We start from the raw sequence: 54781 nt of genomic DNA on the forward strand, positions 1-54781 counted from the left end.
TGGTCGAAGAACGCCGGCAAATGAGCGGCTCTTGCAATGATGAACATGCTGGGCTCCAAATGCGCGATGCCGATTCGGCAATATCAGCCTGAAATGACTGCGCCGGCTGTATTCCGGCGGAAGGGAACAAACGACTTGAAAGACGGATGGATTGAGGCGAGAGCAGGCATATTCCTCGATGGGGGAGTGACGGGCTGATGGGCGCCTATATCCTCAGACGTCTGCTGCTGATGATCCCGACCATCATCGGCATCATGGCGATCTCCTTCACCATTGTGCAGTTCGCGCCCGGCGGTCCCGTCGAGCAGGTCATTGCGCAGTTGACCGGTCAGGCCGACAACGCCAATGGCCGTCTTTCCGGCGGCACCGATGTGCTCGGCCAGCAGAGCGTCGATGACAGCAGTTCGAAATATCGCGGCGCCCAGGGGCTTGATCCGGAGCTGATCGCCAAGCTCGACAAGCAGTTCGGCTTCGACAAGCCGCCGCTCGAGCGCTTCGGCCAGATGATGTGGAATTATATCCGCTTCGATTTCGGCGAAAGCTTCTTCCGCAATACCACGGTGATCGACCTCATCGGCCAGAAGTTGCCCGTATCGATCTCGCTCGGCATCTGGATCCTGATCTTCTCCTATGCCATCTCCATCCCGCTCGGCATCCGTAAGGCGATACAGGACGGATCGACCTTCGATGTCTGGACGTCCGGCGTCATCATCATCGGCTATGCCGTTCCGAGTTTTCTCTTCGGCATCATGCTGATCGTGCTTTTCGCCGGCGGCTCCTTCTTCGATTGGTTTCCGCTGCGCGGCCTCGTCTCCGACAATTTCGCCGATCTCAGTTGGTGGCAGAAGATCATCGATTATCTCTGGCATCTCGTGCTGCCGTTGATTTCGCTTTCGCTCGCCGCCTTCGCCACGACGACGCTGCTCACCAAGAATTCCTTCATCGAGGAAATCAAGAAGCAATATGTCATCACGGCCCGCGCCAAGGGTTTGAGCGAGCGGCGCGTGCTCTATGGCCACGTCTTCCGCAATGCCATGCTCATCGTCATCGCCGGTTTCCCCGGTGCCTTCATCTCCGCCTTCTTCACCGGTTCGCTATTGATCGAGAACATCTTCTCGCTCGACGGCCTTGGCCGCCTCAGCTATCTCTCCGTGGTCCAGCGTGATTATCCGATCGTGTTCGCAACGCTCTATATCTTCTCGCTGCTTGGCTTGTTCGTCGGCCTGATCTCGGACTTGATCTATACCTGGATCGACCCGCGCATCGATTTCGAGCGGAGGGACGTATGATGGACGCTGCGACCAATTCGACGGCCCCGGCAGTGGTAAAGCCGCCGCGCAAAGGCCTTTTTTCCCCGACCAACATTCGCCGCTGGCAGAATTTCAAGGCGAACCGCCGCGGCTACTGGTCCCTCTGGCTATTCCTGATCCTGTTCGTTCTGAGCCTCGGAGCGGAATTCATCGCCAACGACCGGCCGATCCTCATCTCCTATAAGGGCGAGATCCTGACACCTGTCTTCGTCGATTACCCCGAGGAAAAGTTCGGCGGCTTCCTGGCGCAGACCGATTATCGCGCAGAGGATATCAATCAGGAGATCAATGCCAATGGCTGGATGATTTGGCCGCCAATCCACTATTCCTACCAGACCGCCAATTCGAACCTTCCAAAGGGAATGTCGGCGCCGACCCCGCCCTTCTGGCTGATGAGCAAGGAAAAGCGCTGCTCCGGCTATGAAAAGGGCGTTGATGATCCGAATTGCACTTTGAGCAATCTCAACTGGCTGGGCACGGACGATCAGGCGCGCGATGTGCTGGCGCGCATGATCTACGGCTTCCGCATCTCGGTGCTGTTCGGCCTGGCGCTGACCATCTGCTCGGCGGTCGTCGGCGTTGCCGCCGGTGCCATACAAGGTTATTTCGGCGGCTGGACCGACCTTCTCCTGCAGCGCTTCATCGAAATATGGTCGTCGATGCCGGTGCTCTATATCCTGCTGATCATCGCCTCGGTCCTGCCGCCCGGCTTCTTCATCCTTCTCGGCATCCTTCTTCTGTTTTCCTGGGTAGGCCTCGTCGGCGTCGTGCGTGCCGAATTCCTGCGGGCACGCAATTTCGAATACGTGCGTGCCGCCCGTGCGCTCGGCGTCAACAACATTACCATCATGTATCGCCACCTGTTGCCGAACGCCATGGTCGCGACCCTGACCTTCGTGCCCTTCATTCTCTCCGGCTCGATCACGACTCTGACCTCGCTGGATTTCTTAGGATTCGGCATGCCTCCAGGCTCGCCCTCGCTCGGCGAGATGATCGCCCAAGGCAAATCTAATCTGCAGGCCCCCTGGCTGGGCCTCTCCGCCTTCTTCACCATGTCGATCATGCTGTCGCTTCTGATCTTCATCGGCGAGGCCGTCCGCGATGCATTCGATCCGAGGAAGACGTTCCGATGAGCGGAAACTCCACTCCATTGCTTTCCGTCCGCAATCTATCCGTCGCCTTTCACCAGGGCGGGCAAACCTCGACCGCGGTCGATGGCATCTCCTTCGATATCGCCAAAGGCGAGGTCTTGGCGCTGGTCGGCGAATCCGGATCCGGCAAATCGGTCTCGGCCAACTCGATCCTGAAGCTGCTGCCTTATCCCTCCGCCAGCCACCCCTCAGGCGAGATCCTGTTCAAGGGCAAGGACCTGCTGAAGGCGTCCGACAACGAGTTGCGTGCCGTGCGCGGCAACGACATTACCATGATCTTCCAAGAGCCGATGACCTCGCTCAATCCGCTCCATACGATCGAAAAGCAGATCGGCGAAATCCTGGCGCTGCACCAGGGCGTGGCCGGCCAGGCAGCACGTGTCCGCATACTGGATCTCCTGAATCAGGTCGGCATCCGCGAGCCGGAAAAGCGCCTCAAGGCCTATCCGCATGAACTGTCCGGCGGTCAGCGTCAGCGCGTGATGATTGCCATGGCGCTCGCCAACCGGCCGGAGCTTCTAATCGCCGACGAGCCGACGACCGCGCTCGACGTGACGGTGCAGGCGCAGATCCTCCAGTTGCTGCGCGACCTCAAGGGCGCGCATGGCATGTCGATGCTGTTCATCACCCACGATCTCGGCATCGTCCGCAAATTCGCCGATCGCGTTTGCGTCATGACCAAGGGCCGTATTGTCGAAACCGGCACGGTCGAGACGGTCTTCACCAATCCACGGCATGAGTACACCCGGCATCTGCTCGCCGCCGAACCGCGCGGCGAGCCGCCGGTGGGCGACACCAGCAAGCCCGTGGTCATGGAAGGCTCCGACATTAAGGTCTGGTTCCCGATCAAGGCCGGGCTGATGCGCAAGGTGGTCGACCATGTGAAGGCGGTCGATGGCATCGATCTGAGGCTGAGGGCCGGCCAGACGCTCGGCGTCGTCGGTGAATCCGGCTCCGGCAAGACGACGCTCGGCCTGGCGCTCGCCCGCCTGATCTCCTCCAGAGGCCGCATCAGCTTTGTCGGCAGGGACATTGCGGATTATTCCTTCAAGGAGATGCGGCCGCTGCGAAACCAGCTTCAGGTCGTCTTTCAGGACCCCTACGGCTCGCTGAGCCCGCGTATGTCGGTCGGCGAAATCATTGCCGAGGGGCTCAAGGTGCATGAGCAATTTCTGTCTGCGGAAGAGCGCGATCAGCGCGTCTGCTGGGCGTTGGAAGAGGTGGGTCTCGATCCCTCGACCCGCTGGCGCTTCCCGCATGAATTCTCCGGCGGCCAGCGACAGCGCATCGCTATTGCCCGTGCCATGGTGCTGAAGCCACGTTTCGTCATGCTGGATGAGCCGACCTCGGCGCTCGACATGAGCGTGCAGGCCCAGGTGGTCGATCTGCTGCGCGACCTGCAGCGGCGCCATGACCTCGCCTACCTCTTTATCAGCCATGATCTGAAGGTCGTAAAGGCGCTTGCAAACGACCTGATCGTTATGCGCTTCGGCAAGGTCGTGGAGCAGGGTTCGTCAGCCGAGATTTTCCGCGCGCCCAAAGAGGATTACACCAAGGCGCTTCTCGCCGCCGCCTTCAACATCGAGGCGGTACCCACTGCCGCCCTCCAGCAATAAAGACAATCGCCATGCCTGCCAAGAGCCCCGTTCTCGTCGATCTGAAATTCACGCCTGAGGCCATCGCCGCGGCCCTTGAAACCGCTTTCACCGATCGCGGCAGCATCAATCTCGCCGATCCCGCCAACAAAGACGCGGATCTGAGCCATGTCGATTATGCTCTTCTGTGGAAGCCGGATGCCGATCTCTTTCAGCGTGCTCCCAACCTAAAGGTCATCTTTTCCGGCGGTGCCGGCGTCGATTCCATGTTGAATATCGCCGGTCTGCCCGACATTCCCATCGTCCGCTTCGTCGATCGCAGCTTGACGGTGCGCATGACGGAATGGGTCGTGCTGCAATGCCTCATGCATCTGCGCGATGTCTTCGGCCACTTCAGGCACCAGCGCAAGCGCGTCTGGGGTCATCTTCCGGCGCCGGAAGCGCGCGAAGTCACGGTCGGCGTCATGGGGCTCGGCATTCTCGGCCTTGATGCCGCCGCCAAACTCAAGGCCATGGGCTTCCATGTCATCGGCTGGTCGCGGCAGAAAAAGCACATCGACGGCATGGAAACGTTCGACGCCGGCGAGATCGATGCCTTTCTCGCGCGGACCGACATTCTCGTCGGCCTGCTGCCGCTGACACCGGAGACGACGGGGCTTTATAATAGCGCGCTCTTTTCCAAACTTCGCCGCGGCGGCGCCCTGGGTAAGCCGGTGTTCATCAATGCCGGACGCGGCAAGAGCCAGGTTCAGGCCGATATCGTCTCGGCGATCGAGACCGGCGTGCTCGGTGGCGCGTCGCTCGATGTCTTCGATGTCGAGCCGCTGCCGATGGACGACCCGCTCTGGGGCATGGAGAATGTCGTCATCACCCCGCATGATGCGGCGGTCTCCGAAGAATATTCGCTGATGCGTCATGTCGAAGAGCAGATCGCCCGCTTCGAACGCGGCGAGCCCCTGCAATATCTGGTGGATCGCAACCGAGGCTACTGAGCGGTTTCGGAACCTTCCAGCACCGCCTCCGTTTTCCAAAGAACATCGCCACGAGGCGAAATTGGAAGGAGGCTATCATGCCGCGGAAGCTGGAAACCCATACACGTTGGGAGAATTCTGATCGCCGCCTGCATGAGGAAAAGGAGTTGCCTGCGACCGAGGCCAAACAGGGGCGCATGGGGCGCCGGATATTGGCGGTGCTCCTTGTCGCACTTGCCCTGACGGCGATCGTCTGGGCTCTGGTGGAACTGTGGGGTAGTTACGAAGCCACGCACACGGCGCCCGTGACCGCGACTGAGAACCAGACCGCGGCGCCGAAACCACCGGCTCAAGGCAATCCTCAGTCATATTGAATTAGTCACCAATGAAACTTGAGTACACGCGCCGATCTCCCGGCGGCGCGTTTTGATTTGGTATCAATTTTCTTTCAGCGACTGGACTTTCTCTCAACATTTTTTGATAAGAAGAGCATTATACCCGCCGCCAGCGAGTTGGAGGCGCGAAGCATGACGTCCGGGGCGCAGGGAGACGGGCAGGAACGAGATGACGAAGACGGATATCGCCACCCGTGTCTATAACCATACCTGGAAGCTCGATCCGATCATTCGCAGCCTGATCGATACGGATTTCTATAAGCTTCTGATGCTGCAGATGATCTGGAAGCTTTATCCGGATGTCGACGCCACCTTCTCCTTGATCAACCGAACGAAGAGCGTCCGGCTCGCCGACGTGATCGACGAGAAGGAGCTACGTGAACAGCTCGATCATGCGCGCACCCTCAGGCTTGCCAAGAAGGAGATGATCTGGCTGGCGGGTAACAGCTTCTACGGCCGCGCCCAGATCTTCGAGCCGGAATTCCTGGCCTGGCTGTCGAATTTCCAGCTTCCGGAGTATGAGCTTTCGAAGCGCGACGGGCAGTATATTCTCGACTTCCATGGATCGTGGAAGGAAACGACTATGTGGGAGATTCCGGCACTCGCTATCATCAACGAGCTCCGGTCACGGGCGGCGCTGAAGGCGCTGGGTCCTTTTACGCTCGATGTTCTCTATGCGCGCGCCAAGGCGAAGATGTGGGAAAAGGTCGAGCGGCTGCGGGAGCTGCCGAACCTGCGTATTTCCGATTTCGGCACTCGGCGACGCCATAGTTTCCTCTGGCAGCGTTGGTGCGTGGAAGCGCTGAAGGAGGGTGTCAGCCATGCTTTCACCGGCACCAGCAATGTCCTCCTCGCCATGGATTCCGATCTCGAGGCCGTCGGCACCAACGCGCACGAGCTGCCGATGGTGGCGGCTGCACTGGCCAAGACCGATGAGGAGCTTGGCAAGGCGCCCTACAAGGTGTTGCGCGACTGGAACCGCCTCTACGGCGGCAACCTGTTGGTGGTTCTGCCCGACGCCTTTGGTACAGCTTCATTCCTGCGCAACGCACCGGAATGGGTGGCCGACTGGACCGGTTTTCGCCCGGACAGCGCGCCTCCGATCGAAGGCGGCGAGAAGATCATCGAATGGTGGAAGAAGATGGGCCGCGACCCGCGCCAGAAACTTCTGATCTTCTCCGACGGTCTGGATGTCGATGCGATCATCGCCACCTACAAGCATTTCGAGGGCCGCGTGCGCATGAGCTTCGGCTGGGGCACCAACCTCACCAATGATTTCGCCGGCTGCGCCCCCACCGAAATCCATGGACTCAACCCGATCTCGATCGTCTGCAAGGTGATCGAAGCCAACGGCCGCCCGGCCGTCAAGCTTTCGGACAATCCGCAGAAGGCAACGGGCGAACCCGCCGAGGTCGAGCGCTATCTGAAATTCTTCGGCGCCGAGGATCGAGTCGATCAAGAGGTACTGGTGTAGACATGCCTTTGACGGGGAACCAGCCGATGGTTCTTTACGCAAACGGCTGGTACTATATCGTTGGTATCGACCATTTCCGGAGAATTCGATGTCACCCGCGTTGAAGGCCAGTGTAGAAATTGATTCTGACGTGAACGAACGGCTTGAGAAGCTCGCCGCGAGCCGCCATCGCCGGCCAGAGCGGTTGCTGAAGGAGGCTGTCGAGCAATATGTGGAGCGGGAAGAGAAGCGCGACTCGCTATTGCAGGATGCGCGCCATTCCCTGGATGAGTATGGGGTGACGGGCTTGTATGTGACAGGCGATGAAGTCATTGCATGGTTGCAGACTTGGGGCGATGAGGATGAGAAGGCCCCGCCTGAATGCCATCGGTAAGGTTGACGCAGCGCGCTCTTCGCGACCTTGAGCGGATGAGAACATTTCTTCGGCCCAAAAACGCTGCCGCTGCGAAAAAAGCGTCAACAAAGATTATTCAAACAATCCGGATGCTGTCGAACCAGCCCGACATGGGGCGGCCTGTAGAGAACTCGCAGCAAGGATTGCGAGAGCTTATCGTCAGATTTGGGCGTGACGGCTACGTTGTTCTCTACCGATATATTGGCGAAGAAATCCTTATAGCCGCCATTCGCCACGGCCGCGAAGATGGCTACAAATAACGGGCCGTCATTGCACGCTCCGTCCCACCCGTTTGAACAGCGACCACTTGCCGTCCTCCCAGCGATATTGATCGGGTGAGATCACATAGGGCACGTCGCTGAGATCGGCGCTGATCAGTTCGAGAAGCTGCAGTCCCGTGGCGTCGTTTTCGTGGGTGAAGAATACCTTGTCCCGCGACAGGAAGGCCGCGATCGGTGCTGCGCCGCCGGATTGGTCTTGTACCTCGGCCCAGAATTTCGGCAGCAAGGCGACGCTGGATTCGAATTGGCCGTCGATCTCGACATATTGAAACTGACTGAGCTTAGCGATTTGCACGCCGGTCTTCGACAGGAATTTATGAAGATTGGCCTGTGCCGTCTCCGCCAGCTCGCCGACATCGATGCCCCAGCCTTCCAATGCGCTGGTCATCACATAGCTGACCGTGGTCTCGCCGTTGACGACAAAAAGCTTGATCAGATTCTCCGCCTCATCGAGACAGACGAATTGCGGCGGATCGGATTTGCCGTTGATCGCCTGCGTCAGTTGCTGCCGAGCCACGTCAATGACGCTGCGCGATTTCAGCACTGGCAGCACCTTGTCCAGTTCGCCGCCGCCTTTCAAGGTCGCGGTTATGCTCAGATAGTTGAGCAGAGCCTGAGCGCGCCTGTCCCTTCTTCTCGCGCAACGCCAGCAGTGCGTTGCCCAGGAATTTCGTCATCTTGCCGCCGTTGCGGCTATGCAGCGTCAGTCTGCCAGCGCGCGGATCATAGTCGACTTTGATCGCCTCACCGAAAATGGCAGGCGCTCCTGCAGGTAGGCGGAAAAGCGGGCCTCGTCTTGCAGCGCTTCGTCAGGGATGTTGAGATCGAGACTCTTGATCGTCGGCGTGCTGGCCGGCTGTGATGTTAACGGGGCTGGCGGTTCAATCTGCGCGTCCGGCCGTTTGGTTCCGCCGAAGAGCTTTTTCAGGAAGTTGAACACACGACACATGCCCAAACGGTATTGCTGCAAGCCTAGCGCGCCCCCGGTTCATGTGCAATTCCGGCCCCTAATTGATTGTATGACTTGCGTAAGTGCCTGCTTGTCCGCACTAAAAAGGCGTATAGTCTGCAAAAACAGGCTGATCGGGCTGATTGCGAGAAGGGCAGGGGCAAATGAGTATTCTCGGGGGTGGCAGGCGGTCGATTGGAGCGCTGCTTCTATGTCTTATTGCTTTTTCCGTACCGGCAGCGGTCCATGCGCAAAGTGCGACCGCACCAACGGTCGCCGCCCCGCCACCGGAAAAGGTTAGAGAACTCATTCAGATGATGAATGAGCCTGACGTCAAGCAGTGGCTTGCGTCGCAGTTGGATACCAAGCCTGCTGCAGCGGACAAGTCTGCCTCAGGCGGTGGCGAGATGTCGGAATTGTCGGATACCCTCGGCCATACACGGCGGCACTTGGAGATAGTGTCGAGCGCCGCGATGACATTACCTTCCGAGGTAATGACGGCCTCCATGAAGCTTAAAAACGAAGGGGAGGCAGCCGGCCGGCTGCGCATCGGTATCCAGGCGCTGGTGCTGTTTTTCTTTGGCCTCGTGGCCGAACTGGTGGTTGCACGCCTGATCAATGCCAAGCATATGCAGCATGCGGAGCGGGCTGCCGGGGTCGAGACCGAATTGCAAGCCGCGCGCTTCCAGTTCATGGGCGGAGTCGTACCGGCTATCGTCCATGGCGTGGCGACGCTGATTCCGCTTCTCATCTTCGACTGGCCGCCGATCATCGAAAGTTTCGCGATTGCCTGCGTCATCGCGATCGTCTCCATACGGCTGGCGGTTTCGCTCGGCAGACTGCTGATGGAATTGATCGCGATGCGCCGGGCGAGCGACGTGCTCGATGAGGACGGCGGCGCCGCACGCATCGCCGAGCGGCGCCGGGTTGCGAAATACTGGTACAGGCGAGGCACCCTTTTCGTCATCTACTTTGCCTGTGGCTGGGCGGTGATCCAGGCCATGGAACCGCTCGGCTTCTCCGATGGCGCCCGCGCTCTTGTCGGCTATACGCTTGGCATCGGATTGTTCCTGATTGCCGTAGAGGCTGTCTGGGCGCGCCCTGCTCATTCTGGAACAAATGGTAGAAAGGTCGTCTCGTGGCTGCTGACGATTTATTTCGCCGCGCTTTGGTGCCTGTGGGTGACCGGGTTGAATGGTCTGCTCTGGCTTGGCATCTATGCTATTCTGTTGCCGCGTGCGCTCTCCGTGTCGTCGCGGGCGGTAGAGGCGCTGCATGACGCGGCCGGCGGTGTTCTCGGTGCCGGCAAACTGGCGTCGGTGATGCTGGATCGCGGCGTTCGCGCGATCATCATCGCGCTTGCCGCCCTCTGGCTCGGCCACATGCTCGGTGTCGAGGCTGCCACGATGATGAGGCAGCCCGAATCCATGATCGACCGTGTGGCCCGCGGCATCATTGGCGGCATCGTCATTCTGCTGGCCGCCGATTTGCTCTGGCATCTGTCGAAGACCTACATCAATGGCAAACTGTCGGCGTCCGCGCCGCTCGTCAGCGATAGCGAGGAGATGAGGGCTCGGCGCGCCCGGCTGCACACACTGCTGCCGATCTTCCGCAATATCCTTGCTGTAGTCATCGGCATCATCGCGATCATGATGGTGCTGTCGGGTCTCGGCATCGAGATCGGGCCGCTGATTGCCGGCGCCGGCGTGGTCGGCGTTGCCGTCGGTTTCGGCGCGCAGACCATCGTGAAAGACGTCATCAGCGGTATCTTCTATCTCTGGGACGATGCTTTCCGCATCGGCGAATATATCGAAAGCGGCAGCCACAAAGGCGTGGTGGAGTCCTTCAGCCTGCGCTCTGTGAAGCTTCGCCATCAGCGCGGCCCGCTTGCAACCATTCCCTTCGGCTCGCTCGGGGCGGTCAACAACATGAACCGCGACTGGGCGATCGACAAGATCATCCTGAAGGTCACTTACGACACCGACCTGGTGAAGACCAAGCGCATTATCAAGGAGATCGGCCAGCAATTGCTCGATGATCCGGACCTGTCACCGAGCATCATCCAGACACTGAAGATGAAGGGCGTCGAGCAGTTCGGCGATTTTGCGATCGAGATCAGGCTGGCGATCACCACCAAGCCCGGCGAAGTTTCCGTCATCCGCCGCAACGCCCTGGCGATGATCAAGCAGGCCTTCGATGAAAACGGCATCCATTTTGCGTTCCCGACGGTGCAGGTCGCAAGCGAAAGGGATGCCGCCGCCGCGGCCGCCCGCCAGGTGATCGAGATGCGGACGGCCGGCCTCGAAGGCGAACAACAGGCAGGTTAATAGCCGGCCTCAGAAGGTTTCCTTATAGGGGCGCAGGTCGATCTCCTGGGTCCAAGCGGAGGGATGCTGGCGGTGGATATGCCAGTAGGTCTCGGCGATGGCATCGATGTTGAGCAGCGTGTCGGCCTGAACGTCCGGACGCCTCGACCGCAATCTTTCGCCGTCGATGCCGCCATCGATGATAGTGTGGGCGACATGCAGCCCGAGCGGCCCGAATTCCCGCGCCATGCTCTGGCTGATCATCCTCAAGCCCGCCTTGGCGGCAGCGAACTGCGCAAATCCGGCCTTGCCGCGCAAGCTGGCCGACGCGCCGGTAAAGATCACGGTGCCGCGTCCGAGGGGGACGAGATGCCGGGCCGCTTCCCGGCCGACAAGGAAGCCGCCGAAGCAGCAGATGCGCCAGAATTCCTCGAACTCGGCGGCGGTGATACCGCGAAAGCCGATGTGGCGGTTGATGCCGGCGTTAAAGACGACGAAGTCGGGCGGGTCGATGTCGTCCTGCGGGGCAAAGGCATGTTCGAAGAGCCGTTTTACCGCGGCTTCATCGGTCGCATCGGTCTCTATGGCTTCGGCGCTGCCGCCGGAGGCATTGATGGTGTCGGCGACCTTGGCGATGTTTTCCAATGTCCGGCCTGCGATGAAGACGTGATAGCCTTTGTCGGCGAGCAGCCGGCAGAGGGCTGCACCAAGACCTTGCTCCGCTCCCACTCCAACGATGATGGCGCTTGGCGTACTCATTCCGCTGCCTCCCTGGCATCCAATGTCGGGTAATCCGTATAGCCCTCTGGGCCGCCACCGTAGAAGGTCGGGCGGTGATAGGGGTTGAGGCTGGCGCCGCGGCGAATGCGTTCGGGAAGGTCGGGATTGGCGATGAACAGGCGGCCGAAGGCAATGGCGTCGGCATGGCCTGCGGCAAGGGCGGCCTCGGCGGTTTCCGGCTTGAAATTGCCGGCAGCGATCAAGGTTCCGGACCAGGCCGGACGGAAGAGCTCGGCAGCCGACGGCACGTTCTTGTGGTCGACTTCCGCCTGGCCGGCACCGCTGGCGCGCGGCTCGATCAAGTGCAGATAGGCAAGATGCAGACGGTCGAGTTCGCGGATGACATGGCCGTAAAGCCGCAGCGGATCATCCTCGCCGCTGTCGTTGGCGATGCCGAAGGGCGAGAGGCGGACACCGACGCGATCCGAACCCCAGACCCTAGATACCTCCTCGATCACTTCAAGCAGCAGGCGTGTCCGGTTCTCGATCGATCCGCCATATTGGTCGGTGCGCTGGTTCGAACGGGCCTGCAGGAATTGTTCGATCAGATAGCCGTTGGCGCCATGGATTTCGACACCGTCGAAACCGGCCTCCTTCGCATTGGCCGCAGCCTGGCCGTAGACGTCGATCAAGAGCGGCATCAGGTCGGTATCGATCGCCTGCGGTGTCTCGAAGGGCACGCGTTCGAACGACGCCGTGAAAGCGTTTCCGGAAGCGGCGATCGCCGAAGGGGCGAATGGCGGTGCGCCGTCAGGCTGATGCGAGGAATGGGAAATGCGGCCGACATGCCAGAGCTGCAGAAAGATCCGGCCGCGCTTGGCGTGAACCGCTTGGGTGACTGCTTTCCAGCCGGCGATCTGCTCCGGCGTATGGATGCCTGGTGTTGCCGGCATGCCCTGTCCGGCCGGCGAAATCTGCGAGCCTTCGGAAATGATCAACCCGCCAGGCGACGCGCGCTGCGCATAATATTCGGCATTCATAGCGGAAGGCACATTGCCCGGCTGGCCTGCCCGCATGCGCGTCAACGGCGCCATGACGATCCGGTGTGCCAGTTCGTAGGGACCGATGGCGAGCGGCGAAAATAAGGTAGCTGTCATGAAATCTCCTGCCTGGAGCGGATTTTGCTCCCTGGGCGGAAGGGCCGGTCAGCGGCGGTTCGGTCTGGGGAACATTTGAAATATGATGATCATCATTTATCCGAACAATCGGACGCGCGCAACCAAATCCCGCGCGAGCAAGATCTGGACGTATTCCAGGCTACGCCGCAATCCTGCGAAGGAAAGCCAGTACCGCATCGTTGAACAGCGTCGGCCGCTGCAGCGGCGCGAAATGGCTGACGCCGGAAAGCAAAATGAGCTCGGCACCGGGGATGCTGCGGTTAAGATAGTCGGCGTGCTCGCGCTTGATGAATTCGTCATGCTCGCTGTGGACGATGGCGACGGGTACGTCGATTTCGGCGAGATCGGCGGTGGAATAGTTCGGCTCGGTCCGCTGCATCAGGCTGACCGCCTGAACGAAGGCATCGAATTGGTCAGGCGTGGCCGAGAGAGCGGCATAGTCCTTCACATGCCGGGAAAAGCAGCGGTCGATGATCGGCGTGGGCACGAATTCCTTCGTGCCGCTGGGGTCCATGTTGCAGGCGAAGTAGAAAACGCCCGCAATGCGCGCCGGATTGGTCCTGGCGAGGATCAAACCGGTGCATGCCCCATCGCTCCACCCGACGACGGCCGCTTTTTCGATGCCGAGCCGGTCCATCACGGCCAGCACGTCCGATGCCATCAGCTCATATTTGTAAGGCCGCACATCGCGCGTGCTGCGTCCATGGCCGCGGCTATCGATGACGACGGCCCGGTAGCCGGCATCGATCAGGGCCGGAACCTGATATCCCCAATTGCCGCTGTTCCCGAGACCGCCATGCAGAAGAATCACCGGCATGCCCGCGCCGTAGGCTGCATACCAGACGCGGGCGCCGTTGTGTTCGACATAGCCCTGGACATCCGTGGCCGGCAGGGCCGTTGCGCCATCTGCGGCAAATTTTTCGAGATCGTCGTCCTGGAATTCCATGCTGATCCGCCTCCCTGATGCCGCCCTTATATCCCATGACGCCGTGAGCCGGAAACCCGGAAGAGGGGCGTTGCCGGCCGATGTCGCTAGAAGAACGGACGTAAGGCCAGCTCCGCACCGAGCACGATCAGGGCGATCAGGAACCATCGGCGAAACGTTGCGGGACTGACCGTCCTCCGGATCGCCTGTCCCAGCCACATTCCGAGCAGCGCCGGCGCGACCGCGAGAGAGGACATCGCCAGATTGTCGAACTGAAAGGCACCGCGCGACGCCAAGCCGATTGCAAGCGCGACCGTTGAAACCGTGAAGGAAAGACCGAGGGCCTGGATCAGATCGTCCTTCCCCAATCCGAGGGCCTGAAGATAGGGAACGGCGGGAATGACGAGGACACCGGTACCCCCGGTGACGGCGCCGGTCATCACACCCACCAGGGCCGACAGCCAGGGCTCGGCCTTTTTCGGCACGGACAATTGCCGGGCAAACAGGGTGTAGCCGGCATAGATCATTAAGGCGGTCCCGAGCGCCATGGTGGTCCACCGAGTATTGCCGCTCGCCAGAAGCGAAGAGGTACCCACTGTGCTGATCAGGATGCCGAGCAGCATGGGCCATAATCGCTCTGCGAGGGCGGCAAAACGCGGTCCAGCGAATAATTGCCAGATATTGGAAACGAACGACGGCACGATCAGCAAAGCCGCCGCCGCAACCGGCGGCATGATGGCGCCGAGCAACCCCATGGCGACCGTCGGCAAGCCCATGCCGGTAACGCCCTTGACGATGCCGGCGAGGAGAAACGTCAAAGCGGTGGCGAGGATCAGCCAGGAGGAATGATCGAACATGCCGCCATTTGTGGCAATTCTGCAGGCCGTCCGCAATGCGGAATGGATCCTAACGGAGTCTTAGGCTGTCCCGAAGGCTATCTCCAATTGCCGGATGGCCCGACATACATGGCTGATTTTCGCGCCGCATTTATGCATCCGGAGTTCAGGAAAAAAATCTCAGTCTATCCATCCTCGGCCGTTGCCTCCCCGCATCTGTTCCAGAAGGTAGCGATCCCCGGCATCTGCGTGGCGTAGACGCGGCTGGGGCAAGCGCAGGCAACACCGATGATCCCAGTCGAGAATATCACTTGACCCCGATCGAAGATCGTATACGTTACTCGGCGATGGATATCGTATACGATATCGATAATGGACCCGAGGGAAACGAAAAGAATGCCCTGTGCCCAGCGCGCTACGGGCACTCGTTGCCCCGTGAAATCAAACGAACAACCTCAGCACAGGGATCAGTCGAGATGGCCTTCAAAAGAACAATCCACGCTGTTGATACGCACGCCGGCACGCCAATGCGCGTTGTCACCGGGGGCATTCCTCATATCCCTGGGAACTCGGTGTACGAGAAGATGAAGTGGCTGGAAAGCAACGATGATCAGCTACGCAAGCTGCTATTGCGTGAGCCGCGCGGCTATTCGGCGCATTGCTGCAATATCATTGTGCCGCCAACCCATCCCGAAGCGGATGCGGGCTATGTGATCATGGAGCAGATCGAATATCCCGTGATGTCTGGCGGCAATACCATCTCTGTGGTGACGGTGTTGCTGGAAATGGGCATGCTTCCCATGAAAGAGCCCGTCACCGAGCTGGTTCTCGAGGCTCCCGCCGGATTGATCCGCGTCAAGGCAGAATGCAAAAACGGCAAGGTCAAGAATGTCACGTTCAAGAATGTACCGGCATTTGCAGCCCATCTGGACGCTGTCATCGACGTGCCTCATCTTGGTAAGGTCACTGTCGATGTTGGCTGGGGCGGGATGTTCTATGCCATCGCGGATGTCCGCCAGTTCCCTGGTCTTGAATTGATACCGGAGCACGGCAGAGAGATTGCACGCGTTTCATCGATGATCAGGCAGGCAGCCATCGAACAGTTGCCGGTCGCGCATCCGGACTATCCGGGCGTCAGCATCACGATCTCGCAACTTTCCGGACCGACCGACGACCCGAATGCCGACTGGAAAAATGCGGTGACGATGGCCTCGGGTGATTTCTCCTGGGACAACCCGGCCACCTGGACCGGAGCGCTTGATCGCTGCCCCTGCGGCACCGGCACTTGCGCGAAAATGGCCGTGCTGCATGCAAAAGGGGAATTGTCGCTAAATCAGGCGTTTCGTCATCAAGGTATTCTGGGCAACATTTATACCGGTCGCCTTGTCGAGGAGGCAATAATCGGAGACAGGCGCGCCGTCGTCCCGACCGTCACCGGTACGAGCTGGATCTGTGGACTGAATACGATTGTATTGGACAATGATGATCCGTTCACCGAGGGTTTCACCGTCGGAGATACCTGGGCCTAAGTATCCGGACTTGGAGCCGATGTTTGGTGAGTCCCCGAAATATCTAGCCAGGCAGACAAAGCGGATTGGATATTTGACATGCATGAAGAGGTAGAACTCACTCAAGCGGAAGCCGAGGAGCTGGCGACACGAGCATGCCTGGCAGCCGGTGCCGATCCATCAAGCACGCGCTCGCTCGTGAACGCGACATTGTCCGCCGCACTCTACGGTCCAGCCACGCTCGGCTTTCCGCATATGGTGGACTACCTCAACAGCTTTCGTGAGGGACGCATCAAAGGCGATCCAACGCCCACCCTAACGCGTCCGTTCCCTGCATTCTTTGTCTCCGACGCCGACAAGGGCATAGCACAGCTCGGCTTCGACCTCGCATTCCAGGGCTTAGTTGAGGCGGCGCGAAATCTTGGAGTTGCCGTCTTCACCCAAACCAACAGCTACACTGCGGGAGAACTAGGCTATTACGTTCGCAGGCTTGCGGAAGAGGGATTCGTCGGGCTCGCGGCGACAAATGCAAACGCTATGGTGGTTGCAAAAGCGGGTGGCCCGGCTGTCTACAGCACAAATCCGATGGCGTTTGGATTTCCGCTGGGCGATCACTCCTTGCCGTTGATCATCGACCAGGCTTCGAGTGCGACGGCTTACGTCAACATTGTCGCGGCCGCTAGCGAGGGCCGGCCGATCCCGGAAGGATGGGCGGTGGACGAAAACGGAATGGATACTCGCGATCCTGCCAAGGCATTGACCGGAGCCCTATTGCCTTTCGGCGGCCGCAAAGGCGCGAATGTAGCCTTGCTGGTGGAAATGCTCTCCGCTGGCCTGTCGGGAGGGCCGTGGTCGTTGGACACGCCAGACTTCAGGTCGGGCGAAGCATCTCCGGCAGTTGGATTGACGGTAATTGCCGTAATGCCAGGCCCGGCCGGCGATGATCGCGTTGGCCGCGCGCATAAGCAAGCACTCCGCCTGCAAGACCATGGCGTGTTCATTCCGGGCGTCGACGGCATTCCGTTCCCTCGACCGTCGTCGCAGGGGCTGAAGATGCCTCGTAGCGTCTTCGAGGCGATTTGCGGCTTTTTCTCAGCGTAGGGATTTCCCTACGGTTGGCCGTCGCCTTGGCTCGCTGTCCTCCGCTATCATCTCGACAGGGAAGGCTTACGATTTGTCGGTCGCTTTAGGTCGATGCGCTAAGAGAGATTCGCAAGCACGCATGATATGGGCATGAATCAGCGCAGCGGCCTCATCGACCTTGCGTTTGCGGCATAGATCCAGAATCTGCCTATGCTCCCGGTCCGCAGTTTCCTGGCCGCTGGAGAGGGAAAGCTGGACCCTCAGATACCGTTCAATTCGGTCATTCACGGATCTGATCATGCTTAGTAGATACGGGCGATCGGCATCCTCGTAGAGGCAGGAATGGAATTGCCAGTTGAGTTCGGCCCACCTTGCGACGTTGGTTTCTTGTGCGAAGGCATCGCAGTAGGCTTGCGCTCGCTCGAACGTAGCCTCAGTCATATTCGGGATCGAAAACCGGATTGCACTGGATTCCAGTATTGCGCGAACCTCGAAAATCTGAACGATTTCGGGTTCGGAAACAGACGTTACGACGGCGCCCTTGTTCCGCTGGAATGCGACGAGCCCTTCCGCTTCAAGCCTCTTCAAAGCCTCCCGCACCGGAATTTTTGAGACGTTGAACATGCGTGCGACGTCATCTTGGCGAATGGGCTCACCCTCGTCCAAAGTGCCGTCGACAATCGACTCGCGAATGAACTTGAGGATAATGTCGGACGCGGTCGGCGCGGCTCCGAGATTTGGAATAACCTCTGCTTTTAGCGGCATTCGAACCCATTTCCAACAGCTACGGCATAAGCTCACGAATATCGTAGACGATGTTGGATCTCAAGATAGCGCCTCGGCATCTATCATAGATCGTATGCGTTATCTTGGATGGTAGTCGTATACTGTGAGGCTTGATATCGCGCACGAGATTGTCTCCCGTGTCGGGGACGAACCGTTACCTACTTCGGTATGAGCAAAGATAAAATGGCGGACAGGGAGTCCAACCAACTATCTGTTGCGAGCCGTTGTGGATGCTTGGTAGTAATTGATTTGTCTGAATTTTTCCCTTCGCGGCTGTTGTCAATCGTTGTGCGCAATGGTACGTATTGGGCGCATAACGTGGGTACGAGCGTGGGAACAGAACCATGGCAAGAGGCATAAATCGACTTCCTGCATCCTATCATAAGCTGAAGCCCGGCATGCATTGCGATGGCGGCAACCTCTATCTGCAAGTCACCGAAGGAGCGACGGGCAACCGGCGGCAGTCGTGGATCTTTCGGTATAAGCTGCCTGGTCAAAAGTATCGTGAGATGGGCCTGGGCTCGGCAAATGATATTTCGCTTTCGGAGGCTAGGGATATCGCTCGGGATTATCGGCGTATGACCGCGATCGGCCAAGATCCTATCGAACAGCGCAATGCTGAAATTGCGAAGAATATCGCTGCCCGTTCAGTGTCCATGACATTCGATGAAGCGGCCGCCGCCTACATTAAACAGCATCGAGTCGGCTGGAAAAATCCAGTTCATGCCTCTCAGTGGACATCTACTCTCGCGACCTATGCATCCCCTGTCCTCGGCAAAATGTCAGTTGCTGATATCGACACTCCTCATGTCATGAAGGTGATCGAGCCGATTTGGACAACCAAGACCGAAACTGCCAGCCGAGTACGGGGACGGATCGAGTCAGTTCTCGGATGGGCAACTGTTAGCGGCTTCCGAAAGGGTGAAAACCCCGCGCGTTGGCGAGGTCATCTCGATAATCTTTTGGCGCCCAAGGCCAAAGTGAAGCCGGTAAAGCATCAGAACGCCCTCGCTTACAAGGACATGCCGGTTTTCTTCGGCGAGCTACAGCAGCGCAATGGCATTGCGGCCTGCGCTCTCGAATTCTTGATTCTCACCTGCGTTAGAACGGCGGACGTGCGAAACGCCAAGGTGGCCGATATCGATGTTGCTGCCAAAGTCTGGACGATCCCCGCCCTCACTAAGACTGCCAAGGAACATCGTGTTCCTCTGTCCTCGGCTGCGATCGCAGCCTATCAGAAGGCGCGAGGAATGATCAACGACATTGGTGGTAAAGTCGCCGAGAGTGAATTCGCCTTTCCGAACGATGTCACCGGCGCTCGTCTTTCCGAAAATGCAATGCTTGCTCTCTTGGATCGGATGGGCCGTAAAGGAGCCATGACTTCACATGGTTGCCGTTCGACGTTCCGGACGTGGGCACAGGAGGCCACAAACTTCCCGTGGGAAGTCGCGGAAATGTCATTGGGCCATACCGTAGGGACGGCAGTTGAACGCGCCTACGCGCGTGGCGATGCCCTCAAGAAGCGTATCGCAATCATGGATGCGTGGGCGGGTTATTGCACCAAGCCGATACCTGAAGGATCGAATGTTACTCCGATACGGCGGAGGGCGTAATGCAATTTACTCAAGAATCCGTACAGCAGTTACTGGACAGCGAGGTTCTGAAAAATGGATGGGCGAGCCGCCTAAATCCTACGCCAAAGCAAGTCGGTGAACTTGCGGCGTTCCTTGAGAACTTACGGCTTCTTGCTTCTGGCCGTGACGAGGCAGGCCATGAAGAGGACGACAATCACCAGTTAATAGAAGCTCTTCAGGTGATGCTTCGCATTCTCCCGGACCGCTTGGCCGAACATCGCGCGATTGCCAGTTCTATGACCAAGTGGTCGGATGACTCTCGTTTTCGTGAACTCGTTGGATCGAACGCGAGTCAGAATGCGGATGCTGATGTTGTTGCGATAGAAGGACTCTTGACGGCAATCGAAAGTTTTCGGAACCGAGGTTTGCCACATCGACCGATCTTGTCGTTATCGGCCCCCGTTGAGGAGTGGAAGGGATATGCTCCTCACGTACTAGCCTATTGGACCAAACATTTTCCTACGCAAGCCCAAGACGCAGCATTTCGACTTATTGCAGCAATATCGGAAACGATGACCGGCAGTCCGGTAAAATTCTCGACAGTCCAAACGGCCTTCAAGAAGGGAGAATGGAGTAGTCAATAGGTGGAACAACCATAGTGCTTCATCCACCCGTAGAAGAATTGCCAGCTTCTCCCACCGATTTTCTCCGAAAGCAACGGTCGGTACTCCTTTGTGCGTGATTGTCAGCAATGGAGCTACAAATGTCTATCGAAACTCAGTGCGGCATTGAGCCGGAGTATATCTCCGTCAATGACGCGGCCATTTACGCCGCTGAAAGCGAATGGACCGTTCGCGACAAGCTTCGCCGGGGTATCTATCGCGCCAAAAAGAGCGGTCGCCGTACCTTGATCAAATTCGCAACGGTCAAGGCGCACTTGGACCAGCTTCCCGACGCAAGTTTCGCGCCGGTTTCGGACAAGAAGAAGGGCGATGCATAATGGCCCAGATCGCAATCAGTCCGCCAGAACACGAGCATTCGGAAGCTATCAGCGAGGCGGCACAGTTTCTTGCCCTTACGCCGCCCGAAGGCCGCCCGGCTCCCCTTGTCCCGGCTCTCCGCATGATGTTTGGCCTCAGCGCCGTCGAGTTTTGCGTTGCTATTGCCGAGAGCCACAAGATTCGGAGGGCGCACGGTTGAGAAAGTTTGCTTCTATCCCGCCTCGGATCTGGCAAGCCGACTTAAAATCTGTGCGCGGTGATCTCGATGCGATCGCGGTCCACTACCATCTCACGACGAGCGGTCACGCCAATATGCTGGGCCTCTACTATGTCCCGGTTGCCTATATGGCCCACGAGATCGGATGCCCCATAGAAGGGGCTTCGAAGGGGCTTTCAAGCCTCATTCAGGCGGGAATCTGCGCCTATGATTACGAGCGCGATCTGGTTTGGGTCTGCGAGATGGCATCGGACCAGATCGCACCGCAGCTTTCGCCCAAAGATAAGCGTGTTCGTGGCATCGCAGAACAGCTTTCTATGCTCCCTATCTGCCTGACTACATTGGGCTTTTATGGAAAGTATCGACTCGCCTTTCATCTCCACGAGGAGCGTTGCCTGGAGGAATTCGAGCTCGCCTATTCAGAGCTGCACGAAGCCCCTTCGAAGCCCCTTGGAAGCAAGGAGAAGGAGAAGGACAAGAAGAAGGACCTAGAAGAAGGAAAAGGAACATTTGGCTTTAGAACAGAAAAAACTTCAAAATCTACTCTGGAGGAAGACAGCATGTTCAAGCCATACCCTATTCCAGAGTCCCCCAGTGAAGGCCGGGATTTCCTTTCGCGACTAAACGTGCCCCAATCGAAGATGGACGAATGTCTTCGAAGCCTTCTAGGTGGAAATTTGACCCCCTTTGACTTAGAGGACATTATCGGGATGGTGGCGAAAGGTGCGGCATGAAACAGCTTGATCTCTTCGAATGGGCCGTGAGCAGGCCTTCTGCAGAAGTCATCAACATCATGCCAGCGCTCATCCGGAAGATTGCGGCGGAGCCCGTATGGCCGCCAGTTCCCAAAACAGGGGAATTAATATCTCTCAAACGAGGCGCAGCTTGATCCGAGGGGTATGCAATTTGCGTACCCAGTGTCTCAGGTGCAGATCGCCAGAATATCTTACGGGCTTGGCTGCTTCTTAAAGGCTTTGAGTTTCGCGACCAAATCGTCGTATTGATAGACGGCTTTTAAAAGCTCCTTGGTGAGTTCGATCGCGATCTCGCTTTCCTTGGGGCCGATAGCGTCATAATCCTTAGCCTCGATATGCGCGGCGTCATTCCCCAAGACACGAAGCTCATCAGCAGCCTCCAGGAGACCAGGTGGTATGATAGCGGCCGATTTCAAAGCTTCGATGCGCTTCTTCAGATTATCGCCAGTGGCGTTCTTGTCAGCGCAAAGCTCTTCAAGCGTTCGGCGAACCAAAAGGGCTGACGCGCGATAGCATCCAGCGCCGTGACACTTAAGCGCCTCCTCCAAGCTCGCGGCTATCTCTTGCGGGATATTAGTGTTGTCAAAGTCCAATCCCTCCGGTGGGTAGATCCTATTGCCATTGTTATCGCCCTCGAATAGCACGAGCCTGTTGCAACTCTCATTAGGGCACCGCCGGATCCCATATGCTCGGGCATATAACCCATGGCCGTTGGCAGATTGAACCTGAGTATTCTCCCGTACATCTGCGACCCCGTGGATGGGAAAGAACGAGCCCATGTGCCGACAGAATGGGCAGCGGATACTTATGGGCATGGCATTGGCCGGTGCAACAGACGGAATATTGGTTTGCCTCATTTCCTGTCCCCTGAGCTGTGTCGAAGCACTAATGCAACCAGATTCCTTAGAATTTCAAATTCCACAAGCGGGAGAGGAGGAACTCAGACGTCAAAACGTGGAATTTTTGTGCGTCGGCTTGCAGTCGGCGGGACAAGATGGAAACGAATCGCTGCGATAGGGCAAGGCGCATAGAAGATCTTTTCCGGGAATTGGTGTGCATTGATCCCCAAAAAAGTTTCATGGTGCAGGGCGTTGCTAGTGATTGTGGATAGTGTGAAGGACATATAGTCCGTAAAATAGCACTGAAATCATTTGCTTTTTACCAACAATTTCGGGAATACTCACGTTCGTACCCACGTTCGCGAGAGCTACTGAGATGTCCGCAGATACATCCGATATCGTCACCATGAAGAGCAAGGCTCGTGCCCGTGTCAGCAATGGCGCCGCGCTGCTCTCTGGCATTGACGGGCGATCGGCGTCGGCAAGACGGTATCGTGACCTGTGCATGAGCTATGCCGATGACCTGGGCGGTGCTGCCAATCTTTCCGAAGCCGATATGAGCATGGTCCGCACGGCAGCGGCTCTCAGCGTCAAGAGCGAGGAAATGCAGGCGGCAATCGTTCGGGGTGAAGACATCTCCGAAACCGAAATAGTCCGTATCTCCAACGCCTGTACGCGCGTCCTCAGCGCCCTCAAGAAGGGCAAGAGCAAGCCGAAGGCAACATCGACAAGATCGCTTCGTGACAAGCTCCTAGCCAATAAGGCGGCTGCATGACGAGCCTGATCACTATCGAAGACGTGATGACGGACAGCGCCGCTTTTGGCGATCTGTTTAGCGGGCAATCATGGGCTGCTTGGCGAGCCATTCTGAAGGCTGCCTATGCCCTGCCATTGACCGCTGAAGAGCGTTCTATCTTCGATAGCGTATCCGGTGGTCGCGAGCCTCCAACGCAGCGTGTGCGCGAACTATGGCTTGTCGTGGGTAGGCGCGGCGGCAAGGACTCGGTTGCCTCGCTAGTCGCCACCTTTGCGGCCGGCATTGAGGAGGCGCATGTCGGCCGCCTTCGCCCAGGTGAGCTAGCGACGATTGCCTGCATCGCCAGTGACAGGGATCAAGCGCGCATCGTCCATCGCTATGTAAAAGGGCTGTTCAACGAGCATCCCGACCTTTCGCAGATGATCGTCAACGAGACGGCGAACAGCCTACTGCTGAACAACGAAGCCGAGATTCTTGTTTCGACCAATTCCTTCCGGTCTGCCCGTGGGCGCGCCTACCTTGCAGTGATTCTGGACGAATGCGCCTTCTATCGCGATGAGAATAGCGCGAGTCCCGATGTCGAATTGTTCCGCGCGCTCGTTCCCGGCATGGCCACTCTTGCGCCCGAAAGCATCGTGATCGGCATCAGCAGCCCGCACAAAGCCAAGGGGTTGCTTTACGACAAGTTTGCCAAACACTTCGGCCAGAATGATGATCGAGTGCTGGTCATCCAGGCGCCTAGTCTGACGATGAACCCGACGCTTGATCCGTCTGAACGAGATGCTGCCTTCGAGGAAGATCCGGAAGCCGCAAGCGCTGAATGGGATGCGCAATTCCGCCGTGACATAGCCGATTTCATCAGCCGTGAGCTTGTAGAGGCGGCAACCGATCGTGATGTTGTGGTCCGTCCTCGGCTCGACAGAGTGAAATACTATGCCTTCGTGGACGTGGCCGGCGGCACCGGCAAGGACAGCTTCACAGCCGCTATAAGCCATGCAGAGGGCAATATGGCGGTTCTGGACGCTGTTGTGGAGATCCGCCCGCCATTTAGCCCTAACGCTGCCGTGGAGCAGGTTGCGGCGCTCCTGGCGGAATATGGCTGCACTTCGATCGAGGGCGATAAGTACGCGGCCGGGTTTACCATTGATGCCTTCGCGAAAGTTGGCATCCGCTATGTGCCGACTGAACGTGATCGCAGCCAGATCTATCTCGAAACGCTGCCTCTGTTCTCTTCAGGCAGGGTCCGTCTTCTCGATCACAAGCGACTTGCCAATCAGTTCGTTCTGCTGGAGCGCCGCACCGTCTCGTCGGGCCGCGACAAGGTGGACCACCCGCGAGGCGGGCACGATGATATCTCCAATGCAGCGGCAGGCGCCCTTATCGCTGCTCGGCAGAAGAGGGTTATGACCATCAGCCAGGAAGCCATAGCCGCTTCTGCAGCCTCACCACGAGCCCGTGTAGCGATGCCCGGTGCCAACTTCTCCCAACCATTCATTCGGCATTGAAAGGAATCCTCATGAGCCATCCGAACCGACTGCTAAGTGATCGCGAACTGCATAATTTCAAGACCTTCCTGGTGGCAAACCCGCATCTTACCCGTCCAGCTCCCCAGGGCGCCTTTGACGCCATGCCCAGGAACGTTCGCCGCGTTCCCGGCAAACCGATCAAGACGCCACTGAAGGCCTTCGGCAAGGGAGGCAAGTTCGATACGGCACGTTATGCCATGGATGCCGAACCTGATGACGTGGTTTCTCCGGGCGAAGCCGGCATGGCATTCGTGCGAGATCTTGCAATGAAACTGTCGCCGGAAGGCTGGGCAGCGCTACGCGAAGCCTGCATCGAAGGTCAGGAGGCAGCGGAAGACGATCCGCCGGAATTCGAGGGCAAACCCGAGGTGGGCGGTGAAAGAGCCGAGGATCGCGCTCTATCGGGTTTTGCATCGCGATTTGCCGACGCCGCCCGCGTCACCGTTTCGGCTCCCGTTTACCGCAAGCCGAAGAAGCAGAAGCCCGCAATGGATGGCAAGAAGGCCGATAGCTTTGCCGCCCGCTTCCCCGGTGCTGCCGCTGTTCGTGTAGGAGGCTGATATGGGCATTGTTGCACGTCTCGCGCGCTCCACCGGCTCCAACGATCCGCTCCGCGAGGAATTGCGGAAAGCGATCGAAACTCACGCGCAGGCAAAACAAGAACGCGATCGGCTGGCAGCGGCTTTGGAAAACGCGCTTCAGCGTTGTTACGGCGCGTCTGATGATCTCGATAACTTAGCCGTTCGGGTGTCTGACCTGGTTGACACGCGAAGCCAACGCGCTGCGGCTCGGGCGCTTGCGGGCGCGGACCCGATTGATAATGAGCTTAAGGAAGCACAGCGCCGCCTCTCAGAAGCGGAAGAGTTTCTTGAGGCGGCTCGTGCGGCTACTGCCGTCCTAGAGGGCTCCTTGGGCGTTGCTGAGGATATTCTGAAGTCCAGTGAACGCAGGCTGAGGGACGCCGCCGGCAACGTCCTGCTGACCAAGGCCAGCGAGGTCGAAAATCGTATTCGCTCCCTGATCGTCGAGATTTCACCGCTGTTTGCAACCCTCTCGTATCTGCAATCGCGTGACAACGCGAACGTATATCCGACGGATGATTATCGGCAGCGCAAGAGGCTGCTCGAATGTCCGCTGGAGGCAATGCCGGTTTACGGAAAGTCACTAAACCATACAGAAGTCGCGCCGATCATCGATCCTTGGAAACAAGCCTTCGAAGCATTGCTTTCGGATGCCAACGCGCCGCTGCCGGAGGTTTGACCATGAATTCCCGTGCTCATTCTTCGCAGCCTAGCCGGCACGGGCGCACCAGCGGGCGGTGTGCGAAACAACACCCGCAGGCCATCACGTTTCCCTTTGCTGCGGGGATGGCTAATCGGCAACTTAGTCTGCCGAAAATGCCGGTCTCGATCGTCGCTCCTGTTCCGTTCGGGGCCGGCATTGCTCATGCGAAGGTTACGCCGTGAGCTTCACCGAAAAGCGCCTTCGCGTCACGCTGAAGATGGCTAATGGCGTTTTTGCCAACGGCACGAATGCGCTCATTTTGGAGAATCTGCGGACCACGGCCGAGATCGCGATCACCGGTGGAAGGTCTCAGGGAACCGCCGAAGTCGCTATCTACGGCATGCTCTTTTCCGACATGATGGCTATCACGAATGTCGGCACGAAATTTCAAAGCAATTACAACAACACCATCTTGATCGAGGCGGGCGATCTGGGTGGGCCGATGAATATTGTCTACGCCGGAAACATCCTGACCGCTTATTTTGACGGAAACAGCATGCCGAATACCTGTCTCAGGGTTTCCGCCTCCACCACGAGCTACAATGCCCAGGCGGAAGCCGAACCCACCTCGACAACGGGCGCAACCGATGTATCGGACACCCTCAAGGGCCTTGCATCCCAGATCGGTCTTGGCTTCGAAAATGCAGGTGTCACCACCAAGCTCTCCCCCTCCTATTATTATGGAAGCCCATGGGCCCAGATCCGGAAAATCTGCCAAGATGCCGGGATCGAGTACTGCAATGACCGTGGAACTCTTGTGATTACAAAGCCCGGCACGCCGCGCGAAGGCGACCCGATTTTGATTAGCGCCGACGCTGGAAACTTGATTGGCTTTCCAACATTCAACGGCGCATGGATCGGTGTTTCCGCCCTATTCAACCCGCTTGTGCGCTGGCAGGGCCAGGTAAAGATTCAGAGCAGCATCCAGGCTGCTTGCGGCACTTTCAAAGTCAACCGGCTGTCTTATTCCCTCGAAGCCATGGTGCCAAACGGGCGTTGGGTAATGGAACTGGCCTGCTATGCCGACCCGGAGACCGCGCCATGAGTGGGGTTCCAAACTACTTCGGCTGGATGGGATTGGGCGACTGGGGCTCTTCCACGAACGTCATGGATTTTCATATCCGCAGCCTGCTCAGGGATCATCGTACAGCGGTCCCGGTAGCGGTACGCTCTGTCAGCGGCGGCGGCGTTGGTGCGGCTCCTACGGTGTCCGTACAGCCGCTTGTGGACATGTCGAACGGCTTCAATTCCACCACGCGGCACGGCGTCATCAACAACATTCCCGTCGCTCGCACACAGGGCGGCACGAATGCCATCATCTGCGATCCGAAGGCCGGCGATATTGGCATTATGGTTGTTGCCGATCGGGATATCTCTGCTTTCAAGGCGAACAAGGGCAGCCAGTCCAATCCGGGATCGCGCCGCATGGGGAACCTTGCCGATGGCGTTTATATCGGCGGTCAGATCATCAATCCCGCCGTTCCCGATCAGTATATCCAATTCACCGAGACCGGTGTCAGGATCATCGACAAGAATGGCTGCTCCATCGTGACGGATTCCGGCAAGGTCACCGTTACCGGCGCCGATCAGGTCGCCGTCAATCCCGGTAGCGGTTTTCTTTTTCTAGGCGGTACCGGCGACGATGGAACCTATGCGTTCGTCGAAACGGTTTCCGGCCCTTCCAGCAAGGTAAAGGCTAAGCTCTGATGGTCACGGTTCTGGACGCATTTGTAATCGAATTGGGCCTCGATCCGAAGAAGTTGAACGAGGGTCAGAGGCAGGCCGTCGATAGCTTCAAAAAGACACAGAACGAAGCCGTGAAAAGCGCCAAGGCTATCGAGGCAGCGGCGGACAAGATCTCGGATACTTTCAGCTCCGCAACGCGCTCAGCGCTCGGATTCTTTGCTGCGCTTGCTGGATTCCGAACCCTTGACGATTTCATCGGCAATCTGGTCAAGGCCGATGCCGCCCTCGGCCGTCTTTCGACGAACATGGGCATTGCGCCGCAGACCATCTCTGCATGGGGACAAATTACCGAGCAGTTCGGCGGCTCGCTACAGGGCTTTGAATCCACCCTGCAGCGCGTCCAGAAAATGCTCTACGACAACCGCTATGGCGTCGCACAGCTTCCATCGGCCTTCCAGCGCTTGGCAACCGGCGCTCAAATGCGGATCGATTACTCCGGCAATGCTATCCGGACGCTGACACAAGAGCTAACTGCGCTCCAGAAGATCCACGACAATCCCGCCCTTGGTGGCCCGCTAAAAGCCCACGGCCTCGCCCAAGAGCTTGGGATCGATCCTGCTCTCGAAAACGCCGCCTATTCCCTCGGTCCTGGCATCACAAAGTATGTTCAGGAGATCCAAAACAGCCTGACGCCCACCAACGAGGCGATCAAGAATGCCCAAGAGCTGCAGAGAGCCTATGCGCAGCTATCGCAGGCCGTCACCAATCTGCTGGACAACGGTTTCCGGGCAATCGAGCCGGTTCTGACGCCGATCATCAAGGATATGAATGAATGGGTGCTGCAGAACAAGGACTGGATTGACAGCAAGATCGTCCAAGGTGTCCAGGACTTCAAGGGTGCGCTTCCTGAGATCAGGGACGATCTGAAGTGGATCGCCGATCATTTCAACGAGATCAAAACCGCCTCTGAGGCGATCGTCGCAATCTGGGCCGGAAGCAAGATCCTCGGTGTTGTTGGCAATCTCCGCGCCGCCCTCGGTGGAGCGGCACCGGCTGCCGGAGGTGGCGGCGGTCTATGGGCCGCTCTTGGTGTGTATGGCATGGCTGGTGGCGGTGTGAATGCCCTTATCAACCCCGGCGAAGGTCTGAAGAATGCGCCTCGCAAGTATGGGGCATGGGGCGTTGATGATGTCATTCGCTGGATGCTGGGAACGGATAAGTCGGCGCCTACCGCTAAGTTAAAGGATGCCAGCGGCCACGCAGATGCCTTGCAGAACAACCCCGCTTTGGGCGCTTCAATGCTTGGCAATGGTCGTGACGCGGCTCTCGATGCTTTCCTGAATGGCGATACCAAGGTTGACGGACGCCCGGTTTCGAAGGCCAATCCGATGCCGGTGACCCTCACCAATCAGGCGTCTGGAGGCAGTGGCAGTTGGTGGGATACGCTCAAGTCTTGGTTTACTGGCGGAAGTTCCGGTACTGCAAACGGCGGCAGCGTAGCGTCATTCGTCGGAAAGACATTGGCGGCGGGAACTCCGAGCCTGACGGGCACGAATGCGGATATTGTCGCCTATATTCGCCAAGCCGCAATCAAGAGGGGCATTGATCCTAACATCGCCCTCCGCGTGGCTGGCCATGAAGGTTTGCGCGGTTTCGATCCGACCAAGGTTGATCGCGGTGGCGACGGAGGTTCGTCATTCGGGCCATTCCAATTGCATTATGGCGGGATCAATCCGCAAATGCCCCATGGCGGTCTCGGGGACGAGTTCACTAAGCAGACCGGCCTGGATGCTCGCAATTCCAATACGTGGAAGCAGCAGATCGATTTCGCGCTAGATCAGGTCCGGAAAGGCGGCTGGGCTCCTTGGATGGGTGCCCGTGCCGAGGGCATTTTCGGGAAGATGGGTGTAGGTCCGCTGCCTAACAACGGATATGTGGATTCGGTTATGTCTGGAGCGTCCCTGAGTTCGCACCTTTCCTCGATCACCAACAACGTCACGAATTCAACGTCCAGCAGTCGGCCGGTCAACGTCACGATTGGCGATGTCCATGTGAATGCGCCGAACGCTACCGATGCCCGTGGCATATCCAGCAACATCTCTGCTACGTTGCAACAGATGGTCGCGGCGCAACTCGTATCGGAGGGACAGAACTAATGTCAGACGATAAAACACCAGTTTTAGAATTTAATTTCAGCCTATCTGATGGTCCGATGGCGGCGGTCTACAAAGCGGCAAAGGAATTTAATAGTGAGCCGCTGGATCGCGCCGGCTACTTTTGCGAAGTCGCTCTAAAGAACTTTTTTCGAGATCCGCCGTTGAACACGATTGATGATCTCATGTGGCATCTCAACACGACCGCTGAACTATTCCGTCAGGTGACCGGTACGCCGATGGATAGTCCCCTTTCGGCTGAGTTTTTTATTGAGATGCGTGACCAAGCCATCAAACAGAGCAAGACCATGATGCCGGCCAATAACGTTAAGCATTGAAACGTCGAATAGAAACCGGCACCGCCATCAACTGAGCTCTGCGGAACACGATCCAGATGAAGCATAACGCCAAAGTCGAAGCCGCTGTGCGCGCGATCTGTGCCGAATACGAAATCGAAATCATCCCGGGCAACGTCTATCCGATGCCCGGTCAAACTCGCGCCGTGTCGACGATGTGTCAGATCCTGGCGAAATACGGAGAAGGCCATTTCCGGCTCGCCATGACGACGTTGGGCGAAACCCGAGGAAATAACGCTCTGATCGACCAAGTAACGCTCTGGGCCGTCTCGGATCTGATACGGGCCTGTCCGGATTGGGTGGAGAACAGAACTTCGGAATGGCTGCAGTGGTGGGACGAAATCCCCCTCGGGCCGATCATTTGCACAATCAACCAGCTCCGAGGCGTCATCAATCAGCGTCATGCGCTTGCCGGCGCCCTCTACTGGCGTTTGTGTAGCTATGCTCAAGAGCGCATGTCTGCCAAGGATACGGCCAATACGGTAACGATGAAGGTTCCAGAGCTTAGGAGAGCCCGTAGCAATGCCAATCGTGAACAGGCGATCGAACAGGGACAAAAGCTGATCGAGATCAAATCGCGCCTGCCTCGTGGCGAATGGCTGCCGTGGGTACAGGAACAATCCGGGCTGAGCTACGGAACCGTGCAGCGGTATATGCGGATGGCGAAGGCAGCTTGAGAGGCCGGTTAGTCTCACAGCTCTCGTAAATTCTGATCTACCGTTGTTGTCTGCTCAATTATCAACGCGGTGACCGTGAGCGAATTCATCTTCCATATATCGCTCGTCTAAACGGAAAGGTAGAAATCTTGCGCTTCCAAGGACTTCCGTCGTTGATGTATTGCTGACTGTATATCTTGCGGTGTAGCGAACCATACGAGTGGTGTCGGTTGCGTCTCCAAAAGGAATCTGCAGGTGGCCGGTACTTTCGTTTGTGATGATATCCAGCGTGTAGTTGTCGTTATAAAGTGGGCTTCCCCCTCTGATATCGGCAACAAATTGAAATTTCCCGTCTTTTACAAACGCGGAGTTGGCCAAACCACACTCGCCATAGCAACCTGGAACGTCGCCCCTGAATTGGTATTGGATCATTGTTCCGTCAGCGAGATTTGTTGATCCCGAAAAGATCGGCGGATTCGTTCCACTAACATCGATTTTGAGATTCACCGTGTTTGCGGAGGATCTATTTTGTCCATCATAGCAGCTCAATCGCTTTGCGGCATCCGCGATAGATTTACAGTCTGCCCAAGCTCCCGCTGATGGCAGCAGCAGGAGAGCAACGAGAACGCTTAGCGTTCGGTTCATGATCATCCCTCCGGTGAAGGCGTATTCATTCAATGAAATCAGCTTGGCGGGTGTGGGCCATTATTTAGTTGTCTGCCATTCCCCCCGTTACTTCATCTTTGGGAATCGGCGTTGTCCAGTTTCGAATCGCGCGTCACATCAACGCTTCGGGAGCCCTTTCGGAGAGCAACCAATTGTGAAGCTCGAAAATTTTATGCGCCACCTCAGAGACATCTTCATCGCTCATATGGCGCAAGGTCGCTCGGATCGTACCTTCGCCATGGATTTCGGCGGCATGGGACGTACAGCGATCGAAAAGCTCCTTGTACCGATCGCCGATCTCTGGGTTGGAGAACTGTTCGGGCCTGATTGTGATCATAGCTGTAAACGCGGCCTCGACACGCATGCGTATATCGCCCAATCCCACCAAGCAGCCGACGCCGGCCGACAACTTCGATAAAAAGTATCCATCGATAGACATCTGGTTCTATCCTCCAACTAGGAGCGACGGAGCTTTCTCACCGCCGCTTGCAATAAACACCTCAAGAACTTTCGCGGTCATTTTCAGTCACTTGTTGGAGATGCCATGGCTAATCGTGACCTTTTTCCCGTTCCCCTTATACGTCATTTCGGCGTCACCAATGTCAGTGACAGCGTGGCACTCAACTGAGAATACAATATCTCCCGCTTCCGACTGCCGCATGACGCATTGACCGCTAGCGTTGAGATGATTCGTCTGCATATTTGGATTGACGCTTATAATCTGGCTCACATCGAGGATGTATTCCGAGGCGCTGGGTTGAAAGTCTTTACCGCCGACAAAGGAGATCAGGCCAGCGTCGGTGCCCATCGCATACTGAGAAAAACCACTGCTGGAGGCAAATACCAATTTAGAAATGCCGTGATCTGACGCTGTGCCAATTCGGTATGTCCCATGCCCGGGGATATCTACCTTGATCACGGCATCATCGGCATAGGTGGCCGAGACTGGCAAAATCGCCAATGCGAGCGAAATTATTCCAGCGGTGATCCTCATAGGCCTCTCCCAGCGCAACCATGACTGAAGCACACGTTAACTGGAATCCCGCAAAAGTCGATGGGAATATCGTTAGGTGAGATCGAGAATGCTTCCGGTATCGCTGAATCGGTCTATGCGACGCGCCAATTCCTCGCCTACGTTCTCATAGGCTGGATAGCGACGTAAATTTTCCTCGTCCCAGTCAGATGGGCTAAGCGGTCCATCAGGATCAAGATGGTCGAGCGGAACACCATTTTTGAGATCCATCAGATGTTGTCTGATAAACTCAGCAGTTACCTGCCTACCAGTGACCGCATGCATAAGTAGCAACCCCATCCAATATCGATGGGCCTCAAGTCGGAGTTCGTCTGTCATTTCCGTAGCCTCACCCCCACGCCGCCGTCGATCATTTCAGACGCTCCCAGAAACGCCACTCCAGCAGCTTCCAGCACGGATTTGATGGCTTCTAAATTGTTTGTAACTGGCGTCGATCGTCCAGCCTCGAAGTTCCTAACAGTGGACTGTCCTACCTTGGCACGTCTGGCGAGCTCATCCTGAGAGAGATTTACGAGTGCACGGGCAGCCCTGCATTGATCTGGTGTAATCACGGGATCTCCTAAAACGATTTTCAACTATCATAACGAAAATCGTTTGACACAACTAGCGGCAACGGATTACGTTTTGATTAACGAAAATCGTTATCAACGGGAGCAATGAAATGCCGAACCATGCTGTTACGGCCGCCGGCGAAGCTATGCCTGTGGGAAACACCTTAAGTCGTCTAGCCGAACTTTTGAGAGCTGGTGATTCGCGGGGAGCGCTTGCTCTTATCGAAAGCTCCACCGCAATGCCTCCCGTCTCCAGATCCACCGAGACAACTACAGCCGCAACCAACCGCCGGAACTTCCTGCTAGCCAAGGGAGGGCTGCTGGCAGCGTCCGCAGCTTCTCTAGTGGTGGACACTCCGAAAGCCGCCTTTGCAGCCAGTGAGGCTCCCAGAGCAGCTGAGGACATATCCGGTCAGGTAGAAACGATAAATGAAAATCCCGACCTCTTGAAAGCCTACGACACCCTTTTAGCTGCACAGGCTGAAGAGTCTGCCGCCAAGGAAGCATTTGAATGGTTGGGCGATGAATGGAAGCATGCCTGGCCACTCGCTCCAGACGAGCTTCTCGGCAGCGCCAACGCCCACCAAAGCGGCAGGCAGTACATTAAATACGCCGAGCGCGATATTCTCGGCCGATTTATGATGAGAGATACCAGCGGTCTTGCCATGAAAGTATCTCCCGAATTTCGGGAGAAGTACCCGCGAACGTGCTTTCACGTCTACGCCTCGGAGGAAGCAAAGGAACGAATTGCCTATTTGTCGCAACGAACACCGAAGGGTCGGACTGAAAAGTCTCTGGCGCGCGATCGGGCCTGGATAGAGGGTGAGATTGTCGCTTGGAAGCAAAGACTTGAGCTCGCCCTCAAATACGAAGCCGAAACAACCCGGCTGTCAGAGGCTGCAGGCGTCGTTCCGGCGGCGCAGCGTGTTTGCGATGCGGATGCTGCCGTGAAGGAAGCAAGCGCAAAGATTTCCATGATTCCGGCATTCACGCATCTAGGATTGCAGATCAAAGCGCGCGCCGTGCAGGCGTCCGGCTTGTTCGATGGTGATCCGAACACGGCTGGTCGTTGGGGTGAGTTTTGCCGCTTCATTCATGCTGTCATCGACATGGGTGGGGAGGTACGGGTATGACCGCAATTTCCTTGCAACATTGCCGCGCCGAACTTGAGGCCCGCATCGAGGAGCTGATTGAACTTCTCGATCTCCTGGACGGTGATTCGGACTTTGAACCGTACTTGGCAGACGCCAATCCCGCTGATGAAGACCGTGAAGGCGGCGATGTCCAGGATGAGCGGCATGATGCACTCGATGAGGGCGACGACGAGCCGGATCTCGGATGGGGCATTCCCCGTTGTGGAGATTTGGATATCGCCGAAGGTTGGCAGCCTGCCGATTCGTGCCTGACACTGAGGACTGACGAAGCCTATTTGGACTTCAACGGTGATGGCTATCGAGTCGCGAGGGAACTTTTGCGCTCTGGCATAAAGGACAAACGGCTTTTGGCCCGTGCGCTCGATCGCACACGCCTTTCGGTCGCGTATGGGGGCGCATTCTGAACCCCCGTCATCTGAAATCTGCGCTATGTCCCGACTCGCAACGACAAAGGCTCCTTCGGGGGCCTTTTTCATGCTTTTTATGCTCAATATATAACGCGGGTACGAACGCGAGACAAAGGGAGAAAAAGGTAAATTATCCAACGAAAACAAAGCCTCATGGCGGACAGGGAGGGATTCGAACCCTCGGTACGCTTTCACGTACACACGCGTTCCAGGCGTGCGCCTTAAACCACTCGGCCACCTGTCCTTTGGCGTTTCGCAACCGGTCAGGAGGCAAATCGTCGGAACGGCCGCGATATATACCGATGAATTTCTTCGGATCAACCCGAATCTGACAGATTTTTGACTTCCCGACAGAAAACTCCAGGCCTTTGGTCCATTGCGCTTGTCCGGCTCCCAACTTATCTAAGAAGAAGGATGGCGCAGAGTGCGGTCGGCTCCTCGTTTATGGCCGATGGGTAATGAGTATGCGGAGGATGCGATGCGTTTCTTGTTGCGTTTTGCCAGCCTAGTCGCGCTGGTCGTTGCGGTGATTGCCGGAACCATCGATTCCATCCAATCGGTTGCCGCCTCCGCCATCGTGGTGACGCCGATGGAGGATGCTTGGAACGATGTCAGCCCATCGTCTCTTGCGACCGTCCAGTCGCTGATTTCCTACTACATCCATCCGCGCCTTTATGATCTGGCGGTTCAGTGGCTGTTGTTCCAGCCGGCGTTCGCGGTGTTCCTCGTGATCTCCCTGCTTCTTTGGATGATCGCCTACAAGAAGCCGCCTGTCGCAGGCCGCTTCAGCGTCTGATACGCGAACGCACGGAAAATTCAGTCGACCCAGGCGCCGAAGACGGGAGAAGGGACTTGCTTGATCACGACCTCGGCCCCTTCGGCATAAAAGCGGAGCGCTGGAATATCGCTGCCGGCCTTACATACATACCGGCAACACCGTTTCACCGGCTTGGAATTCATATCGGAGCGCCGGTCAATGCCCGATGCCGCTGCGACGGCCGACAGCATCGCCGTGTTCAGTCGCACGGCGATATCGATATCGTTCCAGCCGGCCTGGACGGCGAGTGGGAGGACGATGCCGATTGCTCGATTCTGCGCCTCTGGATAAACCCCGCCATCGTGCGCAGCGCGGCGGAGGATCTGGAGATCGATCCCGACGGTATTGCTATCAGTCCCAAGTTTCAGCATCGCGACCCCGGTATCGAGCACATCGCACTGGCGCTCGAGGCCGTCACTCCGACATCGGCCATCGGCCCCTTGCTTGGCTAATAAAATTGCAGTTTGAGAGCGAAAATGGCCAGAAATCAGCTCCTTTGAGCGGGTTTTTGGCAATTCCCACAAATCTTTACCAACTGAAAAATTTCTCGTGAATTTTTCCTGCAGCCATGCAAGGATGCGCGCCAGCTTGGCCTCGGGGGAGGCCGGCGGTTCCGCAGACATGTCCGGTCGACGGGCTTGCGGGAGGACCCAACAAGATAGCAACAATAGGGCTGCAACTCATGAAAAAATCCCTTTTGACCCTTTTCGCCCTGGCTGCCATGTCGGCAACGGCGCTTGCGGCCGACATCAAGCCGGCGATCGTTTATGGCACCGGCGGCAAGTTCGACAAGTCCTTCAACGAAGCTGCCTATAACGGCGCCGAAAGGTTCAAGAAGGAAACCGGCATCGCCTATCGCGACTTCGAACCGACGGGCGATACCCAGGGCGAACAGGCACTGCGCAATTTCGCCAGCAAGGGCTTCAATCCGGTCATCGCCGTCTCCTTCGCCTGGACATCCGCTCTCCAGAAGGTTGCCGCTGAATATCCGAAGACCGAATTCGTCCTGATCGACGACAGCCTCGATCTGCCGAACGTTCGCTCCGTCAAGTTCAAGGAAAACGAAGGTTCCTACCTCGCTGGCGTCATGGCCGCCATGGCTTCGAAGACCGGCAAGATCGGCTTCGTCGGCGGCATGGACATTCCGCTGATCCGCAAGTTCGAATGTGGATATGAGCAGGGCGCCCGCGCCGCCAATCCGAAGATCGAAGTCTTCCAGAACATGACCGGCACGACCGGCGCTGCCTGGAACGACCCGGTTCGCGGCGGCGAGCTCACCAAGAACCAGATCGATCAGGGTGCCGACGTGGTCTACGCGGCTGCCGGCGCCACCGGCCTCGGCGTGCTGCAGACGGCTGCCGACAACAAGAAGCTCTCCATCGGCGTCGATAGCAACCAGAACTACCTGCATCCGGGTTCGGTTCTGACCTCCGTCGTCAAGCGCGTCGACCTCGCCGTCTATAACGCCTTCACCGACGCCAAGAACGGCAAGTTCACCGCCGGCACGCAGGAACTCGGCCTCAAGGAAGAGGGCGTCGGCGCTGCCATGGACGACAACAACAAGCCGCTCGTCACGCCGGAAATGAAGGCTGCCGTCGACAAGGCGACTGCCGACATCATTGCCGGCACGGTCAAGGTCCACGACTACACGACCGACAACGCCTGCCCGAAGAGCTGATATGAAATAAGGGCGTATGACGATATTCAAAACGTCATACGCCCTTTTCTTATCCGGAAGTCAGATTTCTGGAGCTGCGTAGTGAGCCAAACGCCTGCCATCGAACTCGTGGGCATCGACAAGAAGTTCGGTGCCGTCCATGCCAACAAAGATATCAACCTGACCGTCGCCAAGGGCTCCATCCACGGGATCATCGGTGAGAACGGTGCCGGGAAGTCGACTCTGATGTCGATCATCTACGGCTTCTATCATGCCGACAGCGGCGAGATCCGCATCAACGGCAATCCCATCGCCATCCGCGACAGCCAGACGGCCATCGCCGCCGGCATCGGCATGGTGCACCAGCATTTCATGCTGGTCGACAATTTCTCCGTGCTGGAAAACGTCATGCTGGGCGCCGAGGGCGGCGCTTTGCTGGCGAAGGGCGTCACGGCCGCCCGCGCCGAACTCAGACGCCTGGAGACGGATTACGGCCTCGATGTCGATCCGGACGCCTTGATCGAGGAGCTTCCCGTCGGTCAGCAGCAGCGCGTCGAGATCCTGAAGGCCATGTATCGCGGCGCCGAGATATTAATCCTGGACGAGCCGACTGGCGTTTTGACGCCAGCCGAAGCCGACAATCTGTTCCGGATTCTCCGCGTGTTGCGCGATCAGGGCAAGACCATCATCCTCATCACCCATAAGTTGCGCGAAATCATGGCGATCACCGATACGGTGTCGGTCATGCGCCGCGGCGAAATGGTCGCAACGCGCAAGACGGCGGAAACCACGGTCGAAGAGCTCGCTGAGCTGATGGTCGGCCGTCGCGTGTTGCTGCGCGTCGAAAAAGGTTCTGCTCATCCCGGCGAGGTCGTGCTCTCCGTTCGCAACCTGACCGTCAAGGATGGCCGTGGCGTCACCATGGTCGATGATGTTTCCTTCGACGTCCGCGCCGGCGAGATCGTCGGCATCGCCGGCGTTGCCGGCAACGGCCAGTCGGAACTGTTGGAGGCGATCGCCGGCATCCGCAAGCCGGCCTCGGGCGAAATCTACCTGCACGGCGAGCCGATCGGCACCGCCGACCCGGCCGCCTTACGTGAACTCGGCCTCGCCCATATTCCGGAAGACCGCCATCACATGGGCCTCGTCCTAAAGTTCGAGGAATATGAGAATTCCATACTCGGCTATCACCGGGATCTGAAATACGGCAAAGCCGGCATGCTCGATCTCGACGCCATGCGCAAGGATGCGCTGGAGAAGATCGAGAAATACGATATTCGCCCGCCGAACGCACGGCTGAAGACCGCCAATTTCTCCGGCGGCAATCAACAGAAGATCGTCGTTGCCCGCGAGATCGAGCGCGATCCGAAGGCTCTGCTGATCGGCCAGCCGACACGCGGCGTCGACATCGGCGCGATCGAATTCATCCACCGCCGCATCATCGAGATGCGCGATGCCGGCAAGGCGATCCTGCTGGTGTCGGTGGAGCTGGATGAAATCCGTGCGCTTTCGGACCGCATCCTCGTCATGTTCGCCGGCCACGTCGTCGGCGAAAAAACGGCTGAGGCCGGTGAACAGACACTCGGCCTGATGATGGCCGGCATTGCCGCATGAGGCCTTGATGAGCACTGCTTCCGTTCCGCTTCCCAATTGGATCAATTATGGCCTGATCCCGGTCCTCAATCTCATTATCGCCTTCCTGATTTCCGGCCTTGTTGTCTGGTTCATCGGCGAAAGCCCGCTGGATGCGTTGAACCTGCTGCTGCAGGGCGCGCTTGGCAGCGGCGAGGGCATCGGCTTTACGCTATTCTATGCCACGAGTTTCATTTTCACCGGCCTGTCGGTCGCCGTCGCCATCCATGCCGGCCTGTTCAACATCGGCTCGGAAGGCCAGGCCTATGTCGGCGGTCTCGGCTGCGCGCTGGTGGCGCTGACGCTCGACAATTATGTGCCCTGGTATGTGACGATGCCTTTTGCGGTCATCGGTTCGGCGATTTTCGGCGCGCTCTGGGCCCTTATTCCCGCCTGGCTGCAGGCCAAGCGCGGCAGCCATGTGGTCATCACCACAATCATGTTCAACTTCATCGCCTCGGCGATGATGAATTTCATCCTGGTGCATGTGCTGATCGTGCCCGGTAAGATGGCGCCGGAAACCCGCACCTTCCTCGCGGGCGGCCAGCTTCCGAAGCTGGACTGGCTGATGGGCATCTTCGGTTCGACGATCGGCGCGGCGCCGCTCAACGTTTCCTTCCTGATCGCATTGGTCATGTGCTTCCTCGTCTGGGTGCTCGTCTGGCGCACCAAGCTCGGCTATGAAATGCGTACGCTCGGCCTCAGCCCGACGGCTGCGGTCTATGCCGGCATTCCCTATGCCCGCACTGTCATCATCGCCATGCTGCTCTCAGGTGGTTTGGCCGGCATGATGGCGCTTAATCCGGTGATGGGCGCTTCGGCCCGCCTGCAGGTCGAGTTTGTGCTTGGCGCTGGTTTCGTCGGCATTGCCGTATCGCTGATGGGCCGCAACCATCCGGCCGGCATCATCCTGGCGGCGATCCTGTTCGGCATTCTCTACCAGGGCGGCGATGCGCTTTCCTTCGATATGCCCAAGATTACGCGCGACATGATTGTGGTCATCCAGGGTCTCGTCATCCTGTTCGCCGGCGCGCTCGAATATATGTTCCGGCCCGTGATGGTGCGCACCTACCAAAAATTCGCCAGAGCCTGAGGATCGGACGATGGAATATTATGAGCTCCTCATCAGCATACTTGGCTCGACCATTCGTCTGTCGATTCCGCTGATCTTCACGGCGCTTGCCGGCCTGTTTTCCGAGCGCGCCGGCATTTTCGACATCGGTCTCGAAGGCAAGATGCTGGCATCCGCCTTCGCTGCCGCCTGTGTCGCCTCCGTCTCCGGCTCGGCCTGGGCCGGTCTCGGCGCCGGCATCGTCATATCGGTTGCCTTCGGTCTGCTGCATGGCTTCGCCTCGATCACCAATCGCGGCAATCAGATCGTTTCCGGCGTTGCCATCAACTTCCTGACCGCCGGCTTGACCATCGTGCTCGGCCAGGCCTGGTTCGGTCAGGGCGGGCGCACGCCGACGCTGCCGGCCGAGGCGCGCTTCGCTTCGATTACTCTGCCGGGTGCCAATGCAATCCATGACGTGCCCTTCATCGGGCCGCTCTATGCCAACGTCATCTCCGGCAACAATATCCTCACCTATCTCGCCTTCCTCGCCGTGCCGATTTCCTGGTGGATCCTCTATCGCACCCGTTTCGGCCTTCGCCTGCGCGCCGTCGGCGAAAATCCGGGTGCCGTCGATACGGCCGGCATCTCCGTCGAGTGGCTGCGCTACCGGTCGCTGATCGTTGCCGGTATTCTCTGTGGCTTCTCCGGCACCTATCTTGCCATCGCCCAATCGGCTGCCTTCATCAACAACATGTCCGCGGGCAAAGGCTATATCGCGCTCGCGGCGCTGATCTTCGCCAAATGGAAGCCGGTGCCGGTCATGTTCACCTGCCTGCTCTTCGGCTTCCTCGATGCTTTCGCCAATTTCATGCAGGGCAAGGCAGTGCCCGGCATCGGTGAAGTGCCGGTGCAGATTTTCCAGGCACTGCCCTATATCCTGACCTGCATCCTGCTCGCAGGCTTCATCGGCGTCGCCAAACCGCCAAAGGCGGGCGGCGTGCCCTACACCAAGGAGCGCTGATCCATGTCGCATGATCTGTTCGAGGCCGCGCGCGGAGCGATGGCCTTTGCCCATGCACCTTATTCGAAATTTCCCGTCGGCGCAGCGATCCGCGCCGAGGACGGCAAGGTCTATACCGGCGCCAATATCGAGAACCTCTCCTTTCCGCAGGGCTGGTGCGCCGAGCCGACCGCGATCAGCCACATGATCATGGCTGGCGCCAAGAAGATCGTTGAAATGGCCGTCATCGCCGAAAAGCTGCCGCTCTGCCCGCCCTGTGGCGGGTGCCGGCAGAAGATCGCCGAGTTCGCCAGCAAGGAAACGCGCATCTATCTCTGTGATGAAACCGGGGTGAAAAAGACCATGACCATGGACGAAATGCTGCCCTTCAGCTTCGAAACCGAGATACTCGGATGACCGCCGCCGCCGACCTTCTGGCTGCAAAGCTCGGCGATCTCCAGCCGCGCTACGGCATCGTCCTCGGCTCCGGCCTCGGTTCGCTCGTTGATCAGGTCAGGGATGCCGTGCGCATTCCCTATGCCGATCTCCCCGATTTTCCCGTCAGTGCCGTCTCCGGCCACGCCGGGACGCTGGTCGCCGGTCATCTCGGCGACGTGCCGGTCATCATGCTGTCCGGCCGGGTGCATTATTATGAAAAGGGCGACGCCAATGCCATGCGCGTGCCGATCGAGACCTTGAAGGTGCTCGGCGTCGAGACGCTGATCCTCACCAATTCGGCCGGATCGCTGCGCGAAGAAATGCCGCCGGGATCGGTGATGCAGATCACCGACCACATCAACTTCTCCGGCATGAACCCGCTGATTGCTGAGGAGAGCGACAAGCGTTTCGTCGGCATGACCAGCGCCTATGACACCGACCTGATCGTCCGTATGCGCAAGGCGGCGGAAAAGGCCGAGATCAAGCTGTCGCACGGCGTCTATATGTGGTTCTCTGGCCCAAGCTTCGAAACCCCGGCGGAAATCCGTATGGCGCGCATTATGGGCGCCGATGCCGTCGGCATGTCGACGGTGCCGGAAGTTATTCTTGCGCGTCTTTTCGGCCTGAGGGTTGCAGCGGCCTCCGTCATTACTAATTATGGTGCTGGCATGACCGGCGCCGAGCTCACGCATGAAGAGACGAAGGACATGGCCCCGGTCGGCGGCGCTCGCCTTGCTGCCATTTTAAAAGAGATGATCGCGGACGGAGGAAACGACCAATGACGAGCCATTCCCTCAGAGAAACGGCGGCTGTTGCGCTTTCCCTTCTCGATCTCACCAACCTTAAGGACGATTGCACGCCGGCACAGATAGAGACGCTCTGCGCCCGTGCTCAGTCGCCCTATGGCAACACCGCCGCCATCTGCATCTGGCCGCGTTTCGTCGCCCAAGCACGCGGCATTCTCGGAACCGACCATGCGGTGAGGATTGCGACCGTGGTGAATTTCCCGGCCGGCGATATGGAGGTGGCCGATGTCGCCGCCGAAGCGCGCGAGGCGATCGCCGATGGTGCCGACGAGATCGATCTCGTCATTCCCTATCGCGCACTGCTGGCCGGCAACGAGCAGGCCGTCACCGACATGGTTGCCGCCGTCAAAGCCGAATGCAAGGGGCCGGTGCTGCTGAAGACCATTCTCGAAACCGGCGAACTCAAGGACGTGGCGCTGATCCGGCGTGCCTCCGAACTGGCGATTAAGGCCGGCTCCGATTTCATCAAGACCTCCACCGGTAAGGTCGCCGTCAACGCAACGCTGGAAGCGGCCGACATCATGCTGCGGGCGATCCGCCAGAGCGGCCGCAAGGTTGGCTTCAAGCCAGCCGGCGGCATCGGTTCCGTCGCCGATGCGGCCCTCTATCTGAGCCTTGCCGAGACCATCATGGCGCCGGATTGGGCCATGCCCTCGACGTTCCGCTTCGGTGCGTCGAGCCTGCTTGACGATATCCTCAACGTGCTCGGTGGCGGGCAGTCCACCGCGGCGGCATCCGGCTACTGAGCGATGATTCCGCAGGAGATCATCCGGCGAAAGCGGGACGGCGGCACGCTTTCCACCGCCGATATCGACGCCTTCATCGCCGCCCTTGCCCGCGACGAGCTGGCCGAAAGCCAGATCGGCGCCTTCGCCATGGCCGTTTGGTTCCGCGGCATGACGCGCGAGGAGACGGTGGACTTGACGTTGGCCATGGCCCGCTCCGGCGATATGCTTTCCTGGTCCGGCATCGGCAGGCCGATTGCCGATAAGCATTCGACCGGCGGCATCGGCGATAATGTGTCGCTGATGCTGGCGCCGATCGCCGCTGCCTGCGGCCTTGCCGTGCCGATGATTTCCGGCCGCGGCCTTGGCCATACCGGCGGCACGCTGGACAAGCTGGAATCGATCCCAGGTTACGACATCACCCCGCATGCGAGCCATTTCCGCAAGGTGGTGGACGAGGTGGGTTGCGCCATCATCGGCCAGACCGGAACTCTCGCGCCTGCCGACGGCAAGCTTTATGCCGTGCGCGATGTTACCTCCACGGTCGATTCCGTGCCTCTGATCACCGCTTCGATCCTGTCGAAAAAGCTGGCCGCCGGCCTCGAGACGCTGGTTCTGGACGTCAAGATCGGCAACGGCGCCTTCATGACCTCCCTGGAGGAGGCTGAGACACTGGCCCGATCGCTGGTCGAGGTGGCGAATGGCGCTGGGGTCAAGACCTCGGCTTTGATCACCGACATGAACCAGCCGCTGGCCGATGCCGCCGGCAATGTCGTCGAACTCCGCAATTGCCTGGATTTCCTGAAGGGAGGCAAGGCGAACACGCGGCTGGAAACGGTCGTGCTGGCCTTCGCCGCCGAGATGCTGACGCAGGCCGGTATCGCAAAGACATTGCTCGATGCAGAGGCAAAAGCGCACGCAGCGCTCTCCTCCGGTAAGGCGGCCGAGTTTTTCGCCCGCATGGTGCAAGCCCTCGGCGGCCCTGCCGATCTGCTGGATCACCCGGACAAATATCTGACGGCCGCGCCGGTGCAGAAGCCTGTTCTTGCATCTTCGAACGGCTGGCTTGTGGCCTGCGATGCCCGCGCTATCGGCATGAGCGTCATCGATCTCGGCGGCGGTCGCCGTCATCCGCAGGACAAGATCGACCACCGCGTCGGCTTTAGCGATATCCTGCCGCTCGGAACAAAGGTCAGCAAAGGCGATCGCATCGCAACCGTTCATGCCGCCGATGAGACGAGTGCTGAAAAAGCCGCAGCCGATCTCAGCACAAACTACCGGATCGACGACACCGCACCCGTTCTGCCGCCGGTGATCGTTGCGCGGATTTAACGGGCAATTATTGCGTCAAACGCAATGAGCCGTTTTCGGCGCTGTAAGAATTGAGCTTTTTGAGAAAGCTCATGCCGATCAACGTCGTGCTCAATGCGCTGTCTTTCGCAACCACGGCGTCGACATCGCGGACCTTGATCGTGCCGATCTCAAGGCGGTCGAGTTTGACGAGAGCCACCTTGGATGGGCCGTTGGCCGTCTGCGTGGTGTAGCGATAATCGAGATCGTTGCCACTGATGCCGAGGCGGCGGGCCGTGCTTTCATTGATCGCCACATAGGTTGCGCCGGTATCGATCATGCCATGAACCGGCCGGCCATTGACCTTGAAATCACCCTCGTAGTGACCGCCCGCGCCCGCGGGCAGCAACACGCTTCCATAGGCGGCCGCCGGCGCCGCGGCAGGCTGTTGCGGCACCACCGCAACCTTGACTGCGGGCGTCGAGCCTTCGCCGGTTGCCGTTTGCGTGCTGAGCAACGCGGGAACCTGCGTAGCCGCAGCAGCGATGACACCGGCAAAAACAAGAACGCGAACGAGCATCGGCGGGATCCTTCCTATGGGCTTCGCCATGTCGAGCCCATCGATCCAGCCAGTTTAAGACAGCTTCGCTGACAGGCCGCTAAACAGATCAATAAAAAGCCCGGCAGTTGGGGGCTGCCAGGCAAAAAAGCAGATATAGCGGCAGGATTTACTTCGTGCCGTACATGCGGTCGCCGGCGTCGCCGAGGCCGGGAACGATGTAGCCCTTTTCGTTCAAATGGCTGTCGATCGCCGCCGTGAAGACCGGGACGTCCGGATGCGCCTTGCGGAAATTGGCGATGCCTTCCGGGGCGGCGAGAAGGCAGAGAAAGCGGATATTATGAGCGCCGCGCTCCTTCAGCTTGTCGATCGCGGCGATCGAGGAATTGCCGGTAGCGAGCATCGGGTCGACGACGATGATCAGGCGCTCGGATATGTCGTCCGGTGCCTTGAAGTAATATTCGACCGGCTGCAGCGTCTCATGATCTCGGTAGACGCCGATATGCGAAACGCGGGCCGAGGGCACGAGGTCGAGCATGCCTTCCAGCAGGCCGTTGCCGGCGCGCAGGATCGAGGCGAAGACCAGCTTCTTGCCCTCCAGGATCGGCGCGTCCATCGGCTGCAGCGGCGTCTCGATGGTCTCGATCGTCAGTTCGAGGTCGCGTGTCACTTCGTAGCAAAGCAGCGTCGAAATCTCGCGCAGAAGTCGGCGAAAGCTTCCCGTCGAAGTCTCCTTCTTGCGCATGATGGTCAATTTATGCTGCACGAGCGGGTGATCGATGACAGTGACGCCGTCCATGGTTTCAGCCTTCCAATAATTCCGCGATATCTGATGTTTCTTTCACGGAAATCGCCTCCGGTGCAAGAAAATAGGCCGCATCTCGGAACGTCATCCCCAGTCGGCGACCTAAAATGATGTGGTCATAAGCTTGCCAACAGGGACGCCCGTGTCGCGTCGTCGACAAACGCTGCCTCGACCGCGGTGCGGGTCATGGCATTGATCTCGTCGTCGCTGAAGCCGAAGGAGGTTGATGCCAGCTCGTATTCGCGTTTCAGCGACGTGTGGAAGAAGGGTGGATCGTCGGAATTGATGGTGACGCGCACGCCGGCATCGCGCAGCTTGCGCAGCGGATGCGAGGGGAAGTCCGGAAAGACATTCAGCGCCACATTCGAGCCAGGGCAGACTTCCAGCACCGTGCCGAGATCGGCGAGGCGCTTAACGAGGTTGGCATCCTCTACGGCGCGCACGCCATGGCCGATACGCGCTGGGCGCACCAGCTCGACCGCATCGGCGACACTGAAGGCGCCGCAGACTTCGCCGGCATGGATGGTGAGGCCAAGGCCGGCTTCGCGGGCAATGTCGAAGGCGCGCGCGTAATCGGCAACCCGGCCCATGCGCTCCTCACCCGCCATATTGAAGCCCGTAATCAGCGGATTATCGCTTCTGGCGGCATATTCGGCGGCCTTGATGACGCGCTCCGGCCCGAAATGACGTTCGCCGGTAACGAGCAACCGCGCGACGATGCCGCTCTTTTCCTGTGCCGCACGAATGCCGGCCGAAACACCGGCCATATAGGCATCGGCGCCAAGGCCGATGCGGTCGCCGTGGTCGGGCGAGACGATCAGCTCGCTATAGATCGTGCCGATCTCCGCAAGCTCTTCGAGATAAGTCTCGGTCAGCAGCGCGTAGTCTTCCTCGGTGCGATAGACCTCGGAAACCTTGTCGTAGCAGACGAGGAATTCGGTGAAATCCTTCCAGAGATAGATACCGTCACGCATGAAGGCGCTTGTGTCGACGTTGTATTTCCGTGCCTGTGCGAGCGTCAGCGCCGGCGGAGCAGCACCTTCCAGATGGCAGTGCAGCTCAACCTTCTTCAAATGCGATGTCACAGAAAACTCCTTCCATGCGGCCCTGCCGCAATTCCCAAATGGCGCGCAACGGTTTCGCCGATATCGGCATAGGTCCGGCGGATACCGATCGAGCGCGAGCGGATGCCAGGCCCATAGGCGATGACAGGCACACGCTCGCGCGTGTGGTCAGTGCCGCGCCAGGTCGGGTCGCAGCCGTGATCGGCGGTCAGGATGACGAGATCGCCGGGCTTCAGCTTCTCGTGTACTTGCGGCAGCCTTGCATCGAAGGCTTCAAGCGCGGCGGCATAGCCCGCCACGTCGCGGCGATGACCATAGACCATGTCGAAATCGACGAAATTCGTAAAGACGAGGTCGCCGTCGGCTGCCTCGTCCATGGTTCTTAGCGTCGCGTCCATCAGCTTCATGTTGCCGTTGGCCTTAATGACCTTGGAGATGCCCTGATGGGCAAATATATCGCCGATCTTGCCGACGGCATGCACGGTGCGTCCGGCTTTGACCAGGCGGTCGAGCAGGGTCGGCTCCGGTGGCAGCACCGAAAAGTCGCGGCGGTTGCCGGTGCGCTCGAATGTCGCCTGCGTCTCGCCGATGAACGGCCGGGCGATGACGCGGCCGATATTATAGGGATCAAGCAGGGTTCGGACGATCTGGCAGAGGGAGATCAACCGTTCCAGCCCGAAATGACGCTCATGCGCGGCAATCTGGAAGACGGAGTCGGACGAGGTGTAACAGATCGGCTTGCCGCTGCTGATGTGTTCCTCGCCATACTGGGCGATGATCTCGGTGCCGGATGCGTGGCAGTTGCCGAGAATGCCGGGGAGATCGGCCGCCTCGCAGATGGCCTCGACCAGAGCCAGTGGAAACGCGTCGCCCTCGGTGGAAAAATAACCCCAGTCGAACATGACGGGCGTGCCGGCGATTTCCCAATGACCGGACGGCGTATCCTTGCCGCGCGATACTTCGTTGGCGCAGCCGTAAAGACCATAAAGCTTTTCCGGCAGCGGCATGCCGTCTGGGTAGCGTCCCGTGGCCGCCTTGGCGATCTCCAGCAGGCCGAGGCCCGACATGTTCGGCAGCGACAAGGGGCCGGAACGCAGGCCCTCGCGGTCGGCGGCGCCAGCCGCGCAGAATTCGGCGATATGGCCGAGCGTATCGGCACCCTCGTCGCCATAGGCAGCAGCGTCCGGAGCGCCGCCGACACCGAAGGAATCAAGAACGAAGAGAAAGGCGCGCGACATGGTTCACCCGATAGGATTGCTCAATGCGCGACGAACGGCGTCAAGCGCATCGGACGTCACCCATATAACGGTGACGTCAGCTTGGCAATTTCCTGTTCCGTCGAGGAATATAGCAGGATTCGCGACAATTCTGCTCAGCAATCGCTGCAGGTGACCGAACTGCCGGTGCGCGGGCGATAGAAATACTCGCGGCTGATAGTGATCTGGCTGCTGCCGGCAGGCAGGAAATCCGAGCCGAAACTGATGAGCTGATATGGAACGGCAAGCTCTGTGCGCACCAGAAACGTGCTTGGCTGATCGATGTCGCTGGGAACGGTGACGGCGCTGCCGGTCGAATAGGGCTTGCTGCCGTCCTGCGCCCAGGACCAGGCAACGGTGGCGTTGCTGCTGGCATCGAGCTGGATACCGGTGATTTTCAGCGTCAGGCCGGTCGTGTCGTAGGGTGCGAAAATGGCGCTGGCAACCGAAGGCATTGTGGCGAGTACCGTCTTGCTGACGCTGGACTGCTGCGTCAGGATATCGGCGATGGAGCCGGCCGCCCGGCTGGCGCGTTTTTCGACACTAAGCGCTATGGTGAGTTCGAAAGCGCCGAGATAGAGCATCAGCAGCACCGGGAAGAGAATGGCGAATTCGATCGCACCGATGCCCCGCTCGTCGCGGGCAAAGCGCCGCAAGGGGGCGCAAAGCGTAGCCATCAGCTTCTTCCGACCCATCGCCACCCTGCTCACGGATAATTCTCGTTTTGGAAAGCGGCCGTCGCGACGATGAGGTAGGTCGTCGGCATCGAACCGTCTGTTGGACGTATGGTGGTGAGGTAAGGCCGCAGCAGATCGGTTATCACCTGCCAGCGGTAGTAGGCACGCACCATGTTCTTCGATTCCGCACCGCCGGGTGCAAAATTGAAGCCTGTCGTGTTCAGATCGGAGTAGGGATCTGACGAGGTGCGCGGCACGGCTGTCGGCATGGCGGCGAAGGTCGCATAGCTTTCGACATCGAGATAGAGATTGGTTGGCGTTGCGAGCTCGGCCGCCGAGCAGGCGATGATCACAGAGATCTCGTTGCAGAAGGCCTGGCGGAACTGCGCCGCGGTCATATCGGTGGTCGCGTTATGATTATAGGTGATCTGCCCGGTTCTGATCTCGCGCGACAGCGTATCGACGGCGTTGGAAACGACCTGCTCGGCGATGAAAGCAACGAAGGTTTCCAGAATTGCGAAGATGATCAGGAAATAGGGGATCGCCAGAAGGGCGAATTCGATGGCGGCAGTACCGTCGCGAGAGCGCACGAATGCGCGCAAGCGTCCGCCCGCACGCCGGCGTGCAAAAGTCTTGCCCCCAAGAAGATCGTCATCTGGCCTCATTCCGGAATCCGCGGCGATTTAAATGAGGTCAAGACTAGAGCTGCTTTCTTGATAATCCGTTTCGCATCTCTCTTCATATTGAAGGGATGCTTCGATTTATTCGAGAAGGGCAGCTCTATGTAAGTATAAATGAATATAAAGAGGGGACGAAGACGCTGCCGTTATTGGGCCGCGGATGTGGCGGCGGCGGTGTTGTTCTGTTGGGCATGCTGCTCGCAATTGGGGGTGCAGGACAGCACCGAACGGTCGGTCTGACGGTACACGCGGACCGTATTGCCTTCGTCGATCGAAACCAGGATACGTTCGTCCACGATCGCATTGCCGTCCGAATCGAGCAGGACGATGTTCGTGGTGCCGAAGCTTCGACCGGTCAGCACGATGGTCTTCGGGTCGGCGACCGTCGCGTCTGCGACCTGCGAGTTGCCGACAATAACCTTGCTGACGGGACGATCGAGCTTCAAAACGCGCGCATGATCCATGTAGACGCGCAGCATGCCGTCGTCAGCGGCGTGGGAAAACTGCGGCGTCAGGCCCATAGCTGCGACAACGCAGGCAACGAATGCGATTTTGCCGCGGGTTGGCATAGTCTGGGCCTCGTGAAGCTGATGGCGAAAATGATTGCCGAATAGAATGAGAAAGAATGGTGAATGAACAATTAAGAGAAGGACTATTCGTCCAATTCGGATGCAGCGGCGCCTCTTCCCTTTCCATTTTGGGATTTCCCTACGGGAGTTGCAATATACCGGGACAATTCCTGCGTGTTGCTAATATATAAAATCCTAATCATTACGAAGAGGCTGAAGATTTTCTTTAAAAATGCTCGAAAAGACATGAATTGACGTTAACTAGTCTATTTGCGCTTTAGAATTTCCGATCTGTTAACCCACTTCCTTAAAGCGATGGAAACGGCCAATCGCTACCGTGCAGTTCATCCGATCAACGGCAAACAGTTGGCGGACGTGCTGTCAACAAAATGAGTGGAGTTAACCTATGACCAAGCTTTTTTCCCGTTTCCTGAAGGACGAATCCGGTGCGACCGCAATTGAATATGGCCTGATCGCTGCGCTGATCTCCGTCGCCATCATTACCGGCGCTACGACCCTGGGCAATACGCTCAGCAATACGTTCACGAACATTTCGACCCAGATGAGCACTGCTTCCGGTCAGCATGCGAACTAATAATTGTGACAGGATATTTCCGAAAACCGCCCAGTATTTGGGCGGTTTTTGATTTTGTAGTTTGAGGAATATCCAATGCTTCAAGCAACATTGTTGATCTTCCCGCTCTGCCTTGCGGTCGCGGCTTTCTCAGACTTGTTCACGATGACGATCCCGAACCGCGTATCGCTCATATTGGCCGGTTCCTTCATCGTACTTGCGCCGCTCGAAGGCGTGGCATGGGCTGACATCGGCATGCACTTTGCCGGCGCGGCCGTTGTTTTCTGTGCCTGTTTTGCGCTCTTCGCATTAAACGTCATGGGTGGTGGTGACGCCAAGCTCCTGGCAGCCTCCGCAGTCTGGTTCGGCTTCGACCCTTCACTTCTGGCCTTCCTCGTCTATGTCGCCTTCCTCGGCGGCGTGCTAACGATCGTCATTCTGGTTATACGCTCGCAGTCGAGCGCCATCCTGGCCATGCGCCTGCCGCTGCCGAACTCGCTGCTGATTGCCAAAAAGATCCCCTACGGCATCGCGATCGCCATTGGCGGCTTCCTGGCCTTTCCCTCGTCGCCTATGGTGGCGGCAGCGGCATCGCATATTATCTAAATTAGATATTTCTAAGTATTAATGATGTATTGCAGGTTTTTATATCTTGCGCGACTTTAATAGTGGTTCTTAAATGATCGTAAATGTAATATACCATTAACCATAATTACACCAATTCCTGAGCATTCTGCGGGACGAAGAGTCGTGTTCCCCAAGGAATGATCATGAAACCTGCTCGCTTAATGATACTCGCGGTAGCAGTTGTCGCGGCAGGGCTTGCCGGACTGCTGGCGATGCATCTGGCTGGCTCGCGCAATGTCGTGCCGCGCATCGAAGCGGTGGTAGAAAAGGAAGCGACGGTCAATGTGCTCGTCGCCGACGCCAATCTTCCGATTGGCTCGCGGCTGAATGAGAAGTCGATCCACTGGATGGCATGGCCGCAGAACGGCGTCGTCAAGGGTTTCATCACCGAAGCGGAACGCCCCGATGCACTGAAAGACCTGAACGGCGCGATCGTCCGTCTGCCGATCTTTGAAGGCGAACCTATCCGCGAAGAAAAAGTCGCCGATTCCAACAGCCACATTCTCTCCTCGCTGCTGCCCTCCGGGAAACGCGCGGTCTCCACCGAAATTTCCGTCGCCACCGGTGCTGGCGGTTTCATTCTCCCCAATGACCGGGTCGACGTGATCATGGTGCGCAAGGGTGATACCCAGAAATTCGTAACAGAGACGGTACTCAGCAATGTCCGCGTGCTCGCCATAGATCAGCAGGTCGAGGAAAAGCAGGATGGCAGCAAATCCGTGGTCGGCACGACCGCGACGCTCGAACTGACGCCGGATCAGACCAAGGTGCTCGCCGTCGCCCAGCAAATGGCCGACCGCCTGACGCTGGCGCTGCGCTCCGTTGCCGATGCCCAGCAGCCGGATACGACTGCTGCCGATTACCTGCTGACCGGCGATAGCGGCAGTTCCGTCGTCCAGGTCATCAAATCGGGCGCAATCGTCACCAACGGCACAGCCGCAGCCAAGACGCCATGAGAAGGGGCGGGATTATGTTAAAGACCAGCAAACCGATCGGCCTCCTCTCGCTCGCGGCTCTCTCTTTTTCGGTCGCTTTCGCCGGCCTGCCTTTCACAGAGGCGCCGGCCTTCCTGCGCATGGCGACGGCGAAGGCCGACGGTTCCGACAGCATCGTCACCATTGCCGGCCTCGGCACCAGACGCACGCTGAAGCTCGGCCTCAACAAGGCGCTGGTGGTCGATTTGCCGGCGGATGCCCATGATATTCTCGTCTCCGATCCGAAGATGGCCGATGCTGTGACGCGCACCTCGCGCCGCATCTATCTCTTCGGCAAGACGGTCGGCCAGACCAATATATTCGTTTTCGGCGCCGACGGGAAAGAGATCGTCAGCCTCGACCTGCAGATCGAGCGCGACATTTCCACGCTTCAGGCCAACATCAAGCGCTTCATTCCGGACTCCGACATCAACGTCGAGATCGTCTCCGACAACATCGTCATGACCGGCACGGTTCGCACGCCGCAGGATTCGTCGCGCGCCGAACAGCTCGCCGAGGCCTTCCTCAAGGGCGGTGAAGCGACGACCCGCAATGAAACCGCAAGCGCCAGCGGCGGCGACAATTCCGTCGCCCTCTTTGCCGAATCACGCCAGACGTCACAGATCGTCAACCTTCTGCAGATCGAGGGCGAGGATCAGGTGACGCTGAAGGTCACTGTTGCCGAGATCAAGCGTAGCGTGCTGAAGCAAATCGGCTTCGACAATCTGGTCAGCAATTCCTCCGGCCTGACCGTCGCCCAACTCGGCAGTATTACCAGTGATGCGACAGCGGCTGCGGGTAGTGGCGGTATCGCCGCTCTGTTCAAGACCGCCATCGGCAAATACAACATCAGCACCTATCTTAACGCAATGGAACAAGCTGGCGCCGTCCGCACATTGGCAGAACCGACGCTGACGGCGATTTCAGGACAGGCTGCGACCTTTAATTCCGGTGGCCAGACGCTCTATTCCACTACAGACAAAGACGGCAACGTAACGATCACCCCTTTTACCTACGGTGTAAGCTTGGCCTTCACACCGGTGGTTCTGTCTGCAGGACGCATCAGCCTTCATATCCAGACCCAGGTGTCCAATCCGGTCGGTACAACTGGAACCGCGACGTATAATCAGCGGGCGGCCGACACTTCGGTCGAGTTGCCCTCTGGTGGCTCCATTGCGCTGGCGGGTCTCCTTAGTGACAGCGTCCAGCAAACCACCAACGGCACCCCCGGCGCCTCGAAGATTCCGATCCTCGGCGCGCTCTTCCGCCAAAAGAGTTTTGAACGCGATGAAAGCGAACTCGTGATCATCGCGACGCCTTATCTGGTGCGGCCGGTAGCGCGCGCTCAGCTCGCTCGTCCCGACGATAATTTTTCACCGAGCAACGATGTTTCCGCCTTCTTCATGAACCGTGTCAACAAGATCTACGGGCACAAGGATGGGCCGCCGGTTGCGGATGCCGATTTCCACGGCACGGTCGGCTTTATCTACAAGTGAGGGGAGACGGACGATGACGCGCCCCTTTTCAACCAAAACAACGAGAGACCGAAAAATGGCCAGCCTCGATCGCAATGCGCCCCGTATCACCAGGCCGCGATTTGCCGCCCTGGCCTTGATCATGATGGCTGCCACCGTCAGCGGATGTGCGGGCTCGCCGGATGGCATGACGACCAGTGCTATTTCCGACGACTATCGTCAGCGTCACCCCATCGTGCTGACCGAAAAGGAGCATCACGTCGACATTCCGGTCATTGCGGGCGACCGCCGTATTACGACGGGCGCCCGCGACACGGTTCGCGGCTTCGTGCAGGACTATAAGGCGCATGCTTCCGGCACTGTCGAAATCCTGGCGCCCGGCGGTTCGGCCAATGCGCCTGGGGTTTCTTCGTTCCGCAGGCAGATCCGGCAGGAGCTTGTCGCAAGCGGCATTCCTTCGGCGCGCATCGTCGACAGTTATTATCAAACCAGCGGCCCAGGGGATGCTGCGCCGATCCGCCTGCGCTTCATGGCAACGACGGCGACCACTAATGCCTGCGGCCAATGGCCGGAAGATCTGTCCGCCAACGCCTTCGACAACCAGAATTATTACAATTTCGGCTGCGCCACTCAGAACAACCTCGCAGCACAGGTCGCCAATCCGACCGACCTCATCGCGCCGCGCGCCATGTCGCCGATCGATACTGACCAGCGCAGCAAGGTGATCGACAATTATCGCAGCGGCAACGTCCCGACCAGCACGGCGACGATTGGCGGCTTTAGCAGCGGTTCCTGAGCATGAGGATAACTGGCCGGCGGAACAGGATAGAATCATGAGCGCTATCAATTACGATATCAGAAAGACCGAAGCGGAGGCCGAGGATGCGCCCCGCACGGGCGATCTTGAAAACATGCGGCCATTGCCGCGCATCTCCGTGCATGCCTTTTGCGAAAGCGAGCAGTTGCAGCAGGTGATGGACCGCTGCGCCAATGACCGACGCATGTCCAAGGTCAGCCTCAGGATCACCAGCGGCAGCACGGCGGCGGCGGCAAACATGTTCGCTTCGACGCCGACGCCCAATCTGATCATCCTGGAAACCCGAGCCAATCCCAGCAATCTGCTGGCAGAGCTCGCGCCGCTCGCTGCCGTCTGCGATCCCAGCACCAAGGTGGTGATCGTCGGCTATCATAATGATATCGGCCTCTATCGCGAACTCATCCGCAACGGTATTTCCGAATATATGGTCCAGCCGGTTGCCATGGTCGATGTCATGGCGGCGATGACGGCGATCTTCGTCGATCCCGATGCCGAGCCGCTCGGCCGCAGCGTCGCCTTCATCGGCGCCAAGGGCGGGGTAGGGGCGTCCACCATCGCCCATAATTGCGCCTTCGGCATCTCCAATTTGTTCTCCACAGAGACCATTCTCGCCGATCTCGACCTGCCGTACGGCACCGCCAATATCGATTTCGATCAGGACCCGGCCCAGGGCATCGCCGAAGCCGTCTATGCGCCGGAGCGTCTTGACGAGGTTTTCCTCGATCGCCTCTTGACCAAATGTTCGCAGCACCTGTCGCTGCTCGCTGCGCCCTCCATGCTCGACCGCGCCTATGATTTCGACGGCCAG

64 protein-coding genes, 1 tRNA gene and 1 pseudogene (2 of these 66 only partly in view) are annotated in these 54781 nt (G+C 58.4%); 43 read left to right on the forward strand and 23 right to left on the reverse strand.

Annotation, left to right across the window (positions count from 1 at the left end; all coding sequences use genetic code 11):
• The 9 genes from QA646_RS17665 to QA646_RS17705 all read left to right on the forward strand — a co-directional run.
• Positions 1-24: the end of an extracellular solute-binding protein gene (locus QA646_RS17665; protein WP_283056671.1), read on the forward strand. 1818 nt of this gene lie to the left of the window's left edge; 24 of the gene's 1842 nt are visible here — the last part of the coding sequence; its start codon lies beyond the left edge, outside the window; it ends in the stop codon at positions 22-24.
• A gap of 173 nt (positions 25-197) precedes the next feature.
• Positions 198-1289 (forward strand): microcin C ABC transporter permease YejB, encoded by a 1092-nt coding sequence (locus tag QA646_RS17670; protein ID WP_283056672.1) that lies wholly within the window; start codon positions 198-200, stop codon positions 1287-1289.
• Positions 1289-2443 carry an ABC transporter permease gene (locus QA646_RS17675; protein ID WP_283058908.1) on the forward strand — a complete coding sequence of 385 codons (1155 nt, stop codon included), beginning with the start codon at positions 1289-1291 and terminating at the stop codon, positions 2441-2443. The genes QA646_RS17670 and QA646_RS17675 overlap by 1 nt, the downstream gene beginning before the upstream one ends.
• Positions 2440-4077 carry an ABC transporter ATP-binding protein gene (locus QA646_RS17680; protein WP_283056673.1) on the forward strand — a complete coding sequence of 546 codons (1638 nt, stop codon included), beginning with the start codon at positions 2440-2442 and terminating at the stop codon, positions 4075-4077. Before QA646_RS17675 ends, QA646_RS17680 begins: the two co-directional genes overlap by 4 nt.
• 11 nt (positions 4078-4088) lie before the next feature.
• On the forward strand, positions 4089-5048 hold the full coding sequence (locus QA646_RS17685; RefSeq protein WP_283056674.1) for a glyoxylate/hydroxypyruvate reductase A: 960 nt from the start codon (positions 4089-4091) through the stop codon (positions 5046-5048).
• A gap of 77 nt (positions 5049-5125) precedes the next feature.
• Entirely contained in the window at positions 5126-5401 is a 276-nt protein-coding gene (locus tag QA646_RS17690) for a hypothetical protein (protein ID WP_283056675.1), read from the forward strand.
• Positions 5402-5591: 190 nt separating this feature from the next.
• Complete coding sequence (pncB, locus tag QA646_RS17695; protein WP_283056676.1) at positions 5592-6896, forward strand: nicotinate phosphoribosyltransferase; 1305 nt, start codon at positions 5592-5594, stop codon at positions 6894-6896.
• An 88-nt stretch (positions 6897-6984) separates the two neighbouring features.
• Complete coding sequence (locus QA646_RS17700; RefSeq protein ID WP_283056677.1) at positions 6985-7269, forward strand: CopG family transcriptional regulator; 285 nt, start codon at positions 6985-6987, stop codon at positions 7267-7269.
• Positions 7257-7550 (forward strand): type II toxin-antitoxin system RelE/ParE family toxin, encoded by a 294-nt coding sequence (locus QA646_RS17705; protein ID WP_283056678.1) that lies wholly within the window; start codon positions 7257-7259, stop codon positions 7548-7550. Before QA646_RS17700 ends, QA646_RS17705 begins: the two co-directional genes overlap by 13 nt.
• 7 nt (positions 7551-7557) lie before the next feature.
• Here QA646_RS17705 and QA646_RS17710 read toward each other — a convergent pair whose 3' ends face one another.
• The 3 genes from QA646_RS17710 to QA646_RS17720 are packed head-to-tail and all read right to left on the reverse strand — an operon-like array spanning position 7558 to position 8541.
• Complete coding sequence (locus QA646_RS17710; protein ID WP_283056679.1) at positions 7558-8115, reverse strand: hypothetical protein; 558 nt, start codon at positions 8113-8115, stop codon at positions 7558-7560.
• The gene (locus QA646_RS17715) at positions 8090-8248 is read right to left on the reverse strand and encodes a hypothetical protein (protein WP_283056680.1); all 159 of its coding nucleotides are present in this window, start codon (positions 8246-8248) and stop codon (positions 8090-8092) included. The genes QA646_RS17710 and QA646_RS17715 overlap by 26 nt, the downstream gene beginning before the upstream one ends.
• 26 nt (positions 8249-8274) lie before the next feature.
• The gene (locus tag QA646_RS17720; RefSeq protein WP_283056681.1) at positions 8275-8541 is read right to left on the reverse strand and encodes a hypothetical protein; all 267 of its coding nucleotides are present in this window, start codon (positions 8539-8541) and stop codon (positions 8275-8277) included.
• Positions 8542-8834: 293 nt separating this feature from the next.
• On the opposite strand from QA646_RS17720, the gene QA646_RS17725 reads away from it, so the two are divergent.
• Complete coding sequence (locus QA646_RS17725) at positions 8835-10847, forward strand: mechanosensitive ion channel family protein (protein ID WP_283056682.1); 2013 nt, start codon at positions 8835-8837, stop codon at positions 10845-10847.
• 9 nt (positions 10848-10856) lie between these two features.
• Here the strand turns inward: QA646_RS17725 and QA646_RS17730 are convergent, their stop codons facing one another.
• The 4 genes from QA646_RS17730 to QA646_RS17745 form a co-directional block, all read right to left on the reverse strand.
• Positions 10857-11585 (reverse strand): SDR family NAD(P)-dependent oxidoreductase, encoded by a 729-nt coding sequence (locus tag QA646_RS17730; RefSeq protein WP_283056683.1) that lies wholly within the window; start codon positions 11583-11585, stop codon positions 10857-10859.
• Positions 11582-12703, reverse strand: a complete 1122-nt coding sequence (locus QA646_RS17735; protein ID WP_283056684.1) for an alkene reductase — start codon at positions 12701-12703, stop codon at positions 11582-11584. Before QA646_RS17735 ends, QA646_RS17730 begins: the two co-directional genes overlap by 4 nt.
• A gap of 160 nt (positions 12704-12863) precedes the next feature.
• Positions 12864-13670: an alpha/beta hydrolase gene (locus QA646_RS17740; RefSeq protein WP_283056685.1), complete on the reverse strand. Its 807-nt coding sequence runs from the start codon at positions 13668-13670 to the stop codon at positions 12864-12866.
• Between the two features lie 86 nt (positions 13671-13756).
• Positions 13757-14506, reverse strand: a complete 750-nt coding sequence (locus tag QA646_RS17745; protein ID WP_283056686.1) for a sulfite exporter TauE/SafE family protein — start codon at positions 14504-14506, stop codon at positions 13757-13759.
• A gap of 111 nt (positions 14507-14617) precedes the next feature.
• Between QA646_RS17745 and QA646_RS17750 the strand changes: the two are divergent.
• The 3 genes and pseudogenes from QA646_RS17750 to QA646_RS17760 all read left to right on the forward strand — a co-directional run.
• Positions 14618-14743 (forward strand): annotated as a pseudogene (locus QA646_RS17750) (antibiotic biosynthesis monooxygenase); the annotation flags it as partial.
• 53 nt (positions 14744-14796) lie between these two features.
• Complete coding sequence (locus tag QA646_RS17755; protein ID WP_283056687.1) at positions 14797-16014, forward strand: proline racemase family protein; 1218 nt, start codon at positions 14797-14799, stop codon at positions 16012-16014.
• 78 nt (positions 16015-16092) lie between these two features.
• Entirely contained in the window at positions 16093-17094 is a 1002-nt protein-coding gene (locus QA646_RS17760) for an Ldh family oxidoreductase (RefSeq protein WP_283056688.1), read from the forward strand.
• A gap of 66 nt (positions 17095-17160) precedes the next feature.
• On the opposite strand, the gene QA646_RS17765 is transcribed toward QA646_RS17760, so the two are convergent.
• Complete coding sequence (locus QA646_RS17765) at positions 17161-17841, reverse strand: GntR family transcriptional regulator (protein WP_283056689.1); 681 nt, start codon at positions 17839-17841, stop codon at positions 17161-17163.
• Between the two features lie 365 nt (positions 17842-18206).
• Between QA646_RS17765 and QA646_RS17770 the strand changes: the two genes are divergently transcribed.
• The 4 genes from QA646_RS17770 to QA646_RS17785 all read left to right on the forward strand — a co-directional run bounded on the left by QA646_RS17770 (position 18207) and on the right by QA646_RS17785 (position 21388).
• Positions 18207-19475 (forward strand): site-specific integrase, encoded by a 1269-nt coding sequence (locus tag QA646_RS17770; protein WP_283056690.1) that lies wholly within the window; start codon positions 18207-18209, stop codon positions 19473-19475.
• Entirely contained in the window at positions 19475-20080 is a 606-nt protein-coding gene (locus tag QA646_RS17775; RefSeq protein ID WP_283056691.1) for a hypothetical protein, read from the forward strand. The genes QA646_RS17770 and QA646_RS17775 overlap by 1 nt, the downstream gene beginning before the upstream one ends.
• Positions 20081-20199: 119 nt before the next feature.
• Positions 20200-20436 carry a hypothetical protein gene (locus tag QA646_RS17780; protein ID WP_283056692.1) on the forward strand — a complete coding sequence of 79 codons (237 nt, stop codon included), beginning with the start codon at positions 20200-20202 and terminating at the stop codon, positions 20434-20436.
• A gap of 196 nt (positions 20437-20632) precedes the next feature.
• Positions 20633-21388, forward strand: coding sequence for a hypothetical protein (locus QA646_RS17785; RefSeq protein WP_283056693.1), 756 nt, complete (start codon positions 20633-20635; stop codon positions 21386-21388).
• A gap of 212 nt (positions 21389-21600) precedes the next feature.
• On the opposite strand, the gene QA646_RS17790 is transcribed toward QA646_RS17785, so the two are convergent.
• Positions 21601-22002 (reverse strand): DUF4145 domain-containing protein, encoded by a 402-nt coding sequence (locus tag QA646_RS17790; protein WP_283056694.1) that lies wholly within the window; start codon positions 22000-22002, stop codon positions 21601-21603.
• 622 nt (positions 22003-22624) lie between these two features.
• Between QA646_RS17790 and QA646_RS17795 the strand changes: the two genes are divergently transcribed.
• The 9 genes from QA646_RS17795 (at position 22625) to QA646_RS17835 (ending at position 30687) form a co-directional block, all read left to right on the forward strand.
• A complete protein-coding gene (locus QA646_RS17795; RefSeq protein WP_283056695.1) occupies positions 22625-23023 on the forward strand; it encodes a hypothetical protein in 399 nt (132 codons plus the stop codon).
• Positions 23020-24510, forward strand: a complete 1491-nt coding sequence (locus QA646_RS17800) for a terminase (RefSeq protein WP_283056696.1) — start codon at positions 23020-23022, stop codon at positions 24508-24510. Before QA646_RS17795 ends, QA646_RS17800 begins: the two co-directional genes overlap by 4 nt.
• Before the next feature lie 11 nt (positions 24511-24521).
• Positions 24522-25091 carry a hypothetical protein gene (locus QA646_RS17805; protein WP_283056697.1) on the forward strand — a complete coding sequence of 190 codons (570 nt, stop codon included), beginning with the start codon at positions 24522-24524 and terminating at the stop codon, positions 25089-25091.
• 1 nt (position 25092) lies between these two features.
• Positions 25093-25791, forward strand: a complete 699-nt coding sequence (locus QA646_RS17810; RefSeq protein ID WP_283056698.1) for a hypothetical protein — start codon at positions 25093-25095, stop codon at positions 25789-25791.
• 202 nt (positions 25792-25993) lie between these two features.
• Entirely contained in the window at positions 25994-26860 is an 867-nt protein-coding gene (locus tag QA646_RS17815) for a hypothetical protein (protein ID WP_283056699.1), read from the forward strand.
• Entirely contained in the window at positions 26857-27522 is a 666-nt protein-coding gene (locus tag QA646_RS17820; protein WP_283056700.1) for a Gp138 family membrane-puncturing spike protein, read from the forward strand. The genes QA646_RS17815 and QA646_RS17820 overlap by 4 nt, the downstream gene beginning before the upstream one ends.
• Positions 27522-29657, forward strand: coding sequence for a hypothetical protein (locus tag QA646_RS17825; RefSeq protein WP_283056701.1), 2136 nt, complete (start codon positions 27522-27524; stop codon positions 29655-29657). The genes QA646_RS17820 and QA646_RS17825 overlap by 1 nt, the downstream gene beginning before the upstream one ends.
• Positions 29657-29992, forward strand: a complete 336-nt coding sequence (locus tag QA646_RS17830; protein ID WP_283056702.1) for a hypothetical protein — start codon at positions 29657-29659, stop codon at positions 29990-29992. Before QA646_RS17825 ends, QA646_RS17830 begins: the two co-directional genes overlap by 1 nt.
• A 56-nt stretch (positions 29993-30048) precedes the next feature.
• The gene (locus tag QA646_RS17835; RefSeq protein WP_283056703.1) at positions 30049-30687 is read left to right on the forward strand and encodes a DUF3102 domain-containing protein; all 639 of its coding nucleotides are present in this window, start codon (positions 30049-30051) and stop codon (positions 30685-30687) included.
• 54 nt (positions 30688-30741) lie between these two features.
• On the opposite strand, the gene QA646_RS17840 is transcribed toward QA646_RS17835, so the two are convergent.
• The 5 genes from QA646_RS17840 to QA646_RS17860 all read right to left on the reverse strand — a co-directional run bounded on the left by QA646_RS17840 (position 30742) and on the right by QA646_RS17860 (position 32916).
• Positions 30742-31311: a hypothetical protein gene (locus QA646_RS17840; protein WP_283056704.1), complete on the reverse strand. Its 570-nt coding sequence runs from the start codon at positions 31309-31311 to the stop codon at positions 30742-30744.
• A gap of 133 nt (positions 31312-31444) precedes the next feature.
• Positions 31445-31771, reverse strand: a complete 327-nt coding sequence (locus tag QA646_RS17845; RefSeq protein WP_283056705.1) for a hypothetical protein — start codon at positions 31769-31771, stop codon at positions 31445-31447.
• Positions 31772-31858: 87 nt separating this feature from the next.
• Positions 31859-32326 (reverse strand): hypothetical protein, encoded by a 468-nt coding sequence (locus QA646_RS17850; protein ID WP_283056706.1) that lies wholly within the window; start codon positions 32324-32326, stop codon positions 31859-31861.
• A 72-nt stretch (positions 32327-32398) separates the two neighbouring features.
• Positions 32399-32683 (reverse strand): hypothetical protein, encoded by a 285-nt coding sequence (locus QA646_RS17855; protein ID WP_283056707.1) that lies wholly within the window; start codon positions 32681-32683, stop codon positions 32399-32401.
• Positions 32680-32916, reverse strand: a complete 237-nt coding sequence (locus QA646_RS17860) for a helix-turn-helix transcriptional regulator (RefSeq protein ID WP_283056708.1) — start codon at positions 32914-32916, stop codon at positions 32680-32682. The genes QA646_RS17855 and QA646_RS17860 overlap by 4 nt, the downstream gene beginning before the upstream one ends.
• Positions 32917-33026: 110 nt before the next feature.
• Between QA646_RS17860 and QA646_RS17865 the strand changes: the two genes are divergently transcribed.
• Positions 33027-34049, forward strand: a complete 1023-nt coding sequence (locus QA646_RS17865; RefSeq protein ID WP_283056709.1) for a hypothetical protein — start codon at positions 33027-33029, stop codon at positions 34047-34049.
• Complete coding sequence (locus QA646_RS17870) at positions 34046-34474, forward strand: hypothetical protein (protein ID WP_283056710.1); 429 nt, start codon at positions 34046-34048, stop codon at positions 34472-34474. Before QA646_RS17865 ends, QA646_RS17870 begins: the two co-directional genes overlap by 4 nt.
• 157 nt (positions 34475-34631) lie before the next feature.
• Here QA646_RS17870 and QA646_RS17875 read toward each other — a convergent pair.
• Positions 34632-34721, reverse strand: a tRNA-Ser gene (locus QA646_RS17875).
• 234 nt (positions 34722-34955) lie between these two features.
• On the opposite strand from QA646_RS17875, the gene QA646_RS17880 reads away from it, so the two are divergent.
• Positions 34956-35273, forward strand: a complete 318-nt coding sequence (locus tag QA646_RS17880; protein WP_283056711.1) for a hypothetical protein — start codon at positions 34956-34958, stop codon at positions 35271-35273.
• Positions 35274-35293: 20 nt separating this feature from the next.
• Here QA646_RS17880 and QA646_RS17885 read toward each other — a convergent pair whose 3' ends face one another.
• Positions 35294-35917 (reverse strand): hypothetical protein, encoded by a 624-nt coding sequence (locus QA646_RS17885; protein WP_283056712.1) that lies wholly within the window; start codon positions 35915-35917, stop codon positions 35294-35296.
• A gap of 59 nt (positions 35918-35976) precedes the next feature.
• On the opposite strand from QA646_RS17885, the gene QA646_RS17890 reads away from it, so the two are divergent.
• The 8 genes from QA646_RS17890 (at position 35977) to deoA (ending at position 43938) form a co-directional block, all read left to right on the forward strand.
• A complete protein-coding gene (locus tag QA646_RS17890) occupies positions 35977-36972 on the forward strand; it encodes a BMP family ABC transporter substrate-binding protein (protein WP_283056713.1) in 996 nt (331 codons plus the stop codon).
• 81 nt (positions 36973-37053) lie between these two features.
• Positions 37054-38565, forward strand: a complete 1512-nt coding sequence (locus QA646_RS17895; RefSeq protein ID WP_283056714.1) for an ABC transporter ATP-binding protein — start codon at positions 37054-37056, stop codon at positions 38563-38565.
• A 7-nt stretch (positions 38566-38572) separates the two neighbouring features.
• On the forward strand, positions 38573-39676 hold the full coding sequence (locus QA646_RS17900; RefSeq protein ID WP_283056715.1) for an ABC transporter permease: 1104 nt from the start codon (positions 38573-38575) through the stop codon (positions 39674-39676).
• A gap of 10 nt (positions 39677-39686) precedes the next feature.
• Positions 39687-40658: an ABC transporter permease gene (locus tag QA646_RS17905; RefSeq protein ID WP_028754403.1), complete on the forward strand. Its 972-nt coding sequence runs from the start codon at positions 39687-39689 to the stop codon at positions 40656-40658.
• Positions 40659-40661: 3 nt separating this feature from the next.
• Complete coding sequence (locus tag QA646_RS17910) at positions 40662-41054, forward strand: cytidine deaminase (RefSeq protein WP_104821630.1); 393 nt, start codon at positions 40662-40664, stop codon at positions 41052-41054.
• Positions 41051-41857 carry a purine-nucleoside phosphorylase gene (locus tag QA646_RS17915; RefSeq protein ID WP_283056716.1) on the forward strand — a complete coding sequence of 269 codons (807 nt, stop codon included), beginning with the start codon at positions 41051-41053 and terminating at the stop codon, positions 41855-41857. Before QA646_RS17910 ends, QA646_RS17915 begins: the two co-directional genes overlap by 4 nt.
• A complete protein-coding gene (gene deoC, locus QA646_RS17920; RefSeq protein ID WP_283056717.1) occupies positions 41854-42627 on the forward strand; it encodes a deoxyribose-phosphate aldolase in 774 nt (257 codons plus the stop codon). The genes QA646_RS17915 and deoC overlap by 4 nt, the downstream gene beginning before the upstream one ends.
• 3 nt (positions 42628-42630) lie before the next feature.
• Positions 42631-43938, forward strand: a complete 1308-nt coding sequence (gene deoA / locus QA646_RS17925; protein WP_283056718.1) for a thymidine phosphorylase — start codon at positions 42631-42633, stop codon at positions 43936-43938.
• Between the two features lie 7 nt (positions 43939-43945).
• Here deoA and QA646_RS17930 read toward each other — a convergent pair whose 3' ends face one another.
• From QA646_RS17930 to QA646_RS17960, 7 genes are all read right to left on the reverse strand, one after another.
• On the reverse strand, positions 43946-44476 hold the full coding sequence (locus QA646_RS17930) for a TIGR02281 family clan AA aspartic protease (protein ID WP_283056719.1): 531 nt from the start codon (positions 44474-44476) through the stop codon (positions 43946-43948).
• A 148-nt stretch (positions 44477-44624) separates the two neighbouring features.
• On the reverse strand, positions 44625-45254 hold the full coding sequence (gene upp / locus QA646_RS17935; protein WP_283056720.1) for a uracil phosphoribosyltransferase: 630 nt from the start codon (positions 45252-45254) through the stop codon (positions 44625-44627).
• 122 nt (positions 45255-45376) lie between these two features.
• Positions 45377-46345 (reverse strand): adenosine deaminase, encoded by a 969-nt coding sequence (locus QA646_RS17940; protein ID WP_283056721.1) that lies wholly within the window; start codon positions 46343-46345, stop codon positions 45377-45379.
• The gene (locus tag QA646_RS17945; RefSeq protein WP_283056722.1) at positions 46342-47562 is read right to left on the reverse strand and encodes a phosphopentomutase; all 1221 of its coding nucleotides are present in this window, start codon (positions 47560-47562) and stop codon (positions 46342-46344) included. The genes QA646_RS17940 and QA646_RS17945 overlap by 4 nt, the downstream gene beginning before the upstream one ends.
• A gap of 134 nt (positions 47563-47696) precedes the next feature.
• On the reverse strand, positions 47697-48257 hold the full coding sequence (locus tag QA646_RS17950; RefSeq protein WP_283056723.1) for a TadE/TadG family type IV pilus assembly protein: 561 nt from the start codon (positions 48255-48257) through the stop codon (positions 47697-47699).
• A 29-nt stretch (positions 48258-48286) separates the two neighbouring features.
• A complete protein-coding gene (locus QA646_RS17955; protein WP_283056724.1) occupies positions 48287-48922 on the reverse strand; it encodes a TadE/TadG family type IV pilus assembly protein in 636 nt (211 codons plus the stop codon).
• A gap of 161 nt (positions 48923-49083) precedes the next feature.
• Positions 49084-49506, reverse strand: a complete 423-nt coding sequence (locus QA646_RS17960; protein WP_283056725.1) for a pilus assembly protein N-terminal domain-containing protein — start codon at positions 49504-49506, stop codon at positions 49084-49086.
• A 406-nt stretch (positions 49507-49912) separates the two neighbouring features.
• On the opposite strand from QA646_RS17960, the gene QA646_RS17965 reads away from it, so the two are divergent.
• From QA646_RS17965 to QA646_RS17990, 6 genes are all read left to right on the forward strand, one after another.
• Positions 49913-50101, forward strand: a complete 189-nt coding sequence (locus QA646_RS17965) for a Flp family type IVb pilin (RefSeq protein ID WP_283056726.1) — start codon at positions 49913-49915, stop codon at positions 50099-50101.
• A gap of 75 nt (positions 50102-50176) precedes the next feature.
• Positions 50177-50686: a prepilin peptidase gene (locus tag QA646_RS17970; protein ID WP_283056727.1), complete on the forward strand. Its 510-nt coding sequence runs from the start codon at positions 50177-50179 to the stop codon at positions 50684-50686.
• 164 nt (positions 50687-50850) lie between these two features.
• Positions 50851-51663: a Flp pilus assembly protein CpaB gene (cpaB, locus tag QA646_RS17975; protein WP_283056728.1), complete on the forward strand. Its 813-nt coding sequence runs from the start codon at positions 50851-50853 to the stop codon at positions 51661-51663.
• 14 nt (positions 51664-51677) lie between these two features.
• Positions 51678-53177, forward strand: coding sequence for a type II and III secretion system protein family protein (locus QA646_RS17980; protein WP_283056729.1), 1500 nt, complete (start codon positions 51678-51680; stop codon positions 53175-53177).
• Positions 53178-53232: 55 nt separating this feature from the next.
• On the forward strand, positions 53233-53952 hold the full coding sequence (locus tag QA646_RS17985) for a CpaD family pilus assembly lipoprotein (RefSeq protein WP_283056730.1): 720 nt from the start codon (positions 53233-53235) through the stop codon (positions 53950-53952).
• A gap of 37 nt (positions 53953-53989) precedes the next feature.
• Positions 53990-54781, forward strand: the 5' portion of a protein-coding gene (locus QA646_RS17990; protein WP_283056731.1) for a CpaE family protein. The gene runs 480 nt beyond the window's last position; the window shows 792 of its 1272 coding nt (coding positions 1-792); it begins with the start codon at positions 53990-53992; its stop codon lies off the right edge, out of view.

The sequence above is a fragment of the Rhizobium sp. CB3090 genome (assembly GCF_029714285.1).
In the GTDB taxonomy this organism is placed as follows: Bacteria; Pseudomonadota; Alphaproteobacteria; order Rhizobiales; family Rhizobiaceae; genus Rhizobium.

Excerpts from the sequence above, each read along its gene's own strand:
- QA646_RS17670 (WP_283056672.1), top strand. The coding sequence starts at position 198 with ATGGGCGCCTATATCCTCAGACGTCTGCTGCTGATGATCCCGACCATC.
- QA646_RS17675 (WP_283058908.1), top strand. The coding sequence starts at position 1,289 with ATGGACGCTGCGACCAATTCGACGGCCCCGGCAGTGGTAAAGCCGCCG.
- QA646_RS17680 (WP_283056673.1), top strand. The coding sequence starts at position 2,440 with ATGAGCGGAAACTCCACTCCATTGCTTTCCGTCCGCAATCTATCCGTC.
- QA646_RS17685 (WP_283056674.1), top strand. The coding sequence starts at position 4,089 with ATGCCTGCCAAGAGCCCCGTTCTCGTCGATCTGAAATTCACGCCTGAG.
- QA646_RS17690 (WP_283056675.1), top strand. The coding sequence starts at position 5,126 with ATGCCGCGGAAGCTGGAAACCCATACACGTTGGGAGAATTCTGATCGC.
- pncB (WP_283056676.1), top strand. The coding sequence starts at position 5,592 with ATGACGAAGACGGATATCGCCACCCGTGTCTATAACCATACCTGGAAG.
- QA646_RS17700 (WP_283056677.1), top strand. The coding sequence starts at position 6,985 with ATGTCACCCGCGTTGAAGGCCAGTGTAGAAATTGATTCTGACGTGAAC.
- QA646_RS17705 (WP_283056678.1), top strand. The coding sequence starts at position 7,257 with ATGCCATCGGTAAGGTTGACGCAGCGCGCTCTTCGCGACCTTGAGCGG.
- QA646_RS17715 (WP_283056680.1), bottom strand. The coding sequence starts at position 8,248 with ATGACGAAATTCCTGGGCAACGCACTGCTGGCGTTGCGCGAGAAGAAG.
- QA646_RS17725 (WP_283056682.1), top strand. The coding sequence starts at position 8,835 with ATGATGAATGAGCCTGACGTCAAGCAGTGGCTTGCGTCGCAGTTGGAT.
- QA646_RS17730 (WP_283056683.1), bottom strand. The coding sequence starts at position 11,585 with ATGAGTACGCCAAGCGCCATCATCGTTGGAGTGGGAGCGGAGCAAGGT.
- QA646_RS17735 (WP_283056684.1), bottom strand. The coding sequence starts at position 12,703 with ATGACAGCTACCTTATTTTCGCCGCTCGCCATCGGTCCCTACGAACTG.
- QA646_RS17740 (WP_283056685.1), bottom strand. The coding sequence starts at position 13,670 with ATGGAATTCCAGGACGACGATCTCGAAAAATTTGCCGCAGATGGCGCA.
- QA646_RS17745 (WP_283056686.1), bottom strand. The coding sequence starts at position 14,506 with ATGTTCGATCATTCCTCCTGGCTGATCCTCGCCACCGCTTTGACGTTT.
- QA646_RS17760 (WP_283056688.1), top strand. The coding sequence starts at position 16,093 with ATGCATGAAGAGGTAGAACTCACTCAAGCGGAAGCCGAGGAGCTGGCG.
- QA646_RS17765 (WP_283056689.1), bottom strand. The coding sequence starts at position 17,841 with ATGCCGCTAAAAGCAGAGGTTATTCCAAATCTCGGAGCCGCGCCGACC.
- QA646_RS17770 (WP_283056690.1), top strand. The coding sequence starts at position 18,207 with ATGGCAAGAGGCATAAATCGACTTCCTGCATCCTATCATAAGCTGAAG.
- QA646_RS17775 (WP_283056691.1), top strand. The coding sequence starts at position 19,475 with ATGCAATTTACTCAAGAATCCGTACAGCAGTTACTGGACAGCGAGGTT.
- QA646_RS17780 (WP_283056692.1), top strand. The coding sequence starts at position 20,200 with ATGTCTATCGAAACTCAGTGCGGCATTGAGCCGGAGTATATCTCCGTC.
- QA646_RS17795 (WP_283056695.1), top strand. The coding sequence starts at position 22,625 with ATGTCCGCAGATACATCCGATATCGTCACCATGAAGAGCAAGGCTCGT.
- QA646_RS17800 (WP_283056696.1), top strand. The coding sequence starts at position 23,020 with ATGACGAGCCTGATCACTATCGAAGACGTGATGACGGACAGCGCCGCT.
- QA646_RS17805 (WP_283056697.1), top strand. The coding sequence starts at position 24,522 with ATGAGCCATCCGAACCGACTGCTAAGTGATCGCGAACTGCATAATTTC.
- QA646_RS17810 (WP_283056698.1), top strand. The coding sequence starts at position 25,093 with ATGGGCATTGTTGCACGTCTCGCGCGCTCCACCGGCTCCAACGATCCG.
- QA646_RS17820 (WP_283056700.1), top strand. The coding sequence starts at position 26,857 with ATGAGTGGGGTTCCAAACTACTTCGGCTGGATGGGATTGGGCGACTGG.
- QA646_RS17825 (WP_283056701.1), top strand. The coding sequence starts at position 27,522 with ATGGTCACGGTTCTGGACGCATTTGTAATCGAATTGGGCCTCGATCCG.
- QA646_RS17830 (WP_283056702.1), top strand. The coding sequence starts at position 29,657 with ATGTCAGACGATAAAACACCAGTTTTAGAATTTAATTTCAGCCTATCT.
- QA646_RS17835 (WP_283056703.1), top strand. The coding sequence starts at position 30,049 with ATGAAGCATAACGCCAAAGTCGAAGCCGCTGTGCGCGCGATCTGTGCC.
- QA646_RS17840 (WP_283056704.1), bottom strand. The coding sequence starts at position 31,311 with ATGAACCGAACGCTAAGCGTTCTCGTTGCTCTCCTGCTGCTGCCATCA.
- QA646_RS17845 (WP_283056705.1), bottom strand. The coding sequence starts at position 31,771 with ATGTCTATCGATGGATACTTTTTATCGAAGTTGTCGGCCGGCGTCGGC.
- QA646_RS17850 (WP_283056706.1), bottom strand. The coding sequence starts at position 32,326 with ATGAGGATCACCGCTGGAATAATTTCGCTCGCATTGGCGATTTTGCCA.
- QA646_RS17855 (WP_283056707.1), bottom strand. The coding sequence starts at position 32,683 with ATGACAGACGAACTCCGACTTGAGGCCCATCGATATTGGATGGGGTTG.
- QA646_RS17865 (WP_283056709.1), top strand. The coding sequence starts at position 33,027 with ATGCCGAACCATGCTGTTACGGCCGCCGGCGAAGCTATGCCTGTGGGA.
- QA646_RS17870 (WP_283056710.1), top strand. The coding sequence starts at position 34,046 with ATGACCGCAATTTCCTTGCAACATTGCCGCGCCGAACTTGAGGCCCGC.
- QA646_RS17880 (WP_283056711.1), top strand. The coding sequence starts at position 34,956 with ATGCGTTTCTTGTTGCGTTTTGCCAGCCTAGTCGCGCTGGTCGTTGCG.
- QA646_RS17885 (WP_283056712.1), bottom strand. The coding sequence starts at position 35,917 with ATGTCTGCGGAACCGCCGGCCTCCCCCGAGGCCAAGCTGGCGCGCATC.
- QA646_RS17890 (WP_283056713.1), top strand. The coding sequence starts at position 35,977 with ATGAAAAAATCCCTTTTGACCCTTTTCGCCCTGGCTGCCATGTCGGCA.
- QA646_RS17900 (WP_283056715.1), top strand. The coding sequence starts at position 38,573 with ATGAGCACTGCTTCCGTTCCGCTTCCCAATTGGATCAATTATGGCCTG.
- QA646_RS17905 (WP_028754403.1), top strand. The coding sequence starts at position 39,687 with ATGGAATATTATGAGCTCCTCATCAGCATACTTGGCTCGACCATTCGT.
- QA646_RS17910 (WP_104821630.1), top strand. The coding sequence starts at position 40,662 with ATGTCGCATGATCTGTTCGAGGCCGCGCGCGGAGCGATGGCCTTTGCC.
- QA646_RS17915 (WP_283056716.1), top strand. The coding sequence starts at position 41,051 with ATGACCGCCGCCGCCGACCTTCTGGCTGCAAAGCTCGGCGATCTCCAG.
- deoC (WP_283056717.1), top strand. The coding sequence starts at position 41,854 with ATGACGAGCCATTCCCTCAGAGAAACGGCGGCTGTTGCGCTTTCCCTT.
- deoA (WP_283056718.1), top strand. The coding sequence starts at position 42,631 with ATGATTCCGCAGGAGATCATCCGGCGAAAGCGGGACGGCGGCACGCTT.
- QA646_RS17930 (WP_283056719.1), bottom strand. The coding sequence starts at position 44,476 with ATGCTCGTTCGCGTTCTTGTTTTTGCCGGTGTCATCGCTGCTGCGGCT.
- upp (WP_283056720.1), bottom strand. The coding sequence starts at position 45,254 with ATGGACGGCGTCACTGTCATCGATCACCCGCTCGTGCAGCATAAATTG.
- QA646_RS17945 (WP_283056722.1), bottom strand. The coding sequence starts at position 47,562 with ATGTCGCGCGCCTTTCTCTTCGTTCTTGATTCCTTCGGTGTCGGCGGC.
- QA646_RS17950 (WP_283056723.1), bottom strand. The coding sequence starts at position 48,257 with ATGGCTACGCTTTGCGCCCCCTTGCGGCGCTTTGCCCGCGACGAGCGG.
- QA646_RS17955 (WP_283056724.1), bottom strand. The coding sequence starts at position 48,922 with ATGAGGCCAGATGACGATCTTCTTGGGGGCAAGACTTTTGCACGCCGG.
- QA646_RS17960 (WP_283056725.1), bottom strand. The coding sequence starts at position 49,506 with ATGCCAACCCGCGGCAAAATCGCATTCGTTGCCTGCGTTGTCGCAGCT.
- QA646_RS17965 (WP_283056726.1), top strand. The coding sequence starts at position 49,913 with ATGACCAAGCTTTTTTCCCGTTTCCTGAAGGACGAATCCGGTGCGACC.
- QA646_RS17970 (WP_283056727.1), top strand. The coding sequence starts at position 50,177 with ATGCTTCAAGCAACATTGTTGATCTTCCCGCTCTGCCTTGCGGTCGCG.
- cpaB (WP_283056728.1), top strand. The coding sequence starts at position 50,851 with ATGAAACCTGCTCGCTTAATGATACTCGCGGTAGCAGTTGTCGCGGCA.
- QA646_RS17980 (WP_283056729.1), top strand. The coding sequence starts at position 51,678 with ATGTTAAAGACCAGCAAACCGATCGGCCTCCTCTCGCTCGCGGCTCTC.
- QA646_RS17985 (WP_283056730.1), top strand. The coding sequence starts at position 53,233 with ATGGCCAGCCTCGATCGCAATGCGCCCCGTATCACCAGGCCGCGATTT.